Consider the following 53,981-nt stretch of genomic DNA (forward strand, 5'->3'; position numbering starts at 1 on the left):
GTGCGCGAGCAGCAGGAGCAGCACACCGGCGCTGAGGGAGAGCGCCGCCGACAGCGGGCCCAGGGTGCCGGGGAGCACCTCGGCGATGGCGTGCATGCGGCTGGCCCGGAAGCGGGGGAAGACCCCGGCGGCGATGTCGATCAGACCGATGGCCGTACAGGCCGTGCCCACCAGGGAGGGAACCTTCTCGGCGCGTGGCCCGCGCAGGACACGGCGCACCCGGCTCGGAACCGATCCCGACTTATCCCCATCTTTCGTGACAGACATCGTTTCCCGTAGCTCCGCGAGAGATTCCAGTGTTCCTTTCGGCCGCAGAATCGGTCGGCCGGAGACGTGCGCTTTCTAGGACGGCAGCCGGGGGAGGCGGGTTCATTCATCTCCGGGAAATTCTCGACGAAGAGGACCAGAACGACTCATGGGTCTGACCAGCAACAAGGTTCTGGCGCTGGCCGCGGTGGTCGCCGTGGGGCTGTTCGCCGCCACGGTGTGGCTGTGGCCCCGGCTGTCGCGCCGGGGCCTGCGCCCGGTGCTCGGCAGGGTCGGCCTGCTGCTCGCGACCCAGCTGGCGCTCTTCGCGTCGGTCGGCCTGGCCGCCAACAACTACTTCCTCTTCTACGGGTCCTGGGCCGACCTCTTCGGCCAGGAGCAGCAGATGGGCGTGGTCGTCGACCACTCGGCGGGCAAGTCCGTCAAGCTGGTCGCCGAGCTGAAGCCGGAGGGCGTGCCGGGCGGTGGGCGCCCCGCGGCGGCGGGGCAGGTCCAGAAGGTCCTCGTCGCCGGGGAGAAGTCGGGGATCACCAGCCCGGCGTACGTGTACCTGCCGCCGGAGTACTTCCAGCCGGCGTACGCGGACAAGACCTTCCCCGCCGCGGTCGTCCTGACCGGCTACCCGGGCACCGCCGAGAACCTCCTCAAGGGCCTGAAGTACCCGCGTACCGCGTACGAGCAGGTCAAGAGCGGGAAGATGCGGCCGATGGTGCTGGTGATGCTGCGGCCGACCGTGGCCCCGCCCCGGGACACCGAGTGCGTCGACATCCCCGGCGGCCCGCAGACCGAGACCTTCTTCGCCGAGGACCTCCCGAAGGCGGTGTCGGGGACGTACCGCGTGGGCACGCAGCCGCGGAACTGGGGCTTCATCGGCAACTCGACCGGCGGCTACTGCGCCCTGAAGATCGCCCTGCACCACCCCGAGCGGTACGCGGCCGGGGCCGGCCTCTCCGCGTACTACAAGGCCGCCGAGGACGTCACCACCGGCGACCTCTTCCAGGGCGACCGGCGGCTGCGCGACCGTGCCGACCTGCTGTGGAGCCTGGACCACCTGCCGCAGGGCCGCTCGTCCTTCCTGGTGACCACGTCGAAGCAGGGCGAGGGGAACCTCAAGGGCACGCGCGCGTTCATCGCCAAGGTGAAGGCGCCCGCACGCGTGTCGTCGATCACCCTCGACAGCGGCGGGCACAACTTCACCACCTGGAACCGCGAGATCCCGCCCGCCCTGGTGTGGCTGAGCGGCCGGCTGAGCGCTAGCTGACCGTCTCCACGTCCACGTCCGTACGGGGGACGTCCCGCGCGTCCGCGGCGGTCGAGCGGCGCAGCGCCTCGTGCAGCCGGGCCGGGGTCAGCACGCCGAGGAAGCGGCCCCGCTCCTCGCGGTCGATGACCGCGATCCAGCCCGCGTCGTGCTGGAGCATCGTGGCGAACGCCTGCTTGAGCGACGCGCCGACGGGCAGCCACGCCTCCATGCGGTGCGCGTGGTCGCGTACGGAGCCCTCGCCGCGGGCGGCCTGTTCGGCGGAGATCCAGCCGTGCAGGTTGTCCTCGCGGTCCAGGACGACCGCCCAGCGGGAGTCCAGCGTGCGGGGGAGCGGGTCGTCCAGGTGGACCACCGGCGGCTGTTCGAGGTCACCCGGCTCGATCGGGGTGACGGACAGGCGCTTGAGGCCCCGGTCCGCGCCGACGAAGTCGGCGACGTACGGCGTGGCGGGGGCGCCGAGCACGGTGGCCGGGGTGTCCAGCTGCTCGATCCTGCCGTGCCCGTAGACGGCGATGCGGTCGCCGAGCCGGACGGCCTCCTCGATGTCGTGCGTGACGAACAGGACCGTCTTGCGCATCTGCGACTGGAGCTTGAGGAACTCGCTCTGCAGCCGCTCCCGCACCACCGGGTCGACCGCCCCGAACGGCTCGTCCATCAGCAGCACCGGCGGGTCGGCGGCCAGGGCGCGGGCCACGCCGACGCGCTGGCGCTGACCGCCGGAGAGCTGGTCGGGGTAGCGGTCGCCGTACGTGGCCGGGTCGAGCCCCACGAGGTCGAGCAGTTCGGCGGCGCGGGCGCGGGCCCGGTCGCGCCGGGTGCCGAGGAGGTGGGGCACGGTCGCGGTGTTCTCCAGCACCGTCTTGTGCGGGAAGAGGCCCACCTGCTGGATGACGTAGCCGATCCGGCGGCGCAGCCGGACGGGGTCGACGGCGGAGATGTCCTGGCCGTCGACGAGGATGCGGCCCCCGGTCGGCTCGATGAGCCGGTTGACCATCTTCATCGTGGTCGTCTTGCCGCAGCCGGACGGGCCGACGAGCGTGACCAGTTCGCCCTCGGCCACCTCGAACGACAGGTCGTCGACGGCGGTCGTGCCGTCGGGGTACCGCTTCGTCACACGCTCGAATCGGATCATGGTTCCCCCATTGTGGCCGGTGCGGTGTGAAGCCCATGTTGCCGTGGTGTGGCGGTGCGGGGTGATTGTCGGTGGCGGGGGTTAGGGTCGTTGGCGGATCGAACTGGCGAACGGGGGTGAGCGGGTGAGCACGGCGTCAAGCTGCTTGACGGCCAACGACTGGATCTGCGCGGAGTACGTCCGCTCCCGCGCCCAGGAGCTGACCGACGCGACGGTCCAGCACGTGTGGATCACCGTCGTGTCGGTGCTGATCGGGCTGGCCGTGGCGTTTCCGCTGGCGCTGCTGGTGCGCGCCCGGCCGCGGTGGGCGGGGCCGGTGCTCGGGCTGACGACCGTGCTGTACACGATCCCGTCGCTGGCGATGTTCTCGCTGCTGCTGCCGCTCTTCGGGCTGTCGGCCGCCCTGGTGGTGACGGGCCTGGTGCTCTACTCGCTCACGATCCTCGTACGGAACATCCTGGCGGGGCTCGCGGCCGTGCCCGACGAGACGCGCGAGGCGGCGCGCGGCATGGGATACGGGCGCGGGCGCCTGCTGTGGGAGGTCGAACTGCCGCTGGCGCTCCCGGCCGTGATGGCGGGCGTGCGGATGGCGACGGTGTCCACCATCGCCCTGACGACGGTCGGCGCCCTCGTCGACTACGGCGGGCTCGGCACGCTCATCACAGGCGGGCTGAAGAGCTACTTCAAGGCGCAGGTGCTCACGGCGTCGGTGCTGTGCGTGCTGCTGGCGGTCGCGGCGGACCTGCTGCTGCTCGGCGCGCAGCGGCTGCTCACCCCCTGGGCGCGTCCGCGTACGGGAAAGGCGGGCTGAGGCATGGGCGCGGTGGCCGACTCCTGGACGTGGCTGACGACCGGGGCCAACTGGCAGGGCGAGAGCGGGGTGTGGCACCGGCTGGGTGAGCACCTGTACTTCAGCGGGGTGTCCCTGCTGATCTCATGCCTCGTCGCCCTGCCCCTGGCGCTCTGGCTCGGGCACATCGGCAAGGGCGGGGCCCTCGCCGTCAACCTCTCCAACGTGGGGCGGGCGGTGCCCACGCTGGCGGTGCTCGTGCTGCTGACGCTCACTCCGCTGGGGCGCCACGGCGACCTGCCGGTGATCCTCGCCCTGGTGCTCTTCGCGGTCCCGCCGCTGCTCACCAACGCGTACCTCGGGATGCGCGAGGTCGACCGGGCGGTGGTGGAGGCGGCGCGCGGCATGGGGATGTCCGGGGGCCAGCTCTTCCGGAAGGTGGAACTGCCGCTCGCCTTCCCGATGGTGATGACCGGTCTGCGGTCGGCGACGGTCCAGGTGATCGCCACCGCGACGCTCGCCGCGATGGCCGGCCAGGGCGGGCTCGGCCGGATCATCACGGCGGGTTTCAACACGTACGACACCGCGCAAGTGGTCGCGGGGGCGCTGATCGTCGGGGTGCTCGCCCTGGCGGTCGAGGGCCTGCTGGTGCTCGCCGGCCGGGTCCTGGACCCGGTGCGGCGGAGCGACGTATCCCTATCCGGACGGAGAACGTGATGAGTAGGACCTCGCGCCTGGCGGGTGCGGTACTGGCCGTGGCGGCGCTGACCGGGGGGCTCGCCGCGTGCGGGGGCGACAGCCTGGAGAAGCGGAAGGGCGGCGCGGACGCCGCCTCGGCCCGCGGCGGCGGCGACAAGGGCACGGTGGTCGTCGGCTCGGCCGGCTTCACCGAGTCCAGCGTGCTGGCGGAGCTGTACGCGCAGGTACTGAAGGACGCCGGATACGCCACCTCCATCAGAACCGTGGAGAACCGGGAGCTGTACGAACCCGCCCTGGAGAAGGGCGAGATCGACGTCGTACCGGAATATGCGGCTACGCTTGCGGAATTCCTCAACGCGAAGGTGAACGGACCGAAGGCGTCGGAGGAGAAGCCGGTCGCCTCCAGCGATGTCACCGCCACCGTCGCGGCCCTGGAGAAGCTCGCCTCTCCGCGCGGACTGAAGGTGCTCCCGGCCGGCGGCGCGGTGGATCAGAACGCCTTCGCCGTGTCCAGGGAATTCGCCGAGAAGAACAAGCTCAAGACGCTTTCCGACCTCGGGGCCTCGAAGCTGAAGGTGAAGATCGCGGCGGGCGACGAGTGCGAGATCCGGCCGTTCTGCGCGCCGGGCCTGAAGAAGACGTACGGCATCGACGTGGCGGGCATCGACCCCAAGGGCGTCGGTACGACGCAGGCCAAGCAGGCCGTCAAGGACGGCATCGACCAACTGGTGCTGACGACCACGACGGACGCCACCCTGGAGCAGTTCGGGCTGGTGCTGCTGGAGGACGACAAGAAGCTGCAGAACGCCGACAATGTGCTGCCGGTCGTCAATGCGAAGGACGCCGGTTCGGCGGAGATAGCCGCTGCGCTCGACAAGATCACGAAGGTGTTGACGACCGAGGATCTCGTGGAGTTGAACCGGAAGGTGGACGCCGAGCGGGCAAAGCCGGTGGACGCGGCCCGGGCTTACCTGGAGGAGAAGGGGCTGATCGGGAAGTAGGCCGACCGGAAAGGCCGGCCGGTGGCGAAACATTGCCGGGCCTGTCCCCCAAACGGAGTCTACGCACGGTAAATTTCAGGCCATGCCACGTGGACGCCACCGCCATTCCCCGCCCCTGCACCGGCTGCTGCCGCCGTCGGCGGTCGCCGGAGCGTCGGTTCTCTGTGCCGGAGGCGCCTGGCTCTTCGCGGATCCGCTGGTCCTGCGGCTGCTGGCGGCCGCCGCCGCCGTGGGAGCCGTCACCGGAGCCGTCCTGATGCGCAGTTGGGACCGGGCGGCCGGCCGGCGTGTCGCCGAGCTGACCCGGGCCCGCGCGGGCGACCAGTGGCGCACCGAGGAGCGGATCGCGGAGCTGGAGGCGGACCTGGAGGAGTCGCGCGAGCTGCGCGCCCGGCTGGAGGCGAAGCTGCGGGCCAAGCGCGTCGAGCTGGCGGGGCTGCGCAACGAGCACGCCGGGCTGCTGCGCCGGTACGCCACCGCCGAGACCGAGCGGGCCAGCGCGCTGGAGGGCCGTCGGCAGCTCGCGCTGGAGGCCGCGGCGCCGGCCGCCCGGGAGCTGCCCGCCGCGGCCTCGACGCCGACCCCGGCCGCGTACCTCCAGGCCGCCAGGGCCCTGGAGAACCTCGCGCGGAACGCCGCCGTCCAGGAGGCCGGTCGCGCCGGGCAGCGGTCCCCGGAGGCACCCACGGCGGAGGCATCCGCCGCGGCCGACGAGGCCCCCACCCACGAGGCCGCCACCCGCCAGGCCGCTGCCCACGCGACCGAGGCCCCGGAGGCCGCCGCCCACGCGACCGAGGCTCCGGAGGCCGAGGAGCCCGAGGGTCCCGGTGCCGCGTCCGCGATGCGCCCGGTCCCGCCGACCGCCGCGATCGCACCGCAGGCGGCGCAGTGGCGTCCGGCGCCGCGCCTCCAGGGCGGCTTCGACTTCTTCGGCACCCAGACGCCGAAGAAGGCCCCGGCGGCCATCGAGGCCGTCCAGCACGAGGACCTGGCCGACGTCGTCGGCGAGGAGGCCCTCGCCGTACGGCGCCGGGAGGAGCGCGCGGTCGGCAAGGTCATCGACCTGACGGCGCACGACGAGACCGAGCAGCTCGACGTGGTGGAGCTGCGGCGCGACGCCGCCTCCTGACCGCCGGGCCGGCCCCGGCCACTCGACTGCCGGGCCGGCCGGCCGCTCGACCGCCGGGCCGCCCGGCCGGGCTACTTGTCGATGTCGCCGACGACGAAGAAGAACGACCCCAGGATCGCCACCATGTCCGCGACGAGCGTGCCCGGCAGCAGCTCCACCAGCGCCTGGATGTTGTTGTACGACGCCGAGCGCAGCTTCAGCCGGTACGGGGTCTTGTCGCCCTTGGACACCAGGTAGTAGCCGTTGAGCCCGAGAGGGTTCTCGGTCCAGGCGTACGTGTGGCCTTCCGGCGCCTTCAGGACCTTCGGCAGCCGCTGGTTGATCGGCCCGGGCGGCAGCTCCGCGAGCCGGTCGAGGCAGGCGTCGGCGAGGTCCAGGGAGTTGTGCGTCTGCTCCAGCAGGCACTCGAAGCGGGCCAGGCAGTCGCCCTCCTCGCGGGTGACGACCTTCAGGGTGTCCTGGAGGTCGCCGTACGCGAGGTACGGCTCGTCGCGCCGCAGGTCGAAGTCGACACCGGACGCGCGGGCGAGCGGGCCGCTGACGCCGTACGCGTGCACGATCCCGGGCGCCATGACGCCGACGCCGCGCGTGCGGCCGCGGAAGATCTCGTTGCCGAGGACGAGGCGGTCGTACACGTCCATCCGGGAGCGGATCGCCGCCACCGCCTGCCGGGCCCGGCCGAGCCAGCCGGCCGGCAGGTCCTCCTTGAGGCCGCCCACCCGGTTGAACATGTAGTGGATCCGGCCGCCGGAGACCTCCTCCATCACGTGCTGGAGGTCCTCGCGCTCGCGGAAGGCGTGGAAGATCGGGGTGATACCGCCCAGTTCGAGGGGGTACGAGCCGAGGAACATCAGGTGGTTGAGCACCCGGTTCAGCTCCGCGAGCAGGGTGCGCGTCCACACGGCGCGCTCCGGGACCTCCATGCCGAGCATCCGCTCGACGGCCATGACGACACCGAGCTCGTTGGAGAACGCCGACAGCCAGTCGTGGCGGTTGGCCAGCATGATGATCTGACGGTAGTCACGCGCCTCGAAGAGCTTCTCCGCGCCGCGGTGCATATAGCCGACGACCGGCTCGGCATGCTGGATCAGCTCGCCGTCCAGCACGAGCTTCAGGCGCAGCACGCCGTGCGTGGAGGGGTGCTGGGGCCCGATGTTCAGCACCATGTCGGTGCTTTCCGCGGCACCGCCGATGCCGACCGTGGTCTCCGTCATGCCGGACAGTATCCCTCGCCGGGCACGCGCTGGAGCAGCCAGGTGAAGTCCCCGAGTCCGCCCCGCGCCGTGAGCTCGGCGGCCTCCCCGGCGGCGGCGAGGGCGCGTACGTACCCGGCGGGGTCGCTCCGCGCCAGGTCGAGGGCGGGCCGGCCCCCGGCGACCCCGAGCCGCCGCAGCGCCTCCCGCTGCGAGACCAGCTCCACCGGGCCCGCTCCGCACGCCGCCGCGCAGGCGTCCAGCGCCACGTGCGCCGTGATGTCGCACGAGCCGTCCGGCACCGGCTCCACCTCGCGCCCCGCGCGGAAGCCGGTCAGCGTGCCGAAGGGCGGCCGGGCCTCCCGCACGTGGGCGTAGTCGACCGCCACCGCCAGGCCGGCGTCGAGGCAGCGCACCGCGCGCGCCCAGGCCTCGTCGCGCGGGCGGCCGATCTCGGCGCGCTCGCCCGGCTCCCGCAGCGGCCACCAGCGGGCCACCCACTCCTCGTCGGCTCCCGCGACCGGCGGGCCCAGCCGCTCGGTGCCGTCCGGCGCCACCTCCACGTACCGGGGCGTGCCCGCATCGTCCACTTCGGCGACGTCCACCGGCACGTTGTCGAGCCACTCGTTGGCGAACAGCAGCCCGCGTACCCCGGACGGCAGGTCCGGCCCCCACTCCACGCGCGGGTCCAGTCCCTCCGGCCGGGCCGCGCGCTCGACGGCGTACGCCCGTACGCGAAGGTCCGGCGCCGAAGCCGGCAACGCCGCCAGCACCCCCGTCAGCAGCTCGCCGCGCCCCGCACCCACGTCCACCAGTGCGACCTCGTCCGTGCCGAGGTCCTCCGCGACCCGCGCCAGCAGCCGGGCGACCGCCCCGGCGAACAGCGGTGAGGCGTGCACCGACGTACGGAAGTGCCCCGCGGGCCCCTCAGGGCGCAGGTAGAAGCCGTCGGGCCCGTACAGCGCGCGTTCCGCGGCCGCCCGCCAGCCCGTCCACCGACTCGGCCCCCGGCCGGTCCCCTGACTCGTCCGAGCCGTCTCATCCGTCACGGGCACCAGTCTCCACCGGCCCCTCCGCCCGGCCCTCTCCACCCTGCGGAGTAGGGCCCCGTCCCAGGGATGGGACCTCCGGTTGACCCCTGCACCTATTCGGTTTCCCTACGCTGGGTGACGTGCACCGCCTCTACGACTTCATCCGCAGACACCCCACGGGCGTCGACGGCTTCTGGGCTGTGATGCTCCTGGGGTTCTCCATGCTGTGGGTGGCCCAGGTCCCCGACGGTGCCGAGCCCGCCCTGGTGGCCGCCGGGATCGTCCTGCTGCTCTGCCTCGCCGTCGCACTGCGCCGCCGCTGGCCCGAGAAGATGCTGCTGCTCGTCGCCGCCATCGGCGTGGCCCAGCTGGCGCTCGACGTCGCGACGAACCCGGCCGACTTCGCGATGCTCGTCGTCATCTACACCGTCGCCGCGCAGGGCGACGGCCCGCGCTGGGCGTCCCGCCTCGCGTTGGTCGGCGGCGTGTGCGCGGCCCCCCTGGCGCAGCTGCGCTGGCCCGTCGAGAACGTCTCGACCGCCGGGCAGGTGTTCTTCGCCGTCGTGCTGAGCGTGCCGTTCCTCCTGGCCTGGGTGCTCGGCGACTCCATGCGCACCCGTCGCGCGTACTTCGCGCAGCTGGAGGAGCGCGCCACCCGCCTGGAGAAGGAGCGCGAGGCCCAGGCCAAGGTCGCCGTCGCCGCCGAGCGCGCCCGGATCGCCCGCGAGCTGCACGACGTCGTCGCCCACAACGTCTCCGTGATGGTCGTCCAGGCGGACGGCGCCGCGTACGTCCTCGACACCTCGCCCGACCTGGCCAAACAGGCCCTGGAGACCATCTCCACCACCGGCCGCCAGGCGCTCGCCGAGATGCGCCGGCTGCTCGGCATCCTGCGCACCGGCGAGCCGCAGGACTCCGAGGACTACGTGCCGCAGCCCGACGTCCAGCAGATCGGGGACCTGGTGGAACAGGTGCGCAGCGCGGGCCTCGCCGTCGACTTCCGCATCGAGGGCACCCCGCGCCCGCTGCCGAGCGGCGTCGAGCTCACCGCGTACCGCATCGTCCAGGAGGCGCTCACCAACACCCGCAAGCACGGCGGCCCGGACGTCGGGGCGAGCGTGCGGCTGGTCTACTTCGACGACGGACTCGGTCTGCTGGTCGAGGACGACGGCCGGGGCGCGTCGCACGAGCTGTACGAGGACGGCGGCGCCGACGGCCGGGGCCACGGCCTGATCGGCATGCGCGAGCGCGTCGGGATGGTCGGCGGCACGCTGGACGCCGGGCCGCGGCCCGGCGGCGGCTTCCGGATCAGCGCCCTGCTCCCCCTCAAGCCCGCCCACTGAAGCCCACTGAAGCCCACTGAAGTCCACTGAATCCGTACGGACCTAAGGAATCGCATGTCCATCCGCGTGATGCTCGTCGACGACCAGGTGCTGCTGCGCACCGGCTTCCGCATGGTGCTGGCCGCCCAGCCGGACATGGAGGTCGTCGCGGAGGCGGGCGACGGGGCCGAGGCGATCGACGTCCTGCGGTCCACGGCCGTGGACGTCGTCCTCATGGACGTACGGATGCCCCGCCTGGACGGGGTGGAGGCCACGCGCCGCATCTGCGCCGAGCCGGGCGCGCCGCGCGTGCTGATCCTGACCACCTTCGACCTGGACGAGTACGCCTTCTCCGGTCTGAAGGCGGGCGCCAGCGGCTTCATGCTCAAGGACGTGCCGCCCGGCGAGCTCCTCAGCGCCATCCGGGCGGTGCACAGCGGGGACGCGGTGGTCGCGCCGTCGACGACCCGGCGGCTGCTGGACCGTTTCTCCCCGATGCTGCCCTCCGCCGCCAAGGACCCGCGCGACAAGACCCTGGAGAAGCTCACCGAGCGGGAGCGCGAGGTGATGATGCTCGTCGCGCAGGGCCTGTCGAACGGTGAGATCGCGGGGCGGCTGGTGCTCTCGGAGGCCACCGTCAAGACGCATGTCGGCCGCATCCTCACCAAGCTCGGGCTGCGGGACCGGGTGCAGGTGGTGGTCCTCGCGTACGAGACGGGCCTGGTACGGGCCGGAGGCCGCTGACGCAGTCCCTAGCGCAGCACCGTCTCCAGGAAGTCGCTGCCGATGCGGGCGACGGCGGCCACGTCCAGCTGGTGCAGGACGTACCGGCCGCGGCGGCGCACGGTGACGAGCTGGGCCTTCTTCAGGACGGCGAGGTGGCGTGAGACCTCCGGCGGGGTGATGCCGTACAGCTCGGCCAGCTCGCCGTTGGTGTACGCGGCGCGGGCCAGCTCGCGGCACATGCGCATGCGCAGGGGGTGGGCCAGCGCCTCCATGCGCAGGTGGAGCATCTCGACCGAGGCGGGCCCGGGCAGTTCCGGCGCGCCGATGGGGTAGTGGACGACGGGGCGCCAGCCGGGGGAGTGCAGCACCCACAGGTGGGGCCAGCCGAAGCTGGACGGCACGAAGGTGACCCCGGTCCCGGCGGCGGTGGTCCGGCCGTCGGTGAGCTTGTCGACCACGATGCGCCGTGCGCCCGCGCCCCCACCCGCGTTCACGCCCCCGATCACGCCCCCGCCCTCACCCTCGTCGAGCCGCACCGCGGGCGACACGGCGCGCAGCGCCTCCGGCAGGCCCTTACGGCGCAGCAGCTCGGTCTTGTGGCGGGCGTCGGCGGCGAGGGCGGGCTGGACGCGGCGCCAGGTGTCGGCGAAGAAGGCCTGGTCGCAGTCCTCGAAGAGACGGCGCAGCCAGGCGCGTACGCCCCCGGGGTCGGCGAGCAGGCGGCGGGTGAACTCCAGCTGCCGGGGGCCGCGGCTGGCGGCGAGTTCCAGGGCGCGTTCGGGGCGGACGGCGCCGTCGGCCGCGTACTGCGCGGAGCAGGCGAACTCCAGGGCGGCGGTTAGGAAGCGGTCCTCGTCCAGCGCGTCGAGCAGGTCGAGCTCCTCGGCGAGCGTGGCGCCGGTGCGGCCGTCGCCGCCACGTACTCCGGCGAACGGCAGGTGGACGTCCGAGAACGTCGTCGTCCACAGGAAGTTCGCCTCGTGCAGCCGGTCGGCGAGGTCCGGCTTGAGCGCGGCGGCGGTGGCGGTCGCCCAGCCGTGCAGCCCGGGGTGGTGCCCGGGCTCGGACAGGACGTGCAGCGCCTCGCCCAGCTCGGCGAGGGGCGAGATGTCGAAGACGATGCGCTCGGGCGGCAGGCCCGTGATGTCGATGCTCACGCTCACGCCCCCATGGTGAGGGCTGTCGCGCCCCGCATCGCGCCAGTTGACGTCCCTCGTCAATCGATACGCCTCAGCGGGGCGGGGTGCGGACCCTGGAGCCCATGAACGCCCTGCACCAGCACCTCCTGGACACCTACCGCTCGGCCCAGCTCGGCACCCCGCCCCCGCCGCTCCCGGGCGCGCACGACTGGCGCGCCCTGCGCGCGGCCCGCGAGCACCGCCGCTTCCTCAAGGTGCTCAGGGGCGTGCCGGTGCACCTGTCGCGTGCGGCCCGGGCGGCGGCCCGGACGACCGCCCGGACTACCGCCCGGACACCCGCCCGATGAAGTCCCGCGCCGCGTCCACCACGTCCTGGCGCGACCACTCCAGGCCCGGTGCCGCGACCATGACCTCCGTGACCGCGACGCCCGGCGGACCGGCCGGGCCCGGGTCCGCCCAGGCGCGGAAGAGGGTGACGCCCGTCTCCTCGGCCTGGCGGACGCCCGCCTCCGTGAGGACCTCCGGCTCGTACGGCAGCCACACCTGGAACTGGTGCGTGTGCGGGGTCTCCGGGTGCACCCGGAACCACGGCGCCGCCCCCGCGAAACCCTCCCGCAGCGCCTCCGCCACCACGCGCGCGTGCGCCACGTACGACGGCAGTCGCGGCAGCTCCCGCTCCAGGCCCAGCAGCGCCGACAGCGCCGCCGGGAACTGCTGGAACAGCTGGCCCCCGTACCGGTGGCGCCACGCCCGGGCCTCCTCCACCAGCGGCTCGGGCCCGGCCAGCACGGCGCCGGACAGTCCGCCGAGCGACTTGTAGAAGGAGACGTACACGCTGTCGGCGAGTCCCGCTATCTCGGAGAGCTCCCGCCCGAACCAGGGGGCGCACTCCCACAGCCGCGCGCCGTCGAAGTGCACCACCGCATCCCGCTCCCGGGCGGCCTCCACCACCGCCACCAGCTCGTCCCAGTGCGGCAGTACGAAGCCGGCGTCGCGCAGCGGCAGCTCCAGCATCAGCGTGCCGAAGGGCTCGTCGAGGTCCTGGACCTCCTCGGCCGTGGGCAGCCGGGGCGCGCGCGTCGGGTGGACGGTCCGCAGCCCGGTGAGCGCCGTGAGGGCGCGGCGCTCGTGCACCTCGGGGTGCGCCAGCGGGTGGAGCGCGACGACCGGGTTGCCGGTGCGCGCCGCCCAGCACCGCAGTGCCACCTGCTGCGCCATGGTTCCGGTGGGGAAGAACGCCGCCGCCGGGAAGCCCAGCAGCCCCGCCACCCGCCGCTCCAGGGTCTCGACGACCCGGTCGCCGTACACGTCGACCGGTTCGGACAGGTCGTGGACGCCGCCCGCGTCGCGCGCGAGCGCGCTCAGCCGTTCCCCGAGCGTCGTCTCCGAGGCGTATCGCCACAGGACCTTCTCGGACGCCCGCCACGCGGCGGTCCGCCGTGCCTTCTCGTCACCTTGATCGCTCATGGTCCGATCATCACACCGCCGGTCACGCCCTGTGGACAGTCGGCAAGCGGAACGAAACGCTGGCGTAGCATGACCAGAAATCGTCCGGTACCCCCCGCGGACTGGAACGGAAGGCCGTCGCCCGCGTGAACGCTTCGCAACCCCGCCCCGCCCGGCTCACCGTCGGCGTCGTAGGCGCCGGCCGGGTGGGCCCCGCCCTCGCCGCGGCTCTGCGGCTCGCCGGACACCGCCCGGTGGCCGTCTCGGGCGTCTCCGACGCGTCCGTGCGGCGCGCCGCCGAGCTCCTGCCCGACGTGCCGCTCGTCCCGCCCGCGCAGGTCCTGGAGCGGGCCGACCTGGTGCTGCTGACCGTCCCCGACGACGTCCTGCCCGGCCTGGTGCAGGGGCTGGCCGAGACCGGAGCCGTACGCCCCGGGCAGCTGCTGGTGCACACCTCCGGGCGGTACGGCACCGCCGTGCTCGACCCGGCCCGCCGCGCCGGAGCGCTGCCGCTCGCCCTGCACCCCGTCATGACGTTCACCGGCACCGCCGTCGACGTCCAGCGGCTGGCCGGCTGCTCCTTCGGCGTCACCGCCCCCGAGGAGCTGCGGCTCGCCGCCGAGGCGCTCGTCATCGAGATGGGCGGCGAGCCCGAGTGGATCGACGAGGCCGCCCGCCCCCTCTACCACGCGGCCCTCGCCCTCGGCGCGAACCACCTCGTCACGCTGGTGGCCCAGTCCATGGAGCTGCTCCGCACGGCGGGCGTCGGCGCCCCCGACCGGATGCTCGGCCCGCTCCTCGGCGCCGCCCTGGACAACGCCCTGCGCTCCGGGGACGCCGCCCTGACCGGCCCCGTCGCGCGCGGCGACGCCGGCACGGTCGCGGCCCACATCGCCGAGCTGCGCGCGCACGCGCCCGCCGCCGTCGCGGGCTACCTCGCCATGGCCCGTACGACGGCGGACCGGGCACTCGCGGCCGGCCTGCTCAAGCCCGAGCTCGCCGAGGACCTGCTGGACGTCCTCGCGAACGGCTCCGCCGGCCAGGGAGGCCAGGAAGGCCAGGAAGGCGCCGAGGGCGCGGAAGGAGACAGCGGCCGATGAGCCAGGACTTCGAACTGATCACCACCCGCGACGAGCTGGGGTACGCCCTCGACCACTTCGCGCCCCGGGGCCGTACGGCCGTCGTCATGACCATGGGCGCCCTCCACGAGGGTCACGCCACCCTGGTCCGGGCCGCCCGCAGGCACGTCGGCAAGCAGGGGTACGTCCTGGTCACCGTCTTCGTGAACCCGCTCCAGTTCGGCGCGGGCGAGGACCTCGACCGCTACCCCCGCACCCTGGACACCGACCTCAAGACCGCCGAGCAGGCGGGCGCCGACGCCGTGTTCGCCCCCTCCGTCGAGGAGATGTATCCCGACGGGCGGCCCGAGATCCGGATCACCGCGGGCCCCATGGGCGAGCGGCTGGAGGGCGCCTCCCGCCCCGGCCACTTCGACGGCATGCTCACCGTCGTCGCCAAGCTCCTCCACCTCACCCGCCCCGACGCGGCGTTCTTCGGCCAGAAGGACGCCCAGCAGCTCGCCCTGATCCGCCGCATGGTCCGCGACCTGAACTTCCCGGTGGAGATCGTCGGCGTGGAGACCGTCCGCGAGCCCGACGGCCTGGCCCTCTCCAGCCGCAACCGCTACCTGTCGCCCCCCGAGCGGCGTACCGCCCTCGCGCTCTCCGCCGCGCTCTTCGCCGCCCGCGACCGGCTCGCCGCCCAGGTGGCGCTGCGCGCCCGCGCCGAGACGCTGCCCGCCTCCGAGAGCCGCGCCGCGGCCCTGTCCAAGCTGGGCGAGTCACGCGCGGCGGCCGACGCCCACGCGGTGGCGGCGCTGGCGGCTGCGGGCCCGGGCGGCGCGGACGCGGTTCGGGCGGCGGCCCGCGCGGTACTCGACGAGGCGGCCAAGCGCACCCCGCCCCTCGTCCTCGACTACCTCGCCCTGGTCGACCCGGCCGACTTCACCGACGTCCCCGACGAGTACACCGGGGAGGCGATCCTGGCCGTGGCCGCCAAGGTCGGCACCACCCGGCTCATCGACAACCTTCCCCTCACCTTCGGAGCCCCCGCATGACCGGCATACGCCTCCAGGCCCCCGCCCCCGGCTGGGCCATCGACGCCGACGTCGTCGTGGTCGGCTCCGGCGTGGCGGGCCTGACCGCCGCCCTGCGCTGCACGGCCGCGGGCCTGCGTACGGTCGTCGTCACCAAGGCCCGCCTCGACGCCGGCTCCACCCGCTGGGCCCAGGGCGGCATCGCCGCGGCCCTCGGCGAGGGCGACACCCCGGAGCAGCACCTCGACGACACGCTCGTCGCGGGCGCGGGCCTGTGCGACGAGGAGGCCGTCCGCGCCCTGGTCACCGAGGGCCCCGACGCCGTACGCCGCCTGATCGCCACCGGCGCGCGGTTCGACACCGACGAGGCCGGCACCATCGAGCTCACCCGCGAGGGCGGCCACCACCGCCGCCGCATCGCGCACGCGGGCGGCGACGCGACGGGCGCCGAGATCTCCCGCGCCCTGGTCGACGCGGTCCGCGACCGCGCCGTCCGCACCATCGAGAACGCGCTCGTCCTGGACCTCCTCACCGACGCCGAAGGCCGTACGGCCGGGGTCACCCTCCACGTCATGGGCGAGGGCCAGCACGACGGCGTCGGCGCCGTCCACGCCCCGGCCGTCGTCCTCGCCACCGGCGGCATGGGCCAGGTCTTCTCCGCCACCACCAACCCCGCCGTCTCCACCGGCGACGGTGTCGCCCTCGCGCTCCGCGCCGGGGCGGAGGTCAGCGACCTGGAGTTCGTCCAGTTCCACCCCACGGTCCTCTTCCTCGGCCCCGACGCGGAGGGCCAGCAGCCCCTCGTCTCCGAGGCGGTACGCGGCGAGGGCGCGTACCTGGTCGACGCCGACGGCGTCCGCTTCATGGTCGGGCAGCACGAGCTGGCCGAGCTCGCCCCCCGGGACATCGTCGCCAAGGGCATCATGCGCCGCATGCGCGAGCAGGGCGCCCACCACATGTACCTCGACGCCCGCCACTTCGGCGCCGAGATGTGGGCCTCCCGCTTCCCGACGATCCTCGCCGCCTGCCGCGCCCACGGCATCGACCCGGTCACCGAGCCGATCCCGGTCGCCCCGGCGGCGCACTACGCCTCCGGCGGCGTCCGCACCGACCTGTCCGGCCGCACCACCGTGCCCGGCCTGTACGCGTGCGGCGAGGTGGCCTGCACCGGCGTCCACGGCGCCAACCGCCTCGCGTCGAACTCCCTCCTGGAGGGCCTGGTCTTCGCCGAGCGCATCGCCGACGCCGTCGCGAAGGACCGCGCCGCGCACGCCGGGACCGGGTCGCGCACGCCGGTCCCGCACCCCGCCCCCACCCTGCTGCCGCTGCTCGACCCGACCTGCCGCGCCACCCTCCAGCACGTCATGACGGCGGGCGCCGGAGTGCTGCGCTCCGCCACGAGCCTCGCCGAGGCGGCCGAGCGGCTGGACGCCATCCACGGCGAGGCGGTGAGCGGCCGCCACAAGGCCGCCGAGCCCGGCGTCGAGTCCTGGGAGACCACGAACCTCCTGTGCGTCGCCCGCGTGCTCGTCGCCGCCGCCCGCCGCCGCGAGGAGACCCGCGGCTGCCACTGGCGCGAGGACCACCCGGACCGCGACGACACGGCGTTCCGCCGCCACCTCGTCGTGACGCTCGGTCCCGACCGGACCCTGGACGTCCGCCCCACCGACACCCAAGACTTCCCTCCGACCGTCGCCGAAGCCCCCCAGGAGCCGTAACCGTGAGCACGCCCGAAGAACGCCCGCAGCCCGTGGACGTCCCCCTGATCAACATCGGTGCGCCGGCCTCGACCGGCGGCTGCGGCGACGGCTGCGGCTGCGGCGGTGACGACGAGGTATACGAGTGCGGCCTCGACCCCGCGCTCGCCGCGCTGCTGGTGAACGCCGGCCTCGACCCCGTACTCGTCGAGGACGTCGCCTACCGCGCGATCGAGGAGGACCTGGACGGCGGCGTGGACGTCACCACCGTCGCGACCGTCCCGGAGGACGCGGTCGCCACCGCCGACTTCACCGCGCGCGAGGCGGGCGTGGTCGCGGGCATCCACATCGCCGAGGCGATCATGTCGGTGGTCTGCACCCAGGAGTTCGCGGTCGAGCGGCACGTCGAGGACGGCGACCGCGTGGAGGCCGGGCAGAAGCTGCTGTCCGTCACCACCCGCACCCGCGACCTGCTCACCGGCGAGCGCTCCGCGCTCAACATCATGTGCCGCCTCTCCGGCATCGCCACCGCCACCCGCGCGTGGGCGGACGCCCTGGAGGGCCACAAGGCGAAGGTCCGCGACACCCGCAAGACCACCCCCGGGCTGCGCGCCCTGGAGAAGTACGCCGTGCGCTGCGGCGGCGGCGTCAACCACCGCATGTCGCTGTCCGACGCCGCACTCGTCAAGGACAACCACGTCGTCGCGGCGGGCGGCGTCGCGCAGGCGTTCAAGGCCGTCCGCGAGCAGTTCCCCGACGTACCGATCGAGGTCGAGGTGGACACCCTCCACCAGGTCCGCGAGGTCCTGGAGGCGGGCGCCGACCTGATCCTGCTGGACAACTTCACGCCGGCCGAGACCGAGGAGGCCGTCACCCTCGTCGGCGGCCGTGCGGTCCTGGAGTCCTCCGGCCGCCTCACCCTGGAGAACGCCGCCGCGTACGCCGCGACCGGCGTCGACTACCTCGCGGTGGGGGCCCTCACCCACTCCTCCCCGATCCTCGACATCGGCCTCGACCTGCGAGAGGCGGAGCAGGGCTGATGCTGCTCACGATCGACGTCGGCAACACCCAGACCGTCTTCGGCCTGTTCGACGGCGAGGAGATCGTCGAGCACTGGCGCATCTCCACGGACGCCCGCCGCACCGCCGACGAGCTGGCCGTGCTCATGCAGGGCCTGATGGGCATGCACCCGCTGCTCGGCGACGAGCTCGGCGACGGCATCGAGGGCATCGCCATCTGCTCGACGGTCCCGTCCGTCCTGCACGAACTGCGCGAGGTGACGCGCCGGTACTACGGCGACGTGCCGGCGGTGCTGGTCGAGCCGGGCATCAAGACGGGCGTCCCGATCCTCACGGACAACCCCAAGGAGGTCGGCGCCGACCGCATCATCAACGCGGTCGCGGCGGTCGAGCTGTACGGCGGCCCGGCGATCGTCGTCGACTTCGGCACGGCGACGACGTACGACGCGGTCAGCGCGCGCGGCGAGTACGTCGGCGGTGTGATCGCCCCCGGCATCGAGATCTCCGTCGAGGCGCTCGGCGTCAGCGGCGCGCAGCTCCGCAAGATCGAGCTGGCCCGCCCGCGCAGCGTGATCGGCAAGAACACGGTGGCGGCGATGCAGGCGGGCATCGTGTACGGCTTCGCGGGCCAGGTCGACGGCGTCGTGCAGCGCATGAAGCGCGAACTGGTCGGCCCCTCCGGAGACCCGGCCGACGTCACGGTCATCGCCACGGGCGGCCTGGCCCCGATGGTCCTCGGCGAGTCCACGGTCATCGACGAGCACGAGCCGTGGCTGACCCTGATCGGCCTGCGGCTGGTGTACGAGCGGAACGTCTCGCGGATGTAGCCCGCATCGACCCCCCGTCCGCCTGCGGACCCCCGGCCCGCAGGCGGACGGGAGGCCTGCAGGGGCACGCCGTGAACATCGACTTAAACGACTTTCGTCCCAATTGCGCATATCGTCACCTCATGCCCACGCCATACGGATCCCGCGGCGGCCTGGCGTTCGGCGCAGACGAGCTGCGTGTGCTCCGACGCGCCCTCGCCCATGCCCTTCACCCCGCCCCGCTCGACGACGAGGACGTCCAGGACTGCCACCGCCTCGCCGGCTCGGTCGACGAGGCGGTCCGCGAGGCCGGGCGGCTGCGCGCCTTCCTGCTCGCGGACCTCGCGCGGTACCGCGATGCCCTCCCCGGCTCGGCGACCGGATACCTGGAGCTGCTCCAGGACGCCCTGGCGGCCGGGTACGAGCCCGGGCCCGAGGACCTCGCCGCGCTGCGCAGCCTGCGCCACGGCGCCGTGGCCGCCGCACTGCTGGAGCGCTGCCGGCGCCTGGCCGAGCAGTCCGTACGCGCCCGCCTCGCCGGGCAGCGCACCGCACCGGCCCCGCGCACCCGGCTGCTCGCGCTGCCCGGTGGCCGGGGCCGGACCGCCGCCGCGGCGCAGCAGCCCTCCCCGAAGCCGGCCCCGGACCCCGCGCCCAAGCCCGTCCCCAAGCCCTCCGAGGTCTTTCCGCCGCGCCGGCGACCCGCGGCGCCCCCGCCCGAGAAGCGGGCGGCGAGCTAGTTACCCTGGACGCCATGGACTACGTATCCGCGCTCCTGCCCCCGGTGGTGATGGCCGCCTTCTTCATCGCCCTCATCGTGGTGATCGTCAAGAGCCAGGGCGGCCAGAACAAGGCCAAGGAGGACGCGGCCGTCGACGCGGCCCTCGCCCGCGCCGAGGCCGCCCGCCAGGCGGACGGCTCCGCCTGACACGTACCCGCCGGACCCGGGCCTCGGACCGGAAACCAAGGGCGTACGACCGCTTACGCGTCGTACGCCCTTTTTGTTACCTTTGATACGTCAATAGCCAGTCATTCCGACATCCCCCACTATGGTGGCGACGTGCCCCGTCAATTGGGAGAGCTCGAAGACGCCGTCATGACCCGCGTCTGGCAATGGAACCGGCCTGTCACCGTCCGGGAAGTCCTGGAGGATCTCCAGCAGGAACGGTCCATCGCCTACACCACCGTCATGACCGTAATGGACAATCTCCATCAGAAGGGCTGGGTGCGCAGGGAAGTCTCCGGCCGCGCCTATCGATATACCGCGGTCTCCACCCGCGCCGCCTACTCGGCCGCACTGATGAACGAAGCCTGGTCCAAGAGCGACAACCCCGCCGCGGCGCTCGTGGCGTTCTTCGGCATGATGTCGCAGGAGCAGCGCGAGGCGCTGAATGACGCCATCCGGATCCTGCAACGCGACATCCCGGAAGAGACCGCCGAAGAACCGCCGCAAGGCGAACAGGAACGGGCGGAAGTGGAAGGCGCCGCGCACACCGGGGAGAGCCGGGGTGCCGCCGGCGAGGACGCCGCCGGGCGATAGCGTCCCCTCATGTCCTCCACCGACCTTCCGTCCCCGCCGCCCAATCCCGCCGCGAAAGCCGTGACCGTACGACGCGCCAGGACCAGCGATGTGGCGGCCCTGCGACGCCTCGTCGATCCGTACGTCACCGAGGGCATCCTGCTCGACAAAGCGACGGTGACGCTTTACGAGGACATCCAGGAGTTCTGGGTGGCGGAACGCGACGAGGACGGCACGGTCGTCGGCTGCGGCGCTCTCCACGTGATGTGGGAAGACCTCGCCGAAGTGCGCACTCTCGCCGTCGACCCGCACTTCCGGGGGGCGGGTGTCGGCCATCAAGTGCTGGGGAAGTTGCTGGACACGGCCCGGTGGCTCGGCGTGCGCCGGGTTTTCTGCCTGACCTTCGAAGTCGACTTCTTCTCCAAGCACGGCTTCGTCGAGATCGGTGAGACGCCGGTCGCCGGAGATGTCTACGCCGAGCTCCTGCGTTCCTATGACGAGGGCGTCGCCGAGTTCCTCGGTCTCGAACGAGTGAAGCCGAACACCTTGGGCAACAGCCGGATGCTTCTGCACCTGTGATCGGAGGATGAGCCTCACCGATCCCTATGTCCGAATCGCGTATGTTTCCCGCCTGTCCCGGGTTCCGAACCTCTCCCGGGGGTTTGTGTTTTCCAGGGAAAAGCGGTTTCCTTTCCGCGTACTGCATTTTCGATGAAAGGAAATCCGGTGGCACAGAAGGTTCAGGTCCTTCTTGTTGACGACCTCGACGGCGGCGAGGCGGACGAGACGGTGACGTTCGCTCTGGACGGCAAGACCTACGAGATCGACCTCACCACCGCCAACGCGGACAAGCTCCGCAGCCTGCTCGAGCCGTACACCAAGAGCGGCCGGCGCACCGGTGGCCGCGCCGCGGGCGGTCGTGGCAAGGGTCGCGTCGCCGCCGGCGGCAGCCCCGACACCGCGAAGATCCGCGCGTGGGCCAAGGAGAACGGTTACAACGTGAACGACCGCGGTCGCGTCCCGGCCGAGATCAGGAAGGCGTACGAGGACGCCAACCACTGAGTGCGGCCCCGTCGCCCGCACCCAGCAGCCGGACCCGGTGGCACGCCGTCGCCGCCGTGTCCACGAGCCGTACGAGACAGGGGGCGTTCCCCCTGTCCCCCGGAGCCGTCCCGGTGGCCGGCCCCGCCCCGGGCGAGGGCAGCGCCGGAAGCGTCGGTTCCACCTCACGCCCGGGCAGGGGAGGGCGCAGCCACACGGCGGCGCCGGGCGAGCCGGAGCCACTCCGTCCCGGGGGCAGCCCCGGGGGGACGGGAGCGGGCATCCGGCCACCGGCGCCGAGCACCGTCAGGTCCAGGGCGATCCCGCCCCACTCCAGCCACTGGAGCAGCCCCGGCAGCTCCTCCGCGCTCCCCGCGGCGACGAGCATGCGCATCCGGCGTCCTTCGACGGCGACCGGCCAGTGCCCGCCCAGGCGCCGCAGCACGGCGGCTCCCGCGGCGGCCGGCAGCTCCAGCACGTCGAAGCGGAGCCCCGTCGGCAGCTCCACCCCCGCCGGGCCGCGCGCCGCGGCCCAGCCGAGCTCGTGCGCGTACCACCGCGCGTGGCCGTCGTCGTCGCCGTCGTCGTCGGCCGGCAGGCGCGGGAGGGGGACGGTGAAGGCCATACCGGGGGAACTCCGTGCCGCCCGCCCGGGTTACGCACCGTAGGAGAACGATCACGGAGCGTGCCGTTCCGGGGGGCGCCCAGACGTGGGGGTGGGCGCAAGAGTGTTCGCCCTTAGCGGAGGGAACCGGGGTTCACCGCATGGAGTGTCAGTGGCTGCGGGTAAGACATTCCTAGTGGGGAGGGGCGACACGCACGGTCCGGGCGTCTCACGTTCGCCATCGGCGTACTGCCGGTGAGGGTAAGTACCTGGCCTGCGGGAACATCGTCTCGCACCATCGGGTTGGAGCATTTGTCGGCGTTCGGGTCAGGAGGCCACAGACGGGTGTCGGCAGTTGGAATGAGCGGTCCCCGCTTGCGGGACTAAGCTGCGGAAGGACAGGGAGGGGACCGACCCCTCTACTGCCTGACCGCTCTGAGGAGCGATTAACGATGTTCGAGAGGTTCACCGACCGCGCGCGGCGGGTTGTCGTCCTGGCTCAGGAAGAAGCCCGGATGCTCAACCACAACTACATCGGCACCGAGCACATCCTCCTGGGCCTTATCCACGAGGGTGAGGGTGTCGCCGCTAAGGCCCTGGAGAGCCTCGGGATTTCGCTCGAGGCGGTCCGCCAGCAGGTGGAGGAGATCATCGGCCAGGGCCAGCAGGCCCCGTCGGGTCACATCCCCTTCACTCCCCGTGCCAAGAAGGTCCTGGAGCTGTCGCTCCGCGAGGCCCTTCAGCTGGGCCACAACTACATCGGCACCGAGCACATCCTGCTCGGCCTGATCCGCGAGGGCGAGGGCGTCGCCGCCCAGGTCCTCGTGAAGCTGGGCGCCGATCTCAACCGGGTGCGGCAGCAGGTCATCCAGCTGCTCTCCGGCTACCAGGGCAAGGAAGCCGCCACCGCCGGTGGCCCTGCCGAGGGCACCCCCTCCACGTCCCTGGTCCTCGACCAGTTCGGCCGGAACCTCACCCAGGCCGCCCGTGAGTCCAAGCTCGACCCGGTCATCGGGCGCGAGAAGGAGATCGAGCGGGTCATGCAGGTGCTGTCCCGCCGCACCAAGAACAACCCGGTCCTCATCGGCGAGCCCGGCGTCGGCAAGACGGCGGTCGTCGAGGGCCTGGCGCAGGCCATCGTCAAGGGCGAGGTGCCCGAGACCCTCAAGGACAAGCACCTCTACACCCTGGACCTGGGCGCGCTGGTCGCCGGCTCCCGCTACCGCGGTGACTTCGAGGAGCGCCTGAAGAAGGTGCTCAAGGAGATCCGCACCCGCGGCGACATCATCCTGTTCATCGACGAGCTCCACACCCTGGTGGGTGCGGGTGCCGCCGAGGGCGCGATCGACGCGGCGTCCATCCTGAAGCCGATGCTCGCCCGCGGTGAGCTGCAGACCATCGGTGCCACGACGCTCGACGAGTACCGCAAGTACCTGGAGAAGGACGCGGCCCTGGAGCGCCGCTTCCAGCCCATCCAGGTCGCGGAGCCGTCGCTGCCGCACACCATCGAGATCCTCAAGGGCCTGCGCGACCGGTACGAGGCCCACCACCGGGTCTCCATCACGGACGAGGCCCTGGTCCAGGCCGCCACCCTGGCCGACCGGTACATCTCGGACCGCTTCCTGCCGGACAAGGCGATCGACCTGATCGACGAGGCCGGCTCCCGGATGCGCATCCGCCGGATGACCGCGCCGCCGGACCTCCGCGAGTTCGACGAGAAGATCGCGGCCGTCCGCCGGGACAAGGAGTCCGCGATCGACTCCCAGGACTTCGAGAAGGCGGCCTCTCTCCGCGACAAGGAGAAGCAGCTGCTGGCGGCGAAGGCCAAGCGGGAGAAGGAGTGGAAGGCCGGCGACATGGACGTCGTCGCCGAGGTCGACGGCGAGCTCATCGCCGAGGTCCTCGCGACCGCCACCGGCATCCCGGTCTTCAAGCTGACCGAGGAGGAGTCCTCGCGTCTGCTCCGCATGGAGGACGAGCTCCACAAGCGCGTCATCGGCCAGAAGGACGCCATCAAGGCCCTGTCGCAGGCGATCCGCCGTACGCGCGCCGGCCTGAAGGACCCGAAGCGCCCGGGTGGCTCGTTCATCTTCGCCGGCCCGTCCGGTGTCGGTAAGACCGAGCTGTCCAAGACGCTCGCCGAATTCCTCTTCGGCGACGAGGACGCGATGATCTCCCTCGACATGTCGGAGTTCAGCGAGAAGCACACGGTTTCCCGCCTCTTCGGTTCCCCGCCCGGATACGTGGGTTACGAAGAGGGCGGCCAGCTCACCGAGAAGGTGCGCCGCAAGCCGTTCTCCGTCGTCCTCTTCGACGAGGTCGAGAAGGCCCACCCCGATATCTTCAATTCCCTTCTCCAGATCCTGGAGGACGGTCGGCTGACCGACTCCCAGGGCCGGGTCGTGGACTTCAAGAACACGGTCATCATCATGACGACCAACCTCGGGACCCGGGACATCTCGAAGGGCTTCAACCTGGGCTTCGCCGCTCAGGGTGACGTCAAGACCGGTTACGAGCGGATGAAGGCGAAGGTCAACGAAGAGCTGAAGCAGCACTTCCGGCCCGAGTTCCTCAACCGTGTCGACGACACGGTCGTCTTCCACCAGCTCAGCCAGGAAGACATCATCCAGATCGTCGACCTGATGGTCGCCAAGGTGGACGAGCGTCTGAAGGACCGCGACATGGGCATCGAGCTCAGCGGTGACGCCAAGAAGCTGCTGGCGAAGAAGGGCTACGACCCGGTCCTGGGCGCCCGGCCGCTGCGCCGGACGATCCAGCGCGAGATCGAGGACATCCTGTCGGAGAAGATCCTCTTCGGCGAGCTGCGCCCCGGTCACATCGTGGTCGTGGACACCGAGGGTGAGGGTGAGGAGAAGAAGTTCACCTTCCGCGGTGAGGAGAAGTCGGCGCTGCCCGACGTCCCCCCGATCGAGCAGGCGGCCGGCGGCACCGGCCCGAACCTCTCGAAGGACGCGTAAGCAGTAAGAGCTGAAAGAAGGGGCTGTCCCGTACGGGACAGCCCCTTCGGCGTTTCCGGTCAGCAGACCCGCGGCTTGTGCCAGGAGCATTCGAGGTCGCCGGGTGCCTCGACGGTCCGCAGGCGCTCCGGCGTCGCCGTGGCGATCGTCCCGGCGGCCGTGTCCGAGCGGGCCAGGGTCACCACGATCGCGTCCTCGACGCCCTTCACGGACGGCGCCAGGTAGTTGTTGAGGATGATCGAGTAGACCAGGCGCCGGCCGCCCGCGTCGGTCACGTACCCGGAGAGCGCCGAGGCGCCGGTCAGCGAGCCGGTCTTGGCGTGGGTGTTCATCGCCGCCGCGGTACCGCACATCCGGGTGCGCAGGGTGCCGCCCGTGGCGCGGTCCGGGGCGCAGGCGACCGGCAGGGACGCGTACCAGTCGGCGTACCAGGGGGCGTCCTGGACGGCGAGGAGCAGCCGGCTGATCTGGGCGGCGGGGAAGAGGTTCATCCGCGACAGCCCGGACCCGTCGGCCTGCCGCACCTGATCCGGCTCCACGCCCTCCGTCTTCAGGTACGCACCGATGGCGGTGAGGCCCGCGCTCCACGAGCCGCGGCCCGAGGTCTCGTAGCCGATCGTCTTCGTGAGCGCCTCGGCGTGCATGTTGTTGGACAGCTTCATGAAGGGCCGCATGAGGTCCTTGAGCGGCATGGAGGTGTGCGAGGCGAGGACCGTGGCGCCGTCGGGCGTCGGCACGCCCAGGCGCGGCCGGCCGCCCGCGACGCGTACGCCGTGGGCCGAGAGGGCGTCGGCGAAGACGGCGGCGGCGTAGCCGGTCGGCTCCCAGACGGTGATCCACTCCTTGGTGGCCGCCGCGCCCAGGGGGATCTCGCCGCTGACGACGATCGTGTTGGTGCCGTGCTCGCGCTCGACGGCGAGGGTGTCGGGCCGGCCGGCGGCCACGGTGGTGGCGCGGTTGTCGACGCGTACGTAGTCGGTGCGGGGTGCCACGCTCACCCGTGGCCTGGCGCCCGCCGCGCCGCCCGGGGCGGCCTCGACGACGACCGTGCCCGCGTCGTAGTCGGTGTCCGGGGCGACCGTGAGGGCGGAGGTCTGCGCGGAGTAGTACGACGACTCGTCGTCGGCGGCCCACGAGCGCCCCAGCCGGTGGGCGTCGAAGCGGGTGTCGTCCGCGACGAGCCGCCCGGCCACCCACCGGACACCGGATGCGGCGACCCGGGCGGCGAGGGCGTCGTAGTCCTTGGCGAGCGTGGTCGGGTCGCCCGTACCGCGCAGGTACAGGTCACCGCGGAGGACGCCGTTCCGGGGGCGGGCGGTGGCCAGTACGTCCGTACGGAACCGGTACTCCGGCCCCAGGAGCTCCATGGCGGCGGCGGAGGTGACGAGCTTGGTGTTGGAGGCGGGCATCAGCCGGTCGCCGCCGTCGCGCTGGTAGAGGGTCTCCCCGGTCCCGGCGTCGGCGACGACGACGCTCGCGGCGCCGCCGTCCAGCCGGGGGTCGGCGAGGATCGTGTCGATGGCCCCTTTGAGGCCGGTGTCGGAGGGTCCCGCGCCGGCGGGAAGAGCGCTCCCCCCGAGGAGTCCGGCGAGCCCGAGGGCGAGGGCGGTCACGCGCATCACGTGTCTGCTCATGGAGAGGAGGATGGCGGAGCCGGGTGGGGCTGGGAAGGACGCCCGGCGCCGCCACGTCACCGCGTTGACGCCCGGGACCCGCGGGCCTTTGGTCCCGAAACGGACAGGCGTGCGGCCCGCCGCCCGTGACAAGCCGCACAGGCGGTTGGCGCGGTACTAGGCGGAATAGTGCGGTCCGAGGCCTTTCCCCGGCCGCCTCTCGGCGGGCGGGCGTCGGCCGTACGGGGTCGGGGGCGTGTGCGGCCACCGAGGCCGTCGGGAAAGCCCCAGCTCAAGGGCACCCTCATCCGGACAAACCTCGCTTTCCAAGGACATTCCGGCCTCTCGCCCTGTCTTTCGCCGTGCCGTCAAGAGTCCACGTCACACCCTCACCGCTACGACGACATGTCGTAGATGGGTGGTTTGAGGCGGGATGGGGGGTCGGGTTACCAAGGATGAGCACCCGCCCGGCGCACCGCTCGCGTCGGGTCCGTTCTTGTCCGGAGGTCTTTCCCCGTATGTCGAAGCGCATCAAGCACCCCACCCGTAACGCCGCCGTCGCCCTCGCCGCCGTCGGCATGGGAGCTTCGCTGGCGTTCGGATCCGGTGCTGCGTTCGCGGCCGGGGCGCAGGCGGCCCCCGCCATCGACACCGCGGCCGCCGTCGCCGCGCAGGCCGCGGCCCAGTCGAAGGTCGCCCAGCAGGCCGAGGCCGCCAAGCAGGCCGCGGCCGCGCAGAAGGCGGCGCAGGCGGCGCAGGCGGCGAAGGTCGCCGAGGTCGCGAAGAAGGCGGCCGCCACGAAGAAGGCCGCCGCCAAGAAGACGGCCTCCTGGGTCAAGCCGGTCAACGGCTACACGCTGACCGCCTCCTTCAACCAGGGCGGCGCCATGTGGTCCCACAAGCACTCCGGCCAGGACTTCGCCGTGCCGGTCGGCACCCCGGTCAAGGCCACCCACAGCGGTGTCGTCGTGAAGGCCGGCCCGAACGGCGGCGGCGACGGTCCCGCGTACGGCAACGCCATCGTGATCAAGCACGCCAACGGTACGTACTCGCAGTACGCCCACCTGTCGAAGATCGACGTCTCCGTGGGCGCGAAGGTGAAGACCGGCCAGCTCATCGCCAAGTCCGGCAACACCGGCAACTCCTCCGGCCCGCACCTGCACTTCGAGATCCGTACGACCCCGAACTACGGCTCCGCGATCAACCCGGCGTCGTTCCTGCGCTCGGAGGGCGTCACCATCTGACCCGCGCGTTACGAGCGGCCCTGATGGGCCTGGGTCAGCAGATCGACGGCGACCTCGAGGATGGCTTCGTGCTTCTCCTCGGGGTCGCCTTCGACGTGCTGCATGAAGAAGACGCCGGCGTGCATGGTGAACAGCGCGCTGATGCACCGCACCCGGTCGGCCATGGCGAAGCCGGGCTCCTGCACCAGCCCGGACAGGGTGAGCATCCGCTCCTTGAAGGTCTCCCCGATGCTCAGGTCGCGCACGGTGGCCTGGTTCTCCTGCATGAAGCGGAAGAGCGGGGTCGCGCCGAGCAGGGCCGCGTGGTACCGGCGCAGGATCTCCTGCTTGGTCTCCAGGGTGCGGGGCTGCCCTTCGGCCCAGGCGATCAGGTCGTCGATCGGCCGCGTCAGGTCCTGGAAGAGGCTGATGACGATGTCTTCCTTGGTCTTGAAGTGGTAGTACAGCGCCGCCTTCGTGACCCCGAGCCGCTCGGCGATCTCCCGCAGCGAGGTCTTCTCGTAGCCCTGCTCGGCGAAGAGTCCGAGGGCCACGTCCTGAATCCGCTGGCGCGTGTTGCCTCTGGCCATGGTGCTCGGTCCTCTCACAAACTTACTTGACGCCCGGCTAGTACCGCGTCTACCGTCACCAGTGTAGAACTAGCCGGGCGGCAAGTAAGTGGAGCGGGGAGCATGAAGGACGCGGGGAGCATGAAAGACACCGACATACGACAGCGACAGCGCCGGGAGCCGCGCACGCGCAGCGTGCGCGTGGTGCTGCTCGCGCTGATGATCGCCATCCTGCTGGCGATGCTCGACAACATGATCATCGGAACGGCGATGCCCACCATCGTCGGAGAGCTCGGCGGCCTGGCGCACCTCTCCTGGGTCGTCACCGCCTACACCCTCGCCACCGCCGCCTCCACCCCGATCTGGGGCAAGCTCGGCGACCTCTACGGCCGCAAGGGCAGCTTCCTCACCGCGATCGTGATCTTCCTGATCGGCTCGGCGCTCAGCGGCATGGCCCAGGACATGGGCCAGCTCATCGGCTTCCGCGCCGTCCAGGGCCTGGGCGCCGGCGGTCTCATGGTCGGCGTCATGGCGATCATCGGCGACCTGATCCCGCCGCGTGAGCGCGGCAAGTACCAGGGCATGATGACCGGCGTCATGGCCCTCGCGATGATCGGCGGCCCGCTGGTCGGCGGCACCATCACCGACCACTGGGGCTGGCGCTGGTCCTTCTACATCAACCTGCCGCTCGGCGCGGTCGCCCTCGCGATGGTCAGCGCCGTCCTGCACCTGCCGAAGCGGGAGCGCGACCGCCGGCCGCGTATCGACTACCTCGGCACGGCGCTGCTGACCATCGGCATCACCGCGATCGTCCTGGTCACCACCTGGGGCGGTACGGAGTACGCCTGGGACTCCGCCACGATCCTGGCGCTGAGCGCCGTCGGCCTGGCCTCCACCGCCGGGTTCCTCTTCGTCGAGACCCGCGCCGCCGAGCCCGTCGTGCCGCTGCACATCTTCCGCAGCCGCAACTTCACGCTCATGTCGGTGATCGGCTTCCTGACCGGCTTCGTGATGTTCGGCGCCATGCTCTTCCTGCCGCTGTTCCAGCAGTCCGTGCAGGGCGCCTCGGCCACCAACTCCGGGCTGCTGCTCCTGCCGATGCTGATCGCCATGATGATCGTGTCGCTGTACGCGGGGCGCGTCACCACCAACAGCGGCAAGTACAAGATCTTCCCCATCGTGGGCGGCGGGCTGATGGTCCTCGGCCTCTTCCTGATGGCGCAGATGGACACCGGCACCTCCCGCTTCACCTCCGGGGCGTACATGGCGGTCCTCGGCGCCGGCATGGGCTTTCTGATGCAGATCACCATGCTGGTCGCGCAGAACAGCGTCGAGATGAAGGACATGGGCGTGGCCTCGTCCACGACCACGCTCTTCCGCACGCTCGGCTCGTCCTTCGGCGTCGCCATCATGGGCGCGCTGTTCACGTCCCGGGTGCAGGACGAGATGGCGGCGCAGGGCGGCGGCGCGGCGACCGCGCAGACGGCCCAGCTCGACGCGGCGAGCCTGGCGCGGCTCCCGGAGCCCGTGCGCGAGGCGTACCAGGTCGCGGTGGCGTCCGGTACGCACACGGCCTTCCTGCTGGCCGCGGCGGTCGCCCTGATCGGCTTCGTGGCGGCGTTCTTCGTCAAGGAGGTCCCGCTGAAGGGAGCCGGGCCGCAGCGTCCGGAGCCCCCGCAGGCGGAGCCCCCGCAGACGGAGGTCCCGCCGAAGCTGGCGGCCTCCAGCAGCTGAGGGCCGGGGGCGGGGATCCGGTACCCCGAGGCGGGGACCCCGTACCCCTGCGCCCCGCCCCGGCTACCGGTCCTCGGGCCTCCCGCCCCGGCTACCGGTCCTCGGCCGACGGCCGCAGGACCGGGAAGCTGCCCGTCGACGTCGGGGCGTGCTCCGGAAGCCACAGGACCGCGATCGCCCCGCCCGACGGGGAGGCGTTGCGGAAGGTGAGGCGGGCGCCCAGGACGCGGGCCTGGCCCGCCGCGATGGTCAGGCCCAGGCCGTGGCCGTGCCCGGCGCGGTCGCTCGCGCCCGTGCGGAAGCGGCTCGGCCCCTCGCGCAGCAGCGCCTCCGGGAAGCCCGGCCCGTGGTCGCGCACCCGCAGCACGCGGCCCTCGACGGTGACCTCCACCGGGGGCTTGCCGTGCTTCGCGGCGTTCGCCAGCAGGTTGCCCAGGATGCGCTCCAGCCGCCGCGGGTCGGTGTTCACCCACGACTCGTGCACCACGCGGATCTCGGCCTCCGGGTCCAGCGCCCGCACCCGCCGCTCGACGAACTCGCCCAGCGCGATCTCCTGGAGCTCGGCCCGCTCGGAGGCGCTGTCGAGCCGGGCCACCTCCAGCACGTCCTCGACCAGCGTGCGCATCGCCTGCGCCCGGTCCCGTACGAGCTCACTCGGCCGCCCGGGTGGCAGCAGCTCGGCCGCGGTGAGCAGCCCGGTCACCGGCGTACGCAGCTCGTGCGCGATGTCCGCCGTGACGCGCCGCTCGGCCTCGATCCGGTCGTTCAGCGCGTCGGTCAGCGCGTCCACCGCACGCGCCAGCTCGTCCGTCTCGTCCCGTACGCGCCCGCCGATCGCGTCCCGGACCCGTACGTCCGTGTTGCCCTGGGCGACCTTCCCGGCCGCCGCGGCCGCCTTCCGCAGCCGCCGCGACAGCTGCCCGCCGATCAGCACGCCGAGCGCGCACCCGCCGAAGACCACCGACACCGAGCCGGCCACCAGCGCCTGGTCCAGCGCCTTCATGATCGTCGTGGAACGCCCGGCGAACTGCGTGCGCAGCGACAGCACGTCGCCGTTGGCCAGCGGCACGGCGGCCCAGACGTCCGGGGCGCCGGAGTGCCGCTCCTCCACGTACGTGCCGCGGTGCCGCTGCCGCATCAGCTTCTCCAGCTCGGGCGGCAGCGCCGGGTCGTTGACCTTCGTGCCGAACTTCGGCTCGCCCTTCGGCTTGGCCGACTCGTACATCCGCTGCGCGAAGACGAGCCGCTCCATCTGCACCTCGCGCGCGTTGTCCAGCATGGAGACGCGGGCGGCGTTGTGGACGACGAGGCTGAGCGCGGCCGTGATCAGGGCGCCGACCCCCGCGATGGCGATGGCGATCTTCCAGCGGACACCGGTGCGCACGGCGAAACGACGGCGGCTCATGCCTTGAGCTTGTAGCCGAAGCCCCGGACCGTCTCGATCCGGTCCTGGCCGATCTTCGTACGGAGCCGCTGGACGTGGACGTCGACGACGCGCGTGTCCCCGCCCCACCCGTAGTCCCACACCCGCTCCAGCAGCTTGTCGCGGGACAGCACCGTGCCGGGCGCCGACGAGAACTCCAGCAGCAGCCGCATCTCCGTCGGGGTCAGCCCGACCGGGGCGCCGGCCCGGCGCACCTCCATGCCCTCGGTGTCGATCTCGATGTCGCCGAAGACGAGCACGCCGCCCTGGTCCGGGCCGCCCTGCCGCGAGGCGTCGGCGGCGGCGCCGCCCGCCGCGCCCGAGGCGTGCCCGAAGCGCCGCAGCACGGCGCGGATCCGGGCCACCAGCACGGCGCCGTCGAACGGCTTGGTCACGTAGTCGTCGGCGCCGGCCTCCAGGCCCAGCACCACGTCGATGGAGTCGGCGCGGGCGGACAGCATGATCACCGGCACCGTCGACTCGTCCCGGATGCGCCGGCAGAGGCTGACGCCGTCCATGCCGGGCAGCATGACGTCGAGCAGCGCGATGTCCGGCCGCCGCGCCCGGAACGACTCCAGCCCGGACAGTCCGTCCGGCATGGCGGTCACCGCGAAGCCGTCCCGCTCCAGGGCGAGCTGCGTGGCCTCGCGGATGACGTCGTCGTCCTCGACGAACAGGACATGGGTCTCGGCCATCGCCATCCCGCGCTCTCTCGGTCCTCGGTCGGTTCTGGGTCTCAGTTCTCGGGCGGCGAGCTCGGCGCGGGCCCGTCGATGCCGCCGTCGCCGATCGCCTTGCTGTAGTCGTTGTGCACCCGGTCGTGCTCGCTGAACCGGTTCCCCACCCAGCGGTACGTGATCACGTCCTCGCCGGACGGATACGCGACCGGGTCGCCCTCCTCGTACACCTGCCGGGTGAGGACGAGGTCGCCCCGGTCGATCGTGGAGTACACGGCCGGTTCCTCCACCGCGAAGACATTCTCGTACGCGTTGTCCACCAGGCGGTACACGTACGTCCCGACCCCCACGGCATCCCCGCACGTCAGCACGTTCACCACCACGTCCGGGCGGCCGTTGCCGGTGAGGTTCCCGTACGACGTGTCGACCGGGTACGCGTCGGCCGTGCACGGCTTCAGCTCGTCCTTGACCTGGTCGCTGACCTTGGGATCGTCCTTGATCAGCCGGACCGGGTCGACCTTCTTGACGGGCGAGGACCCGGCCGGCGCCGTCGGCGCGGACGTCGGGGTCGACTGGTCGGCCCGGGCCGCGCCCTCGTCGCGCGTGCCCGTACCGCCGGTGGAGCAGCCGGCCGTGAGCAGGCCGAAGGCGGCGAGCACGGCCGTCGCCGTGGTACTCGCCGCCCGGATCCTGCCGGTGCCGCCGACGTCGTTTCTCAGGCCGCGCACCGTTCCCGCCCTCGTTCGTGACCGCGTTCCGTACGCTCCGGGGAGCGGGCGCCGGTGTCGACGGCCCGGCTCTCCAGCTCCTGACGGAGCCGGGCGAGCGCCCGGTGGAGCGTGCTCTTCACCGTACCGGTCGACATGCCGAGCGCGGCGGCCGTCTCCTCGGTGCTCATCTGCTCCCAGTGCCGCAGCACGACCACGCTGCGCTGCTTGGGCGCCAGCACCTTGAGCACGTCCATCAGCAGGGCCCGGTCGGCGTGCTGCTCGGTGGCGTCGTCGACGGACGCGTCGGGCAGCTGCTCGGTGGGCACCTCCTCCAGCTTGCGGGCGCGCCACCACTCGGTCCGCGTATTGATCATCACGCGGCGCAGGTACGCGTCGGCGAGGGCCTTGTCCGCTATGCCGTCCCAGCGGCCGTACGTACGGGCAAGCGCCGTCTGCAGCAGGTCCTGGGCGTCGACGGGGTCCGGGACGAGACGGCGCGCGCTGCGCAGCAGCGCGTCCTGCCGAGTGCGTACGTACTCCTCGAATTCGAGCACCTCGCCGTGCGACATCCGAACCGCCTCCATCCCCGTGACGAGCACCCCCCGTGGGCACCCCTGTGGTCTTACGGCAGGAGACGCTACGGAGCTGTTGTCACGGGGTTGTCCGAGGCAGCCGTCGGCGGACGCACGGCTGTCCATCGGTTGTGTAACAGCGGAGGTGTGACAACCCCGGATCAGGGGAAGGTGATCATGTTCGGCCCCCGCTGGGAGTGCCGGGAGTGCCGGGAGTGCCAGGAATGCCCGGACCGGCCGGAGCGCCAGGAGTGCCCGGACCGGCCGGCGCCTCCGGAGCGGCCGGGCCGGCCGGGAGCCGGTAGCGGCCGCCCGCCAGGGGCTCCACCAGCCCGTCCGCGACCAGCCCGTCCAGCGCCCTCGCCCGCTGCACCGGCTCGTCCCACACGGCGTCCAGCGCGGCCTGCTCCACCGGCGCCACCGCCTCGCGCAGCACGGCGAGGAGCTTGCCGCGCACCTGGCGGTCGGTCCCCGCGTACGTCTGGCCGCGCCGCGCCGGGCCGTCGTGCGCGGGCTTGCCCGCCAGCCGCCAGGCGCAGTGCCCGGCGATCGGGCAGCGCGCGCAGTCCTCGTTCTTCGCGGTGCACACCAGCGCGCCGAGCTCCATGGACGCCGCCGCCCAGCGGGCCGCGGTCGTCTCGTCCTCGGGCAGCAGCGCACGGGCGAGCCTGCGCTCGGCGGCCGTGGTGGCGTTCGGCGGGTACTGCACGCCCGTGACGGACCGGGCGAACACCCGGCGCACGTTGGTGTCCAGGACGGCGTGCCGCTGCCCGTACGCGAACGACGCCACCGCCGCGGCCGTGTACTCGCCGATGCCCGGCAGCGCCAGCAGCTGCGCGTGGTCGCGCGGTACGTCGCCGCCGTGCCGCTCCGTTATGGCGACGGCCGCGCCGTGCAGACGCAGGGCACGGCGCGGGTAGCCGAGGCGGCCCCAGGCGCGCACGGCCTCGCCGGGGGCCTCGGCGGCCAGGTCGGCGGGGCGCGGCCAGCGGGCCAGCCACTGCTCGTACACCGGGAGGACCCGGCTGACCGGGGTCTGCTGGAGCATGAACTCGCTGACCATCACGCCCCAGGCGCCCGCCTCGGGGCGGCGCCAGGGCAGGTCGCGGGCGTGCTGCTCGAACCAGGCGAGGACGGGTGTGTGCAGCCGCGCGTGCGCGCCGGCGTCGGCTGAGGAGGGGGTGGAAGAGGGGGAGGAAGAAGGGACGGAGGAGGGGGCGGAAGCGGCGGCGGAGAGGCTTTCGGTCGCAGTCATGGCACCCCCGATCCTGGCACGTTCCTCAGCCGCGGCGGTGCATCGGCTCCCGGCGCCGCTGCGCCACATGCCGTCCGGTCGCGGCCGCGGGGACCACCGGACCGCGCCCCGCCAGCCAGGTCGCGGCACCCGACCGGCTCGTACGCATCGTGTCGACCAGCGCGCCGGCCGGGCGGGTCAGCAGCTTGACGAAGACGACGGCGACCAGCGCGCCCAGGACCAGCCCGGCGGCCACGTCGTGCGGGTAGTGCACGCCGACGAAGACCCGCGAGAACGCCATGAGCAGCGCCATCGGCACCGTCAGCCAGGCGATCCCGCGCCAGGCGAGGGCGAGCGCGAGGGCCGCCGCGCCCGCGATGGCGGAGTGGTTGCTCGGGAAGGACCAGTCGCCGTACGCCGGGCACTCCACCAGTGAGGCGGCCGCGCCCGCGACCGCGCGGCACGGCCGCTCCTCGTCGATCACCGACTTCAGCAGCTCGCTGACGACGTACCCGAAGGCCGTGCCGAGCGGCGCGAGGACCGCGAGCGCCATGGCCCGGGAGGCGTCGGGCCGCGCCCGCCACCAGCCGACGATGAACAGCACGCCGAAGAGGAGCAGCCCGGCCTCCGTCCACAGCTCGGCGATGAGGTGTACCCAGCCGGGGGTGGTGTGGGCGAAGTCGGTGATGTCGAGGTAGAGGTCCTGGCTCATGGTTACGGACGGTACCTGGCTGCCGGGCGGCCTGACGCGCCGCCGTCCACATCCCCGGCCCTGGAATGTGATCATCGGCAAAACTTGGTGCATGAGCGGCGGGTGGGGCGGGAGTTGGCGGCTGATCTCTCGTACAGTTTGCGCGTGGGATCTCTGCGCAATCCGGTCGGGCCGCTTCCCTCCTCCATCTACTGGCGACGGAGGGCAGTCGCGGCGAGCCTGGTCGCGCTGCTCGCGCTGCTGATCGTATGGGTCGTCACCTCGGGTGGGGACGGCGGCGGCAAGGACGGCGGGGGCGACAGCGCCAACGGAGCCACGCCCGCACCCTCCATCACCCCGGGCCCCTCCCAGCCGGGCCCGGCGATCAGCAACCAGCCGGGCGGCCGCGACGAGTCCGGCGCCTCCGGGGGCTCCGGCGGCGGCACGGCCCCGGGGGCCGGCGACGACGGCAAGAACGGTGACGCGGCGTCAGGCAGCGCCGCCGGCACGGGTACGAGCGCCGGAGCGGGCTCCGGCGGCTCCGCCGGCACGGGCTCCTCGGCCGGTTCCGGCTCCGCCGGCTCCGTCGCGAACCAGGTCCCGGCGGACTCGCCGCTGCCCGACTGCGCCCCCGGCGCCCTGCGGTTGACCCTGCGCAGCACGAAGGTGTCGTACGAGCCCGGCGAGAAGCCGCGGTTCGAGCTCGTCGTCCGCAACACCTCGGGCACCACCTGCAAGGCGGACTTCGCGCCCCGCACGGCGGTCCTGACCATCAAGAACAGCGACGCCGACACCGTCTGGTCCTCGAAGGACTGCCCGCGCGGCGCCGGACCGCTGATGCTGCGCGTCCCGGCGGGCGGCAGCGTCACGCACACCGTCGAGTGGGACCGCCTGCGCAGCGCGCCGCAGTGCGCGACGCCGTCCGGGGCGCGGGCCGCCGGAGCCGGGACCTACCTGGTGGAGGCGGCGGTGCCGGGCGCGAAGGTGCTCCCGGCGTCGTTCACCCTCGCCAAGGACTGACGCCCCAGGGCGACGCGGCGGGCCCGCCCCCGGGCCCGCCGCGGACTACACGTACCGCTCGAGGATCGACGACTCGGCGAGCCGCGACAGCCCCTCGCGCACGCTGCGGGCGCGCGCCTCGCCGACGCCGTCGACGGTCTGGAGGTCGTCGACGCTCGCCGCGAGCAGCTTCTGCAGACCGCCGAAGTGCTCCACGAGCCGCTCGATGATCGCGCCGGGCAGCCGCGGCACCTTGGCCAGCAGCCGGTAGCCGCGCGGGGAGACCGCCGAGTCCAGTGCCTCCGGCGAGCCGGTGTACCCGAGGGCGCGGGCCACGATCGGCAGCTCCAGCAGCTCCGCGTGGCTGAGCGCGTCCAGCTCGGTGAGGGCCTCGGCGACCGTGCGCGACCGCTTGGCCGTGGGCTCCGGCACGTAGTCGCGGACGACGAGCTCGCGCTCGGGCTCGACGCCCGCGATCAGCTCGTCCAGCTGGAGGGCGAGCAGCCGGCCGTCGGTGCCGAGCTCCACCACGTACTCGGCGATCTCGGTGGCGATCCGGCGGACCATCTCCAGGCGCTGGGCGACGGCCGTGACGTCCCGGACGGTCACCAGGTCCTCGATCTCCAGCGCCGAGAGCGTGCCGGCGACCTCGTCGAGGCGGAGCTTGTACCGCTCCAGGGTCGCGAGGGCCTGGTTGGCGCGCGAGAGGATCGCCGCCGACTCCTCCAGGACGCGGCGCTCACCGTCGACGTACAGCGCGATCAGCCGCATCGACTGCGAGACGGAGATGACGGGGAAGCCGCACTGCTTGCTGACCCGGTCGGCCGTGCGGTGGCGGGTGCCGGTCTCCTCGGTGGGGATCGACGCGTCCGGGACCAGCTGGACACCGGCCCGAAGGATCTTGGTGATGTCCTTGTCGAGGATCAGCGCGCCGTCGAGCTTGCACAGCTCGCGCAGGCGGGTGGCGGTGAACTCCACGTCCAGCACGAACCCGCCCGTGCACATCGACTCGACGGTCTTGTCCATGCCGAGGACGATCAGACCACCGGTGTTGCCGCGGAGGATGCGCTCCAGGCCGTCCCGCAGGGACGTACCGGGAGCGACCGCGCTCAGGGAAGCGCGCATCAGTGCTTCGTTGCCGGAGCCTCCGCCGGACTTTCCGGGACCTGCTGCCCCGTCCTTGGCTGCCACTGCACTCCTCCGGCTCGTACGGATGGGCGAGACCAGGGCAAAGTCTAGCGACCCCGCCCCCGGGCGGTCCCCGCAGCGCTACGAGGTCGGCTCCTCGGCGGCGGGAGCGGTGGTCCGGCGGCGGGAGCGGGGGAGGACCCGCAGGGCGTCGGACATGTCGGCCACCTCCGTGACCTTCATGCCCGGCGGGACCTTGCCCGGGTCACCGGGCACCAGCGCGTGCGTGAAGCCCAGCCGGTGCGCCTCGGCCAGGCGGCGCTGTACGCCGGTCACGCGGCGGACCTCGCCCGCGAGGCCCACCTCCCCGATGGCCACGAGGTTCTTCGGCAGGGGGGTGTCGCTGGCGGCCGAGGCGAGCGCGAGCGCGATGGCGAGGTCCGCGGCCGGTTCGGACAGCTTCACCCCGCCCACGGTGGCGCTGTAGATGTCCCGCTTGCCGAGGGCGCTGATCCGCCCGCGCTGCTCCAGCACCGCCAGCATCATCGACACCCGCGAGGTCTCCAGGCCCGAGGTGGTGCGCCGGGGGGAGGGGATCTGCGAGTCGACGGTGAGGGCCTGGACCTCCGCGACCAGGGGGCGGCGGCCTTCGAGGGTGACGGTCAGGCACGTGCCCGGCACGGCCTCGGCGCGGCGGGTGAGGAACAGCCCGGAGGGGTCGGCGAGGCCGACGATGCCCTCGTCGTGCAGTTCGAAGCAGCCGACCTCGTCCGTCGCGCCGTACCGGTTCTTCACGCCGCGGACCAGGCGCAGGCGGGCGTGGCGGTCGCCCTCGAAGTGCAGGACGACGTCCACGAGGTGTTCGAGCAGCCGGGGCCCCGCGATGGCACCGTCCTTCGTCACGTGGCCGACGAGGAGCGTGGACATGCCGCGCTCCTTGGAGGCGCGGATCAGCGCGCCGGCGACCTCGCGGACCTGCGCCATGCCGCCCGGGGCGCCGTCGATCTCCGGCGAGGCCACCGTCTGGACGGAGTCGAGGACCAGGAGGGACGGCTTGACGGCGTCCAGGTGCCCGAGGACGGCGGAGAGGTCCGTCTCGGCCGCGAGGTAGAGGTGGTCGTTGAGGGCGTTGATCCGGTCGGCGCGCAGCCGCACCTGGCTCGCGGACTCCTCGCCCGTGACGTAGAGGGTGCGGTGCTCGTCGCTCGCCGCCTTCGCCGCGACGTCGAGGAGGAGCGTGGACTTGCCGACCCCGGGCTCGCCCGCGAGCAGCACGACGGCGCCCGGCACCAGGCCGCCGCCCAGGACGCGGTCCAGCTCGTCCACGCCGGTGGAGCGGGCGGTGGCCTGGCGTCCGTCGACCTGGCCGATGGGCAGCGCGGCGGTGGAGACCCGTCCGGCGGCGGTCGTGCGCACCGCCGGCGTGCCGTACTCCTCCACCGTCCCCCAGGCCTGGCACTCCGGGCAGCGGCCGAGCCATTTGGCGGTCGTCCAGCCGCATTCGGTGCAGCGGTAGGAGGGCCTGTCCTTGGTGGATTTCGTACGGGCAGCCATGCGCAAACCGTAGCGGCCCCCACTGACAACGCCGCCTTCCGGCGGCGCGCAGAGCCGCTGGCATATACCGCTTGTCACGTGGCGGGGGCAAAACGCCCTGTCCTCTTTTGAGGGATACGTTCACCCGTAAGGGTTAAAAGAGCGGAAGCGGTACGAAGAGTGTGCCTTCGCCCGCCTACGGTCGCCGGGTGATGAGCAGCAGGCTGGAGCCCCCCACGTACACCACCGGCGCACACCGGTCGCGGCGCGGTGCGCCCGGGGACGCCGGGGCCGAGGAGCGGACCACCGCCCGGTCCTCGGCCCGGTCCTCGGCCCGGACCGGCGGCCGGACCCTCGCCCAGCGCCCGCCCGCGCGGTACGAGCCGTACCTGGACGGGCTGTTCACGTACTGCCTGTCCGTGCTGTGCGACCACGACGTGGCCACGGCGGTGCTCGGCGACGTCCTCGCCATCGCCGAGCGGCACTCCGGGCGGTGCCCCGCCGGCGAGACCGAGCGCAGGGCGTGGCTGTACGCACTGGCCCGCTGGGCCTGCCTGCGCGAGCTCGGCGAGCAGCGCGAGAAGCGCCGCCGGCAGGGCGCGCACACCGGCCGCCCGGCCCCGGCCCACGCCTCCGGGGAGGCGCCGCCGGCCCAGGTCACCGACGAGACCGCCGAGTACCGCCGCCGCGAACTGGCCCTGCTCGCCTGGCCCGAGGCGGCCGGCACCACGCCCCAGCAGCGCGAGGCCCTGGAGCTGGCGGTCCGCCACCAGCTCGGCCCCCGCGAGGTGGCCGCGGTACTCGGCATGGAGCCGCTCGCGGCGCGCGAGCTGCTGTCGGCGGCGGCGTGCGAGGTGGAGCGCACCCGCGCGGCCCTCGCCGTCGTGGAGACCGGTTCCTGTCCGGCCGTCGCCCGGCTCACCGGCGACCACCAGGTGCTGCTCTCCGCGGCGCTGCGGCGCGAGCTCGTCCGGCACGTCGACGACTGCCCGCGCTGCCGCCGCGCCGCCGAGCGCGCCGGGGCGGGCGGCCCCTGGCCCGGCGCGTCCGTCACCCCCGCCAAGCTCCCGCTGGTCGAGGCGCCGCGAGCGGCGGCGTACGTGGCGATGCTGCACGTCCGGCGGGCGCGCGCGGCCGGGCCCCGGTTCGGCCGCGACGGCTTCCCCCTCGACCCGAAGGACCACGCCGCCCGGCGCGACCGGATGCGGGCGCGCGCGGTGACGACCACCGTGGTCGCCACGGTGGTCGCGGCGCCGGTGCTGGCGCTGTGGGCGGCGTACCGGGGCGCGCCGATGACCGGCGAGCCGCGCGACGGGACGGCCATCAGCGCGAGCGAGGCCGACGAGCCGGGCGCCGCCGACGGCGCCCCCGACCCGTCGCAGGACGGGTACAACCGGTACGACCGGTACGCGAACGCGGGCAACGCCCGCAGCGAGCCCGGCGGCCGCGGCGCGGTCTCCGTCGAGGTGATCAGCACGGGCACGCCCGCCCCGCCGGCGAGACCCGGCCGCCCGGCCCCCGGGCGCATCACGGTCACCGCGCAGCCGGCCGGCGACGACACGACGATGCTCACGCTCACGGCGTCCGGCGGCGAGCCGGTCACCTGGTCGCTGTGGACGGACGCGCCCTGGCTGTACGCGAGCCGTTCCACCGGCACGCTCTCACCGGGCCAGTCCCTCGCGGTGTACGTCTCCGTCGACCACGCCCGCGAGCCGTCCGGCCCCTGGACCGCGCGCGTGGGCGTGGACCCGGCGGGCGCGATCGTCGAACTCGACGGCGAGGGCACGCCCCGGCCGCCGGCTCAGGACCCGACGCCGACGCCGCCGTCCACCCCGCCGGCCTCGACCCCGCCGCCGTCCCCGGACCCGAGCCCGACGCCGTCCGCACCCTCTTCCCCGCCGCCGGACCCGGTCCCGTCGGACACCGCCTCACCGTCGGAGCCCCCGTCGACGGAAGCGCCGCCGCCGTGAGGAACGCCGGGGATCAGGGCCGCGGATCCGCCGGGTGCGGCGCGACCAGCGGCAGCTGGGAGGAGAGCCGCGCCTCGCACAGCTCCACCAGCACGTCGTACGCCGCCTTGCCCATCAGCTCCGTCAGCTCCGGCCGGTACGTCACGTACACCGGTTCGCCCGCCCCGTGCGCCGACGTCGCCGAGGTGCACCACCAGTGCAGGTCGTGGCCCCCGGGGCCCCAGCCCCGGCGGTCGTACTCGCCGATCGAGATCTGCAGGACCCGCGTGTCGTCGGGGCGGTCGATCCAGTCGTACGTACGCCGGACCGGCAGCTGCCAGCAGACGTCCGGCTTGGTCTCCAGCGGCTCGCGCCCCTCGCGCAGCGCCAGGATGTGCAGGGCGCAGCCCGCGCCGCCCGCGAAGCCGGGGCGGTTCTGGAAGATGCAGGAGCCCTCCCAGCGGCGGGTCTGCCGGTCGCCGTCCTCGTCGAGCTGCGTCCAGCCCGACTCCGTACCGATGTCGTGGAACTGCCACAGCTCCGGTGTGAGCCGTTCCACATGGCCGGCCACCCGCTGCTCGTCCTCCTCGTCCGAGAAGTGCGCGCCCAGCGTGCAGCAGCCGTCGTCCGCGCGGCCGGCCTGGATGCCCTGGCAGCCGCTGCCGAAGATGCAGGTCCAGCGAGAGGTGAGCCAGGTCAGGTCGCAGCGGAAGACCTGCTCGTCGTCGGCGGGGTCGGGGAACTCCACCCAGGCGCGGGGAAAGTCCAGCCCCTTCTCGTCCCCGGCCACCGGCAGGGCCGGTACGGGGGGAGCGGGCTTCGCCTTCTTCGCCTTCTTCGTCTTTGGCACACACCAAGCGTATGCGCCACGCGCAGTAGCGTTCCTTCCATGAGACTCGGAGTCCTCGACGTCGGTTCGAACACGGTGCACCTGCTGGTCATGGACGCGCACCCCGGCGCCCGCCCCCTTCCCGCCCACTCGCACAAGGCGGATCTGCGCCTCGCGGAACTGCTCGACGCCGACGGCGCGATCGGCCCCGAGGGCATCCAGCGCCTGGTCACCATCACCGCCGACGCCGTGCACACCGCCGAGGACAAGGGCTGCGAGGACGTCCTCCCCTTCGCGACCTCCGCGATCCGTGACGCCTCCAATGCCGACGAGGTCCTCAAGCGGGTCCGCGAGGAGACCGGCGTCGAACTGACGGTCCTCACCGGCGAGGAGGAGGCCCGCCTCACCTTCCTCGCCGCCCGCCGCTGGTTCGGCTGGTCCGCCGGGAAGCTGCTGCTGCTCGACATCGGCGGCGGCTCGCTGGAGATCGCGTACGGCATGGACGAGGAGCCCGACGCGGCCGTCTCCCTCCCGCTGGGCGCCGGACGGCTCACCGCCGGCTGGCTCCCCGGCGACCCGCCGGACCCCGACGACGTGAAGGCGCTGCGCCGCCACGTCCGCACGGAGATAGCCCGCACGGTCGGCGAGATCGCCCGCTTCGGTCCGCCGGACCACGTCGTGGCGACGTCGAAGACGTTCAAGCAGCTGGCCCGGCTCGCCGGTGCGCCCGGCTCCGGCGAGGGCCTGTACGCGCAGCGCGTGCTGACCCGTACGTCACTCCAGGAGTGGGTCCCCAAGCTCGCCGCCATGACCGCCGTGCAGCGCTGCGCCCTGCCGGGCGTGTCCGAGGGCCGCGCCCGCCAGCTGCTGGCCGGGGCGCTGGTCGCGGAGGGCGCGATGGACCTCTTCGGCGTCGAGGAGCTGGAGATCTGCCCGTGGGCGCTGCGCGAGGGCGTGATCCTGCGCCGCCTCGACCACCTCCCGACCGCTCCCTAGCCGCGCCCCGTACCCTGTCACTCGTGGCAGATCCGTCGGAAACAGTGGTGCGCATCCCGGAGGCGAAGGTCGCGCTCTCGACGGCCTCGGTGTATCCCGAGTCGACGGCGACGGCCTTCGAGGTCGCCGCGCGCCTGGGGTACGACGGCGTCGAGATCATGGTGTGGACCGACCCGGTCAGCCAGGACATCGAGGCGCTGCGCCGGCTCTCGGACTACCACCAGGTGCCGATCCTCGCCGTCCACGCGCCGTGTCTGCTGATCACCCAGCGGGTCTGGTCCACCGACCCGTGGGTGAAGCTCCAGCGCGCCCAGGCGGCGGCCGAGAAGCTCGGCGCGTCGACCGTCGTCGTCCACCCGCCGTTCCGCTGGCAGCGCCAGTACGCCCGTGACTTCGTCAGCGGCATCTGGCGGATGGCGAACGAGACCGACGTGCGCTTCGCCGTCGAGAACATGTACCCGTGGCGCTACCGGGACCGCGAGATGCTCGCGTACGCGCCCGAGTGGGACGTCACGAAGGACGACTACCGCCACTACACCGTCGACCTCTCACACACCGCCACCGCCCGCGTCGAGGCGATGGACATGGTGGCCCGCATGGGCGACCGCCTCGGGCACGTGCACCTGGCCGACGGGCGCGGTTCGGCGAAGGACGAGCACCTGGTGCCGGGGCGCGGCACGCAGCCGTGCGCCGAGCTGCTGGAGTACCTGGCCCGGTCCGGCTTCGACGGCCACGTCGTCGTCGAGGTCAACACGCGGCGCGCGATGTCCGCCGCCGAACGCGAGGCCGACCTGGCGGAGGCCCTCGCCTTCACCCGGCTCCACCTGGCCTCCTCCGCGCGCACCTCATGACCGCCTCATGACCGAGTCGCCCAGGCGGCGCGGGCGCCCGCCACGGACCGCCGCCGCCGAAGGACCGGGCGCCCGCGAGCGCATCCTCGAAGCCGCGCGCGCCGAGTTCGCCGCCCGCGGGTACGACAAGACGTCGGTACGCGGCATCGCCAGGACGGCGGGCGTGGACCCGGCCCTCGTCCACCACTACTTCGGTACGAAGGACGACGTCTTCGCCGCCGCCATCGAGATGTCCTTCGAGCCCGCGCTGGTCGTCCCGGCCGTGCTCGGCGCGGGACCCGAAGGCGTCGGCGAACGTCTCGCCCGCACGTTCCTCGGCGTCTGGGAGAACCCCGCGACCCGCGCGCCCCTCCTCGCGATCCTCCGCTCCGCGCTGACGCACGAGGCCGCCGCCACCGTGCTGCGCGGCTTCGTCCTGCGGCGGCTCCTGGAGCGGGTGGCCGGGGAGCTGCGCGTACCGGACCCGAAGTTCCGGGCCGAGCTGGCCGCCTCCCACATGATCGGGATCGCGATCCTGCGGTACGTCGTCCGCGTCGAACCGCTCGCCTCGGCGGACCCGGAGCAGATCGTGGCCATGGTGGCGCCCGCGCTCCAGCGGTACCTGACCGAGGCGTGAGCCGGCCGTCCCACTACCCGGACGACATGTCCAGATCTTGGAGTCACCGCGTACGCTCGAAGAAGACACCTCTTTGTCCTCTTCGTTAAGGAGCGAGCGACGATGCCCGAGCTGAGGTCCCGCACCGTCACCCACGGCCGCAACATGGCGGGCGCCCGCGCCCTGATGCGCGCCTCCGGTGTACCCGGTGCGGACATCGGTCGGAAGCCGATCATCGCGGTCGCCAACTCCTTCACGGAGTTCGTGCCCGGCCACACCCACCTCCAGCCGGTCGGCCGGATCGTCTCCGAGGCGATCACGCAGGCGGGCGGCATCGCGCGCGAGTTCAACACGATCGCCGTCGACGACGGCATCGCCATGGGCCACGGCGGCATGCTCTACTCGCTGCCGTCCCGCGACCTGATCGCGGACAGCGTCGAGTACATGGTCGAGGCGCACTGCGCCGACGCCCTGATCTGCATCTCCAACTGCGACAAGATCACCCCGGGCATGCTGATGGCCGCCCTGCGCCTCAACATCCCGGCCGTCTTCGTCTCCGGCGGCCCGATGGAGGCCGGCAAGGCCACCCTGGTCGACGGCACGGTCCGCACGCTCGACCTGGTCGACGCCATCTCGGACGCCGTCAACGACAAGATCTCGGACGCCGACATCCTCCGCATCGAGGAGAACGCCTGTCCGACCTGCGGGTCCTGTTCCGGCATGTTCACCGCCAACTCGATGAACTGCCTGACCGAGGCCATCGGCCTCTCCCTCCCCGGCAACGGCTCGACCCTGGCGACCCACACGGCCCGCCGCGCCCTGTACGAGAACGCCGCCCGCACCGTCGTCGAGCTGACCGACCGCTACTACACCCAGGGCGACGAGTCGGTCCTGCCGCGCAACATCGCCACCATGGCGGCGTTCGAGAACGCCATGGCCCTCGACATCGCCATGGGCGGTTCCACCAACACGATCCTGCACCTGCTGGCCGCCGCCCAGGAGGCGGGCGTCCCGTTCGGCCTGGAGGAGATCGACGCCGTCTCGCGCCGCGTGCCGTGCCTCGCCAAGGTCGCGCCGAACGTCGCCAAGGACCGTACGTACTACATGGAGGACGTGCACCGCGCCGGCGGCATCCCCGCCCTCCTCGGCGAGCTGCACCGCGCCGGGCTGCTCAACGAGGACGTGCACTCCGTCCACAGCACCTCCCTCACCGACTGGCTCAAGACCTGGGACGTGCGCGGCGGCTCCCCGTCGCCCGAGGCCGTCGAGCTGTGGCACGCCGCCCCCGGCTGCCGCCGCTCCGCCGAGGCGTTCTCGCAGTCGGAGCGCTGGGACTCCCTCGACACGGACGCCGCCGAGGGCTGCATCCGCTCCGCCGAGCACGCGTACTCGAAGGACGGCGGTCTGGCGGTCCTCCGGGGCAACCTCGCCGTGGACGGGTGCGTCGTGAAGACCGCCGGTGTCGACGAGTCGATCTGGACCTTCGAGGGCCCGGCCGTCGTCTGCGAGTCGCAGGAGGAGGCCGTCGAGAAGATCCTCAACAAGCGGATCACCGACGGCGACGTCGTCGTCATCCGCTACGAGGGCCCCAAGGGCGGCCCCGGCATGCAGGAGATGCTCTACCCGACGTCCTTCCTCAAGGGCCGGGGCCTGGGCAAGACCTGCGCCCTGATCACCGACGGCCGCTTCTCCGGCGGCACGTCCGGCCTGTCGATCGGCCACGCCTCGCCGGAGGCGGCGAGCGGCGGCACGATCGCGCTCGTCGAGGACGGCGACCGCATCCGCATCGACATCCCGAACCGCGCCATCGAGCTGCTCGTCGACGACGCCACGCTGGACGCCCGCCGCGAGGCGCTGGGCGGCGTGTACGCGCCGAAGAACCGCGAGCGCAAGGTCTCGGCGGCGCTGCGCGCGTACGCGGCGATGGCGACGAGCGCCGACAAGGGCGCGGTGCGCGACGTCACCAAGCTCGGCTGACCACCGGAGCCGAGCCTCACCAGCGGGTCGGGTCCTTCGCCGCCACGGCGAAGACCGACCCGTCCGGCGCGGTCGCCACGACCGCGCCGCCGTCGGCGGTGACGAGCGGCGCGGGCAGGGAGGCGGCGTAGCCGAGCCTCCCGCCGCGCAGCCTCGGCCCGGTCTGGCCCAGCACCGCCGCGCGCGCCGTGTCGACGGCCAGCAGCCTGCCGTCCGCCGCCGTGAAGTACAGCCGCTCGCCGCCGGCGGCCACCACGGGCCGGGACACCCGGCCGGTGGACGTCTCCAGCTGCCACAGGTCTACGCGGGCACGGGTGTCGACGGCGACGAGCGTGCCGTTGCGCGCCAGCAGGTACGCCCGGTCCCCGTCCACCGCGACCTGCGGCTCCGCCATGGGGAACGGCAGCGGTACGCGGTGGACGGCGCGCCCCTCCGGCTCGTACCGCACCAGCGCGTCCGTCTGCGAGTCCCGGTCCCGCGACGTCAGGTGCAGGACCCCGCCGGACGTCGTGCCCACGGGTGTCAGGTGCCCCTCCAGCCGTCGCTGCCACACGACGGCGCCGTCCCCGGGCCGTACCGCGCTGACGAGGGTGCTCGCCCCCGACCCCGCGACCTCGAAGGCGTACACCAGCCCCGTCTCCGCGCTGTACGGGCCGAAGCGCGGCTGGTCGTGACCGCGCAGCGGGTGCTGCCAGCGCTTGCGCCCCGTCGCCCCGTCGACGCCCGTGACCCTGCCGGAGGGCGCCGTGAAGAGCACGGTGTCCCCGGCGTGGTGGACGCCGCCGCCGTACGCGGAGAGGTCGGCGCTCCAGGCGGGCGCTCCGTCACCGGCCGCGTACGTACGGAGGGTGCCGTGCGCGACGGTGTGCACCAGGCCCCCCGACACGACGGGCTCGGACGCCTCGCCGTCCACCGCCGCCGTCTTCCGCGACCAGACGACCCGCCCGTCGCGCGGGTCGAGCCGGGCGAGGCCGCTGCCGGACGCCGCGCAGTACAGGGCGCCGTCCGCGTACGCGCACAGGGGCGCCGCGTCACCACCGGACGTGCCCAGCGGCGTGCGCCACGGCGAGAAGGAGGCCACCGCCCCGGCGGCTTCGGCGGCCCGCGGCGCCGGCGTCTGTCCCGTACCGCCGCTCAGGCCCCACAGTGTGGTGCCGCCGCCCGCGGCGAGCGCGACGAGGGCGGCCGCGGCGAGGGGCCACCGGGCGCGCCGGCGGCGCACCGGTGCGGTCGGAACAGGTTCATCCGGAACGGCTTGCGCCGGAACCAGCTCCGCCGCAACCGGCTCCGTGAACGCCGTCTCCCGGCGGCGCTGCGCCGGTATGAACGCGGTCGCCTCGTACGACGGCGGCCGCAGCTCCGCCATGATCTCGTCCGGCGTCGGCCGGTCGGCCGGCTCCTTGGCCAGGCAGCGGCCGACGAGCGGCACGAGCTCGGCGGGCACCCCGCTCAGGTCCGGCTCGTCGTGGACCACCTGGTACGCCACGATGTACGGGCTGCCGTCGTCGAACGGCCCCTGCCCGGTCGCCGCGTGCACCAGGACCGAGCCGAGCGCGAACACGTCCGCCGCCGGGCCCACCTCCCGGGGCCGCTGGAACTGCTCGGGCGCCATGTACGGCGGCGAACCGATCAGCTTGCCGGTCTCCGTGCGCAGGTCACTGTCCACGGGCCGCGAGATGCCGAAGTCGATGACGCGGGGGCCGGTGTCGGTGAGCAGGACGTTGCCGGGCTTGAGGTCGCGGTGCACGACACCGGCGCGGTGGATGTCGCGCAGCGCCTCCGCGAGGCCGGCGGTCAGCCGGCGCAGCTCGGCGGGGGCCAGCGGGCCGTTGCGCTTCACCTGGTCGGCGAGCGTGGGACCCGGCACGTACAGGGTGGCCATCCACGGCCGCTCGGCGTCCGGGTCGGCGTCCACGACGGGCGCAGTGAAGGCCCCGCTCACCCTGCGGGCGGCGGCCACCTCCTGCCGGAAGCGGGCCCGGAACTCCGGGTCGGCGGCGTACTGCTCGTGGACCACCTTCACCGCGAGGCGCAGTCCGGAGGCCGACCGGGCGAGGTGTACGACGCCCATCCCGCCCGCTCCGAGCCGTGCCTCCAGGCGGTACTGACCGGCGTATCCCGGCACCGGCGGCATCGCCCACCCCCGTGGTCCCCGTCGATATTCGGCCGCGCATGCGACGCTCGGAGCCTAGTCGATGGTGCGTCCGATGTCGGTGGGGCTTGCTAGCCTGCGCGTCGCACACAGTGAAGCCCGGCGCACCGCCGGCTCACCACCACGGGGGAGGGCCACAGCCCATGGAAGACACCACCACGAGCACCCAGACCGCCACGGCCACCGGGGAGGCGGACACCGCGGCGTTCGCCGCCGCCGACGTCGTCCGCTACCCGGTCGCCCCCGGCCACCGGGTCAACGTCCGGTCCGGCCCGGGCACCCAGTACCGCCTCATCCGGACCCTCCCGTACGACGTGCGGGTCCCGGTCTACTGCCAGAAGCCCGGCGAGCGCATCACCGGCCCGTACGGCACCACGGCCCTCTGGGACAACATCGCGGACGGCGAGTTCGTCTCCGACGCGTACGTGAAGACGGGCACCGACGGGTACGTCGCACCGCGCTGCTCCTGACCGCCTCGCCCGTCGCTCCGCCGCTCCGGCGATAATCGGGCTCGTGAGCGACGACCAGACGGACAAGACGGGCAAGACGGCGGACACGACGACCGGCACCGGCACCGGCACCGGCACCGGCACGATCGCCGGGCCGCGGCCCGAATCCCTCCGTTTCTTCGGCACCACCTGGGTCGACCACGACGGCGGGTACGGGCTGCGGCGCGCCGGCGTCGCCGCCGGCTCGCTCGCGGCCGCCGTCGCGGGCGCCCTCGTCCTCCGCTTCGCCTACCAGGGCCTGGCCATCGCCGACGTCGGCGGCTTCGTCAACACCCTGGTCGTCGTCATGTTCGCCGTCTGCACCGCCATCGCGTTCAGCAGGACGTGGCAGGGCTTCACGCGCCGCCCCGCCGACCCCTCCCGGGAGGACGCGCTCCGCAGCCTGAAGGCCATCGGCTTCATCGGCTCCCTCCTCGCCTACTTCGTCCGCTCCCTCACCGAAGCGCCGGGCGAGAAGCTGCTGCGCGCCGAGTACGAGACGGCCCGCGCCCGGTACGAGAAGCGCCGCACCACCCGCGCCGGCAACCCGGCCGCTCGCAAGCGGAAGCGGAAGTAGCACAGCACCGGCTGCCCTTGACGCGCCCTCCCGCGCGCGCAACTATTCATCACATGGTGAATAACCACTCCGGTGCTGCCGTCCAAGCCCGTGGCCTCACCGTCGTACGCGGCCCCCGCACCGTCCTCCGAGACCTCGACTTCGCCGTGCCACCCGGCCGGATCACCGGCCTCCTCGGCCCCTCGGGGTGCGGCAAGTCCACCCTCATGCGGGCCGTCGTCGGCACCCAGGCCAAGGTCACCGGCGCGCTGACCGTCCTCGGCCGCCCCGCCGGCGACCCCGCCCTGCGCGCCCGCGTCGGCTACGTCACCCAGGCCCCCTCCGTCTACGACGACCTCACCGTCCGCCAGAACCTCGACTACTTCGCCGCCGTCCTCCGGCCGGGCCGCACCCACCGCGACACCCGCGCCGCCTCCGTCACCCGCGCGCTCGCCGACGTGGACCTCACCTCACACGCCGACGCCCTCGCCGGCCGGCTCTCCGGCGGTCAGCGCAACCGTGTCTCGCTCGCCGTCGCCCTCCTCGGCACCCCCGACCTGCTCGTCCTCGACGAACCGACCGTCGGCCTCGACCCCGTCCTCCGCCGCGACCTGTGGCGGCTCTTCCACCGCATCGCCGCCGAGCGGGGCACCACGATCCTCGTCTCCTCCCACGTCATGGACGAGGCGGAACGCTGCCACCGCCTGCTCCTCCTGCGCGACGGCGAGCTGCTGGCCGACGACACCCCCGACGCCCTGCGCCACCGCCACGACACCCCGACCGTCGAAGAGGCCTTCCTCCGCCTCGTCGACGCGGCCACCGCCCGCCAGGAGGCCCCGCGATGAACGGCTCCCGCACCCTCGCCACCGCCGCCCGCGTCCTGCGCCAGCTACGCCACGACCCGCGCTCCCTCGCACTGATGCTGCTCGTCCCGTGCGTGATGCTCGTCCTGCTCCGGTACGTCTTCGACGGCAGCCCCCGCACCTTCGACTCCCTCGGCGCCTCGCTGCTGGGCATCTTCCCGCTGATCACGATGTTCCTGGTGACCTCCATCGCCACCCTGCGCGAACGCACCTCCGGCACCCTGGAACGCCTCCTCGCCCTGCCGCTCGGCAAGGCGGACCTCATCGCCGGCTACGCCCTCGCCTTCGGCCTGCTCGCCGTCGTCCAGTCGGCCCTCGCCACCGGCCTCGCGCTCTGGCTCCTCGGCCTCGACGTCATCGGCTTTCCCTGGCTCCTGCTCCTGGTGGCCCTCCTCGACGCCCTGCTGGGCACCGCGCTCGGCCTGTTCGTCTCGGCGTTCGCCGCCTCCGAATTTCAGGCCGTCCAGTTCATGCCGGCCGTGATCTTCCCGCAGCTCCTGCTCTGCGGCCTGTTCACCCCCCGCGACCGCATGCAGCCGGCCCTGGAGACGCTCTCGAACCTGCTCCCCATGTCGTACGCCGTCGACGGCATGGCCCAGGTACTCCGCCACACCGACATGACCGCCGACTTCGTGCGCGACGCGCTCGTCGTCGCCGCCTGCGCCCTCCTCGTCCTCACCCTCGGCGCCGCCACCCTCCGCCGCCGCACCGCTTAGGGGGTGTCTTGCCGATCTTGCCGGGCTCGCGGCGTCTGGTGCCGCGCCTCGCCGCGTTGCCCCCTAGGGAGCGGACGGCGACGGCGCCCGGTGGGGAGCCGGGTGCGGGGGCCGCGCCGTCGCGGGAGGCGCATGAGGAGTGGCCGTACGGGTCGGTGGAGGCGGCGGCGGGGAAGGTGGCGCGGGCTGCGAGCCCACCGCCGCCGCGCCCAGCACCGCCACCGTGACCAGCCCGGCCCCCACCGCGCGCCGGTGTCTCGCCCGCACCTCGTGCGGCCGCCGCACCTCACCACCCGTACGGCCCAGGTCCCGCAGCACGAACCGCAGTTCGCCCCGCTCGCCATCCTCCGGCACGCCACCCGACAGGTCTCCGGACACGACCGTCCTCCTTCCCGCCCACCAGCCGCCCGGTAGGACCGCCACCGCGATCATTCGGTTCCGACCGGCCCGGGCGCCACCGCCGTACCGCTCCTCGGACACCCCACCCGCCACACCGCTCCTGGTGCGAGGATGGCCCCACGTACTCCCCGGCGAGGTGAACAGAGCCATGACCCAGACAGTCGCAGTCCTCGGCACCGGCAAGATCGGTGAAGCCCTGCTCAGTGGCATGATCCGCGCCGGCTGGCCGGTCGAGCACCTCCTCGTCACCGCCCGCCGCACCGAACGCGCCGAGGAGCTGCGCACCCGCTACGGAGTCGAGCCCGTCAGCAACGCCGACGCCGCCAAGCGCGCCGACACCCTCATCCTCGCGGTCAAGCCCCAGGACATGGGCAAGCTCCTCGACGAGCTCGCCCCCCACATCGCCCCCGACCGCCTGGTCATCAGCGCCGCCGCAGGCATCACCACCACCTTCATCGAGGAACGCCTCGCCGCCGGCACCCCCGTCGTCCGCGTCATGCCCAACACCCCCGTCCTCGTCGACGAAGGCATGTCCGTGATCTCGGCCGGCAGCCACGCCACCCAGGACCACCTGTTCCACGCCGAGGAGATCTTCGGCGGCGTCGGCAAGACCCTCCGCGTCCCCGAGACCCAGCAGGACGCCGCCACCGCCCTCTCCGGCTCCGGCCCGGCGTACTTCTACTACCTGGTCGAGGCCATGACGGACGCCGGCATCCTGCTGGGCCTGCCCCGCGCCCAGGCGCACGACCTCATCGTCCAGGCCGCCATCGGCGCCGCCGTTATGCTCCGCGACAGCGGCGAGCACCCGGTCAAGCTCCGCGAGGCCGTCACCTCCCCCGCGGGCACCACGATCAGCGCCATCCGCGAGCTCGAGAACCACGGCGTACGCGCCGCCCTGATCGCGGCCCTGGAGGCGGCCCGCGACCGCAGCCGCGAGCTCGCCTCCGGCAACGGCTGACGTCCGCCGAAGCCCGGGCGGCGCCGTCAACCGGCGGGCAGCAGCCCGATCGCCCGGTAGGCCCGGTCCACCACCGGCCTCGCGATCGCCCGGGCCCGCTCAGCCCCCTCCCTCAGGACCCCCTCCACATATCCGGGATCGGCCACCAGCTCCGCGTGCCGCTCCCGCAGCGGCCGCAAGACCTCCACGACCGCCGCGGCCGTGTCCTTCTTGAGCGCCCCGTACGACGTGTACGCACCGGCCAGCGCCTCCGGGTCCCCACCGGTGCACGCCGCCAGCACATCGAGCAGGTTCGTCACTCCCGGCTTGGCGTCCCGGTCGTACGTGACGTCCTGCCCGCCGTCGGTCACGGCCCGCATGACCTTCCGCCGCACCGCCTCCGGCTCGTCGAGCAGATAGACGGTCCCGGCCCCGTTCCCGCGTGACTTCCCCATCTTGGACGTCGGGTCCTGAAGATCCCGCACCCGCGCCGCGACCTGGGGCAGGATCGCCTTCGGCACGGTGAACGTGTGCCCGTACCGCTGGTTGAACCGCACGGCCAGATCCCTGGTGAGCTCCACATGCTGCGCCTGGTCGTCACCCACCGGCACTTCGTCGGTCCCGTACGCGAGGATGTCGGCCGCCATGAGCACCGGGTACGTCAGCAGCGACACCCGCACACTCTGCCCGGCCGCCCGCGCCAGCGCCCCCTTCTCCTTGTACTGGATCATGCGCCGCAGCTCGCCGTCCGAAGCCGTGCACTCCAGCAGGTACGACAGACGAGCGTGCTCGTCCACATGACTCTGTACGAAGAGGACGCACCGCCGGGGGTCGAGCCCGGCGGCCAGCAGGAGCGATGCCGTCTGCCGACTGAGCCGCCGCACCCGTGCCGGGTCGTGCTCGACGGTCAGCGCATGCAGGTCCACCACGCTGAACAGGGCCTCCGCCCGGTGCTGATCCACCTCGACCCACCGCCGCACGGCGCCGAGGTAGTTGCCCAGCGTCAGGTGGCCCGTCGGCTGGACCCCACTGAAGATCCGCGTCATCGCGTTCTCCCCTTCTCTTCCTCGAGGGAGGCCGCCACCACCTGCGGCCGACCCCCACCGGGAGGGAGAAACGCGAACGGCCGCCGAGGCGGCGGCCGTTGAGTGCATGCGCGTGTGCCGGCCGCCGTCAGGCGGCCCACCACTGAAGGTTGCACACGCGCGTTGTCATGCCTCCAGCCTACCCAGGCGGCCTCGGGTTGACATGGATTTGCTGGATCCGTAGTGTTCTCCGAGTTGTCCGACGTGAGCGCCGACCCCGGTCGGTCCCCGGACAGCCATTCCGCAAGAACCACTCCAGGCGAGCGACGCCGTACCCACGTCGTCGTTTCGTTTTCTCGTGCGCTTTTGCGAAATGAAGGATCCGCGTTCGAATGAACGCAGCCCGATTAGCGTCGGGGCAACGGATTCGCTAAAGTCTCACTCGTCGGAACGGCCCAACGGGTCGGGAAGACAAGCCCGCTGACTGGGAATCAGGCCCGAAAGGATCTGATAGAGTCGGAACCGCCGGAAAGGGAAACGCGAAAGCGCAGAACGGCCCGGCAGCCCGCTCCAGCGGGTGGCGGAAACGGAAAACGGATCTGCTAAGCTGGAAACACGAAAGACCGAAGGGAAGCGCCCGGAGG

53 protein-coding genes and 1 pseudogene (1 of these 54 running past the window's edge) are annotated in these 53,981 nt (G+C 72.9%); 32 read left to right on the forward strand and 22 right to left on the reverse strand.

Features of this window, described 5'->3' with window-relative positions; translation table 11 throughout:
• Positions 1-267 carry the start of a phosphatidylglycerol lysyltransferase domain-containing protein gene (locus tag ACZ42X_RS11760; protein WP_468287280.1) on the reverse strand. The gene continues 1,572 nt to the left of window position 1, outside the view, so 267 of the gene's 1,839 nt are visible here — the first part of the coding sequence; its start codon is at positions 265-267; its stop codon lies off the left edge, out of view.
• A gap of 148 nt (positions 268-415) precedes the next feature.
• Between ACZ42X_RS11760 and ACZ42X_RS11765 the strand changes: the two genes are divergently transcribed.
• Positions 416-1,528, forward strand: a complete 1,113-nt coding sequence (locus tag ACZ42X_RS11765; protein WP_468287283.1) for an alpha/beta hydrolase — start codon at positions 416-418, stop codon at positions 1,526-1,528.
• On the opposite strand, the gene ACZ42X_RS11770 is transcribed toward ACZ42X_RS11765, so the two are convergent.
• Positions 1,521-2,663, reverse strand: a complete 1,143-nt coding sequence (locus ACZ42X_RS11770) for an ABC transporter ATP-binding protein (RefSeq protein WP_468287286.1) — start codon at positions 2,661-2,663, stop codon at positions 1,521-1,523. The genes ACZ42X_RS11765 and ACZ42X_RS11770 overlap by 8 nt on opposite strands.
• Before the next feature lie 124 nt (positions 2,664-2,787).
• Between ACZ42X_RS11770 and ACZ42X_RS11775 the strand changes: the two genes are divergently transcribed.
• The 4 genes from ACZ42X_RS11775 to ACZ42X_RS11790 all read left to right on the forward strand — a co-directional run bounded on the left by ACZ42X_RS11775 (position 2,788) and on the right by ACZ42X_RS11790 (position 6,282).
• Complete coding sequence (locus tag ACZ42X_RS11775; protein WP_468287289.1) at positions 2,788-3,474, forward strand: ABC transporter permease; 687 nt, start codon at positions 2,788-2,790, stop codon at positions 3,472-3,474.
• A gap of 3 nt (positions 3,475-3,477) precedes the next feature.
• Positions 3,478-4,170: an ABC transporter permease gene (locus ACZ42X_RS11780; RefSeq protein ID WP_468287292.1), complete on the forward strand. Its 693-nt coding sequence runs from the start codon at positions 3,478-3,480 to the stop codon at positions 4,168-4,170.
• Positions 4,170-5,153: an ABC transporter substrate-binding protein gene (locus ACZ42X_RS11785; protein ID WP_468287295.1), complete on the forward strand. Its 984-nt coding sequence runs from the start codon at positions 4,170-4,172 to the stop codon at positions 5,151-5,153. The genes ACZ42X_RS11780 and ACZ42X_RS11785 overlap by 1 nt, the downstream gene beginning before the upstream one ends.
• An 82-nt stretch (positions 5,154-5,235) precedes the next feature.
• Positions 5,236-6,282, forward strand: a complete 1,047-nt coding sequence (locus tag ACZ42X_RS11790; RefSeq protein ID WP_468287298.1) for a hypothetical protein — start codon at positions 5,236-5,238, stop codon at positions 6,280-6,282.
• Positions 6,283-6,353: 71 nt separating this feature from the next.
• On the opposite strand, the gene ACZ42X_RS11795 is transcribed toward ACZ42X_RS11790, so the two are convergent.
• The gene (locus tag ACZ42X_RS11795; protein ID WP_361428558.1) at positions 6,354-7,496 is read right to left on the reverse strand and encodes an NADH-quinone oxidoreductase subunit D; all 1,143 of its coding nucleotides are present in this window, start codon (positions 7,494-7,496) and stop codon (positions 6,354-6,356) included.
• Positions 7,493-8,524 (reverse strand): SAM-dependent methyltransferase, encoded by a 1,032-nt coding sequence (locus tag ACZ42X_RS11800; RefSeq protein WP_468287302.1) that lies wholly within the window; start codon positions 8,522-8,524, stop codon positions 7,493-7,495. The genes ACZ42X_RS11795 and ACZ42X_RS11800 overlap by 4 nt, the downstream gene beginning before the upstream one ends.
• Positions 8,525-8,646: 122 nt before the next feature.
• Between ACZ42X_RS11800 and ACZ42X_RS11805 the strand changes: the two genes are divergently transcribed.
• Positions 8,647-9,849 carry a sensor histidine kinase gene (locus ACZ42X_RS11805; protein WP_468287305.1) on the forward strand — a complete coding sequence of 401 codons (1,203 nt, stop codon included), beginning with the start codon at positions 8,647-8,649 and terminating at the stop codon, positions 9,847-9,849.
• Between the two features lie 54 nt (positions 9,850-9,903).
• Entirely contained in the window at positions 9,904-10,572 is a 669-nt protein-coding gene (locus ACZ42X_RS11810; protein WP_361428554.1) for a response regulator transcription factor, read from the forward strand.
• Positions 10,573-10,580: 8 nt separating this feature from the next.
• Here ACZ42X_RS11810 and ACZ42X_RS11815 read toward each other — a convergent pair whose 3' ends face one another.
• Positions 10,581-11,711 (reverse strand): DUF5937 family protein, encoded by a 1,131-nt coding sequence (locus ACZ42X_RS11815; protein ID WP_468287506.1) that lies wholly within the window; start codon positions 11,709-11,711, stop codon positions 10,581-10,583.
• A gap of 104 nt (positions 11,712-11,815) precedes the next feature.
• On the opposite strand from ACZ42X_RS11815, the gene ACZ42X_RS11820 reads away from it, so the two are divergent.
• Complete coding sequence (locus ACZ42X_RS11820) at positions 11,816-12,040, forward strand: hypothetical protein (RefSeq protein ID WP_468287308.1); 225 nt, start codon at positions 11,816-11,818, stop codon at positions 12,038-12,040.
• On the opposite strand, the gene ACZ42X_RS11825 is transcribed toward ACZ42X_RS11820, so the two are convergent.
• On the reverse strand, positions 12,015-13,160 hold the full coding sequence (locus ACZ42X_RS11825; RefSeq protein ID WP_468287311.1) for a threonine aldolase family protein: 1,146 nt from the start codon (positions 13,158-13,160) through the stop codon (positions 12,015-12,017). The two genes, ACZ42X_RS11820 and ACZ42X_RS11825, sit on opposite strands and share 26 nt — an antisense overlap.
• Positions 13,161-13,285: 125 nt before the next feature.
• On the opposite strand from ACZ42X_RS11825, the gene ACZ42X_RS11830 reads away from it, so the two are divergent.
• The 10 genes from ACZ42X_RS11830 (at position 13,286) to ACZ42X_RS11875 (ending at position 21,337) form a co-directional block, all read left to right on the forward strand.
• On the forward strand, positions 13,286-14,239 hold the full coding sequence (locus ACZ42X_RS11830) for a Rossmann-like and DUF2520 domain-containing protein (RefSeq protein WP_468287314.1): 954 nt from the start codon (positions 13,286-13,288) through the stop codon (positions 14,237-14,239).
• Positions 14,236-15,255, forward strand: coding sequence for a pantoate--beta-alanine ligase (panC, locus tag ACZ42X_RS11835; RefSeq protein WP_468287317.1), 1,020 nt, complete (start codon positions 14,236-14,238; stop codon positions 15,253-15,255). Before ACZ42X_RS11830 ends, panC begins: the two co-directional genes overlap by 4 nt.
• Positions 15,252-16,952 (forward strand): L-aspartate oxidase, encoded by a 1,701-nt coding sequence (locus ACZ42X_RS11840; protein ID WP_468287320.1) that lies wholly within the window; start codon positions 15,252-15,254, stop codon positions 16,950-16,952. The genes panC and ACZ42X_RS11840 overlap by 4 nt, the downstream gene beginning before the upstream one ends.
• Positions 16,953-16,954: 2 nt before the next feature.
• The gene (nadC, locus tag ACZ42X_RS11845; protein WP_468287323.1) at positions 16,955-17,971 is read left to right on the forward strand and encodes a carboxylating nicotinate-nucleotide diphosphorylase; all 1,017 of its coding nucleotides are present in this window, start codon (positions 16,955-16,957) and stop codon (positions 17,969-17,971) included.
• Complete coding sequence (locus ACZ42X_RS11850; RefSeq protein ID WP_361428542.1) at positions 17,971-18,777, forward strand: type III pantothenate kinase; 807 nt, start codon at positions 17,971-17,973, stop codon at positions 18,775-18,777. The genes nadC and ACZ42X_RS11850 overlap by 1 nt, the downstream gene beginning before the upstream one ends.
• Before the next feature lie 152 nt (positions 18,778-18,929).
• Positions 18,930-19,496 carry a hypothetical protein gene (locus ACZ42X_RS11855; RefSeq protein ID WP_468287509.1) on the forward strand — a complete coding sequence of 189 codons (567 nt, stop codon included), beginning with the start codon at positions 18,930-18,932 and terminating at the stop codon, positions 19,494-19,496.
• A gap of 14 nt (positions 19,497-19,510) precedes the next feature.
• Positions 19,511-19,684, forward strand: coding sequence for a hypothetical protein (locus tag ACZ42X_RS11860; RefSeq protein WP_361428540.1), 174 nt, complete (start codon positions 19,511-19,513; stop codon positions 19,682-19,684).
• Positions 19,685-19,816: 132 nt separating this feature from the next.
• On the forward strand, positions 19,817-20,296 hold the full coding sequence (locus tag ACZ42X_RS11865; protein WP_468287327.1) for a BlaI/MecI/CopY family transcriptional regulator: 480 nt from the start codon (positions 19,817-19,819) through the stop codon (positions 20,294-20,296).
• 9 nt (positions 20,297-20,305) lie between these two features.
• Positions 20,306-20,854 carry an amino-acid N-acetyltransferase gene (locus ACZ42X_RS11870; RefSeq protein WP_468287330.1) on the forward strand — a complete coding sequence of 183 codons (549 nt, stop codon included), beginning with the start codon at positions 20,306-20,308 and terminating at the stop codon, positions 20,852-20,854.
• 147 nt (positions 20,855-21,001) lie between these two features.
• Positions 21,002-21,337 (forward strand): histone-like nucleoid-structuring protein Lsr2, encoded by a 336-nt coding sequence (locus ACZ42X_RS11875; RefSeq protein WP_361428534.1) that lies wholly within the window; start codon positions 21,002-21,004, stop codon positions 21,335-21,337.
• Here the strand turns inward: ACZ42X_RS11875 and ACZ42X_RS11880 are convergent.
• Complete coding sequence (locus ACZ42X_RS11880; RefSeq protein ID WP_468287333.1) at positions 21,306-21,941, reverse strand: SCO3374 family protein; 636 nt, start codon at positions 21,939-21,941, stop codon at positions 21,306-21,308. The two genes, ACZ42X_RS11875 and ACZ42X_RS11880, sit on opposite strands and share 32 nt — an antisense overlap.
• A 431-nt stretch (positions 21,942-22,372) precedes the next feature.
• Here ACZ42X_RS11880 and ACZ42X_RS11885 point away from each other — a divergent pair, with 431 nt between their 5' ends.
• Positions 22,373-24,898, forward strand: coding sequence for an ATP-dependent Clp protease ATP-binding subunit (locus ACZ42X_RS11885; protein WP_468287336.1), 2,526 nt, complete (start codon positions 22,373-22,375; stop codon positions 24,896-24,898).
• Positions 24,899-24,957: 59 nt separating this feature from the next.
• Here ACZ42X_RS11885 and dacB read toward each other — a convergent pair whose 3' ends face one another.
• Positions 24,958-26,532, reverse strand: a complete 1,575-nt coding sequence (gene dacB, locus ACZ42X_RS11890; RefSeq protein ID WP_468287339.1) for a D-alanyl-D-alanine carboxypeptidase/D-alanyl-D-alanine endopeptidase — start codon at positions 26,530-26,532, stop codon at positions 24,958-24,960.
• 497 nt (positions 26,533-27,029) lie between these two features.
• Here dacB and ACZ42X_RS11895 point away from each other — a divergent pair, with 497 nt between their 5' ends.
• Entirely contained in the window at positions 27,030-27,755 is a 726-nt protein-coding gene (locus tag ACZ42X_RS11895) for a M23 family metallopeptidase (protein WP_468287342.1), read from the forward strand.
• Between the two features lie 8 nt (positions 27,756-27,763).
• Here the strand turns inward: ACZ42X_RS11895 and ACZ42X_RS11900 are convergent, their stop codons facing one another.
• Positions 27,764-28,324 (reverse strand): TetR/AcrR family transcriptional regulator, encoded by a 561-nt coding sequence (locus ACZ42X_RS11900; RefSeq protein ID WP_468287345.1) that lies wholly within the window; start codon positions 28,322-28,324, stop codon positions 27,764-27,766.
• A 120-nt stretch (positions 28,325-28,444) separates the two neighbouring features.
• Here ACZ42X_RS11900 and ACZ42X_RS11905 point away from each other — a divergent pair, with 120 nt between their 5' ends.
• Positions 28,445-30,037: an MDR family MFS transporter gene (locus ACZ42X_RS11905; protein ID WP_468287348.1), complete on the forward strand. Its 1,593-nt coding sequence runs from the start codon at positions 28,445-28,447 to the stop codon at positions 30,035-30,037.
• 91 nt (positions 30,038-30,128) lie between these two features.
• Here the strand turns inward: ACZ42X_RS11905 and cseC are convergent, their stop codons facing one another.
• The 6 genes from cseC to ACZ42X_RS11935 form a co-directional block, all read right to left on the reverse strand.
• On the reverse strand, positions 30,129-31,442 hold the full coding sequence (cseC, locus tag ACZ42X_RS11910) for a two-component system sensor histidine kinase CseC (RefSeq protein ID WP_468287351.1): 1,314 nt from the start codon (positions 31,440-31,442) through the stop codon (positions 30,129-30,131).
• Positions 31,439-32,155 carry a two-component system response regulator CseB gene (cseB, locus tag ACZ42X_RS11915; RefSeq protein WP_468287354.1) on the reverse strand — a complete coding sequence of 239 codons (717 nt, stop codon included), beginning with the start codon at positions 32,153-32,155 and terminating at the stop codon, positions 31,439-31,441. Before cseB ends, cseC begins: the two co-directional genes overlap by 4 nt.
• A 41-nt stretch (positions 32,156-32,196) precedes the next feature.
• Positions 32,197-32,865 carry a hypothetical protein gene (locus ACZ42X_RS11920; protein ID WP_468287357.1) on the reverse strand — a complete coding sequence of 223 codons (669 nt, stop codon included), beginning with the start codon at positions 32,863-32,865 and terminating at the stop codon, positions 32,197-32,199.
• Complete coding sequence (locus ACZ42X_RS11925) at positions 32,853-33,416, reverse strand: SigE family RNA polymerase sigma factor (protein WP_361428518.1); 564 nt, start codon at positions 33,414-33,416, stop codon at positions 32,853-32,855. The genes ACZ42X_RS11920 and ACZ42X_RS11925 overlap by 13 nt, the downstream gene beginning before the upstream one ends.
• A gap of 178 nt (positions 33,417-33,594) precedes the next feature.
• Positions 33,595-34,674, reverse strand: a complete 1,080-nt coding sequence (locus tag ACZ42X_RS11930; RefSeq protein WP_468287360.1) for an HhH-GPD family protein — start codon at positions 34,672-34,674, stop codon at positions 33,595-33,597.
• Between the two features lie 25 nt (positions 34,675-34,699).
• Positions 34,700-35,365, reverse strand: a complete 666-nt coding sequence (locus ACZ42X_RS11935) for a phosphatase PAP2 family protein (RefSeq protein WP_468287363.1) — start codon at positions 35,363-35,365, stop codon at positions 34,700-34,702.
• Between the two features lie 144 nt (positions 35,366-35,509).
• Between ACZ42X_RS11935 and ACZ42X_RS11940 the strand changes: the two genes are divergently transcribed.
• On the forward strand, positions 35,510-36,364 hold the full coding sequence (locus ACZ42X_RS11940; RefSeq protein ID WP_468287366.1) for a hypothetical protein: 855 nt from the start codon (positions 35,510-35,512) through the stop codon (positions 36,362-36,364).
• A 45-nt stretch (positions 36,365-36,409) separates the two neighbouring features.
• On the opposite strand, the gene disA is transcribed toward ACZ42X_RS11940, so the two are convergent.
• Together disA and radA are read right to left on the reverse strand one after the other, a co-directional pair.
• A complete protein-coding gene (gene disA, locus ACZ42X_RS11945; protein ID WP_361428510.1) occupies positions 36,410-37,534 on the reverse strand; it encodes a DNA integrity scanning diadenylate cyclase DisA in 1,125 nt (374 codons plus the stop codon).
• Between the two features lie 78 nt (positions 37,535-37,612).
• Positions 37,613-39,025, reverse strand: a complete 1,413-nt coding sequence (radA, locus tag ACZ42X_RS11950) for a DNA repair protein RadA (RefSeq protein ID WP_468287369.1) — start codon at positions 39,023-39,025, stop codon at positions 37,613-37,615.
• Between the two features lie 188 nt (positions 39,026-39,213).
• Between radA and ACZ42X_RS11955 the strand changes: the two are divergent.
• Positions 39,214-40,971: pseudogene (locus tag ACZ42X_RS11955) on the forward strand (BACON domain-containing protein); the annotation flags it as partial.
• 16 nt (positions 40,972-40,987) lie between these two features.
• Here the strand turns inward: ACZ42X_RS11955 and ACZ42X_RS11960 are convergent.
• Complete coding sequence (locus ACZ42X_RS11960) at positions 40,988-41,803, reverse strand: DUF3109 family protein (RefSeq protein WP_468287372.1); 816 nt, start codon at positions 41,801-41,803, stop codon at positions 40,988-40,990.
• Between the two features lie 39 nt (positions 41,804-41,842).
• On the opposite strand from ACZ42X_RS11960, the gene ACZ42X_RS11965 reads away from it, so the two are divergent.
• The 4 genes from ACZ42X_RS11965 (at position 41,843) to ilvD (ending at position 46,201) form a co-directional block, all read left to right on the forward strand.
• Positions 41,843-42,778 carry a Ppx/GppA family phosphatase gene (locus ACZ42X_RS11965; protein ID WP_468287375.1) on the forward strand — a complete coding sequence of 312 codons (936 nt, stop codon included), beginning with the start codon at positions 41,843-41,845 and terminating at the stop codon, positions 42,776-42,778.
• 44 nt (positions 42,779-42,822) lie between these two features.
• Complete coding sequence (locus tag ACZ42X_RS11970) at positions 42,823-43,629, forward strand: sugar phosphate isomerase/epimerase family protein (protein ID WP_468287512.1); 807 nt, start codon at positions 42,823-42,825, stop codon at positions 43,627-43,629.
• A gap of 7 nt (positions 43,630-43,636) precedes the next feature.
• Positions 43,637-44,245 (forward strand): TetR/AcrR family transcriptional regulator, encoded by a 609-nt coding sequence (locus tag ACZ42X_RS11975; RefSeq protein WP_468287378.1) that lies wholly within the window; start codon positions 43,637-43,639, stop codon positions 44,243-44,245.
• Between the two features lie 102 nt (positions 44,246-44,347).
• Positions 44,348-46,201 carry a dihydroxy-acid dehydratase gene (gene ilvD, locus ACZ42X_RS11980; RefSeq protein WP_468287381.1) on the forward strand — a complete coding sequence of 618 codons (1,854 nt, stop codon included), beginning with the start codon at positions 44,348-44,350 and terminating at the stop codon, positions 46,199-46,201.
• A 16-nt stretch (positions 46,202-46,217) separates the two neighbouring features.
• On the opposite strand, the gene ACZ42X_RS11985 is transcribed toward ilvD, so the two are convergent.
• Positions 46,218-48,335: a protein kinase domain-containing protein gene (locus ACZ42X_RS11985; RefSeq protein ID WP_468287384.1), complete on the reverse strand. Its 2,118-nt coding sequence runs from the start codon at positions 48,333-48,335 to the stop codon at positions 46,218-46,220.
• A gap of 161 nt (positions 48,336-48,496) precedes the next feature.
• Between ACZ42X_RS11985 and ACZ42X_RS11990 the strand changes: the two genes are divergently transcribed.
• The 4 genes from ACZ42X_RS11990 to ACZ42X_RS12005 all read left to right on the forward strand — a co-directional run bounded on the left by ACZ42X_RS11990 (position 48,497) and on the right by ACZ42X_RS12005 (position 50,976).
• Positions 48,497-48,823, forward strand: coding sequence for an SH3 domain-containing protein (locus ACZ42X_RS11990; RefSeq protein ID WP_468287387.1), 327 nt, complete (start codon positions 48,497-48,499; stop codon positions 48,821-48,823).
• A 124-nt stretch (positions 48,824-48,947) separates the two neighbouring features.
• The gene (locus ACZ42X_RS11995) at positions 48,948-49,418 is read left to right on the forward strand and encodes a hypothetical protein (RefSeq protein ID WP_468287515.1); all 471 of its coding nucleotides are present in this window, start codon (positions 48,948-48,950) and stop codon (positions 49,416-49,418) included.
• A 53-nt stretch (positions 49,419-49,471) separates the two neighbouring features.
• Positions 49,472-50,242 (forward strand): ABC transporter ATP-binding protein, encoded by a 771-nt coding sequence (locus tag ACZ42X_RS12000; protein WP_468287390.1) that lies wholly within the window; start codon positions 49,472-49,474, stop codon positions 50,240-50,242.
• Positions 50,239-50,976 (forward strand): ABC transporter permease, encoded by a 738-nt coding sequence (locus ACZ42X_RS12005; protein ID WP_468287393.1) that lies wholly within the window; start codon positions 50,239-50,241, stop codon positions 50,974-50,976. Before ACZ42X_RS12000 ends, ACZ42X_RS12005 begins: the two co-directional genes overlap by 4 nt.
• Before the next feature lie 63 nt (positions 50,977-51,039).
• Here the strand turns inward: ACZ42X_RS12005 and ACZ42X_RS12010 are convergent, their stop codons facing one another.
• Entirely contained in the window at positions 51,040-51,354 is a 315-nt protein-coding gene (locus ACZ42X_RS12010) for a hypothetical protein (protein ID WP_468287396.1), read from the reverse strand.
• 169 nt (positions 51,355-51,523) lie between these two features.
• On the opposite strand from ACZ42X_RS12010, the gene proC reads away from it, so the two are divergent.
• Positions 51,524-52,333: a pyrroline-5-carboxylate reductase gene (proC, locus tag ACZ42X_RS12015; protein ID WP_468287399.1), complete on the forward strand. Its 810-nt coding sequence runs from the start codon at positions 51,524-51,526 to the stop codon at positions 52,331-52,333.
• Positions 52,334-52,359: 26 nt separating this feature from the next.
• Here the strand turns inward: proC and trpS are convergent, their stop codons facing one another.
• Positions 52,360-53,358 carry a tryptophan--tRNA ligase gene (gene trpS / locus ACZ42X_RS12020; protein ID WP_468287402.1) on the reverse strand — a complete coding sequence of 333 codons (999 nt, stop codon included), beginning with the start codon at positions 53,356-53,358 and terminating at the stop codon, positions 52,360-52,362.
• A 417-nt stretch (positions 53,359-53,775) separates the two neighbouring features.
• The coding region (locus tag ACZ42X_RS12025; protein WP_468287405.1) for a hypothetical protein at positions 53,776-53,981 on the reverse strand (206 nt) is incomplete at its 5' end.

The organism is Streptomyces sp. NPDC030862, from assembly GCF_055571835.1.

Coding starts and splice junctions, on each gene's coding strand:
- radA (WP_468287369.1), bottom strand. CDS start 39,025: ATGGCTGCCCGTACGAAATCCACCAAGGACAGGCCCTCCTACCGCTGC.
- ACZ42X_RS11860 (WP_361428540.1), top strand. CDS start 19,511: ATGGACTACGTATCCGCGCTCCTGCCCCCGGTGGTGATGGCCGCCTTC.
- ACZ42X_RS11780 (WP_468287292.1), top strand. CDS start 3,478: ATGGGCGCGGTGGCCGACTCCTGGACGTGGCTGACGACCGGGGCCAAC.
- ACZ42X_RS11900 (WP_468287345.1), bottom strand. CDS start 28,324: ATGGCCAGAGGCAACACGCGCCAGCGGATTCAGGACGTGGCCCTCGGA.
- ilvD (WP_468287381.1), top strand. CDS start 44,348: ATGCCCGAGCTGAGGTCCCGCACCGTCACCCACGGCCGCAACATGGCG.
- ACZ42X_RS11935 (WP_468287363.1), bottom strand. CDS start 35,365: ATGAGCCAGGACCTCTACCTCGACATCACCGACTTCGCCCACACCACC.
- cseC (WP_468287351.1), bottom strand. CDS start 31,442: ATGAGCCGCCGTCGTTTCGCCGTGCGCACCGGTGTCCGCTGGAAGATC.
- ACZ42X_RS11850 (WP_361428542.1), top strand. CDS start 17,971: ATGCTGCTCACGATCGACGTCGGCAACACCCAGACCGTCTTCGGCCTG.
- ACZ42X_RS11790 (WP_468287298.1), top strand. CDS start 5,236: ATGCCACGTGGACGCCACCGCCATTCCCCGCCCCTGCACCGGCTGCTG.
- ACZ42X_RS11820 (WP_468287308.1), top strand. CDS start 11,816: ATGAACGCCCTGCACCAGCACCTCCTGGACACCTACCGCTCGGCCCAG.
- ACZ42X_RS11990 (WP_468287387.1), top strand. CDS start 48,497: ATGGAAGACACCACCACGAGCACCCAGACCGCCACGGCCACCGGGGAG.
- ACZ42X_RS11795 (WP_361428558.1), bottom strand. CDS start 7,496: ATGACGGAGACCACGGTCGGCATCGGCGGTGCCGCGGAAAGCACCGAC.
- ACZ42X_RS11785 (WP_468287295.1), top strand. CDS start 4,170: ATGAGTAGGACCTCGCGCCTGGCGGGTGCGGTACTGGCCGTGGCGGCG.
- ACZ42X_RS11905 (WP_468287348.1), top strand. CDS start 28,445: ATGAAAGACACCGACATACGACAGCGACAGCGCCGGGAGCCGCGCACG.
- ACZ42X_RS11825 (WP_468287311.1), bottom strand. CDS start 13,160: ATGAGCGATCAAGGTGACGAGAAGGCACGGCGGACCGCCGCGTGGCGG.
- cseB (WP_468287354.1), bottom strand. CDS start 32,155: ATGGCCGAGACCCATGTCCTGTTCGTCGAGGACGACGACGTCATCCGC.
- proC (WP_468287399.1), top strand. CDS start 51,524: ATGACCCAGACAGTCGCAGTCCTCGGCACCGGCAAGATCGGTGAAGCC.
- trpS (WP_468287402.1), bottom strand. CDS start 53,358: ATGACGCGGATCTTCAGTGGGGTCCAGCCGACGGGCCACCTGACGCTG.
- ACZ42X_RS11925 (WP_361428518.1), bottom strand. CDS start 33,416: ATGTCGCACGGCGAGGTGCTCGAATTCGAGGAGTACGTACGCACTCGG.
- ACZ42X_RS12000 (WP_468287390.1), top strand. CDS start 49,472: ATGGTGAATAACCACTCCGGTGCTGCCGTCCAAGCCCGTGGCCTCACC.
- ACZ42X_RS12005 (WP_468287393.1), top strand. CDS start 50,239: ATGAACGGCTCCCGCACCCTCGCCACCGCCGCCCGCGTCCTGCGCCAG.
- ACZ42X_RS11770 (WP_468287286.1), bottom strand. CDS start 2,663: ATGATCCGATTCGAGCGTGTGACGAAGCGGTACCCCGACGGCACGACC.
- panC (WP_468287317.1), top strand. CDS start 14,236: ATGAGCCAGGACTTCGAACTGATCACCACCCGCGACGAGCTGGGGTAC.
- ACZ42X_RS11930 (WP_468287360.1), bottom strand. CDS start 34,674: ATGACTGCGACCGAAAGCCTCTCCGCCGCCGCTTCCGCCCCCTCCTCC.
- ACZ42X_RS11885 (WP_468287336.1), top strand. CDS start 22,373: ATGTTCGAGAGGTTCACCGACCGCGCGCGGCGGGTTGTCGTCCTGGCT.
- ACZ42X_RS11985 (WP_468287384.1), bottom strand. CDS start 48,335: ATGCCGCCGGTGCCGGGATACGCCGGTCAGTACCGCCTGGAGGCACGG.
- ACZ42X_RS11870 (WP_468287330.1), top strand. CDS start 20,306: ATGTCCTCCACCGACCTTCCGTCCCCGCCGCCCAATCCCGCCGCGAAA.
- ACZ42X_RS11765 (WP_468287283.1), top strand. CDS start 416: ATGGGTCTGACCAGCAACAAGGTTCTGGCGCTGGCCGCGGTGGTCGCC.
- ACZ42X_RS11840 (WP_468287320.1), top strand. CDS start 15,252: ATGACCGGCATACGCCTCCAGGCCCCCGCCCCCGGCTGGGCCATCGAC.
- ACZ42X_RS11895 (WP_468287342.1), top strand. CDS start 27,030: ATGTCGAAGCGCATCAAGCACCCCACCCGTAACGCCGCCGTCGCCCTC.
- ACZ42X_RS11975 (WP_468287378.1), top strand. CDS start 43,637: ATGACCGAGTCGCCCAGGCGGCGCGGGCGCCCGCCACGGACCGCCGCC.
- dacB (WP_468287339.1), bottom strand. CDS start 26,532: ATGAGCAGACACGTGATGCGCGTGACCGCCCTCGCCCTCGGGCTCGCC.
- ACZ42X_RS11965 (WP_468287375.1), top strand. CDS start 41,843: ATGAGACTCGGAGTCCTCGACGTCGGTTCGAACACGGTGCACCTGCTG.
- ACZ42X_RS11810 (WP_361428554.1), top strand. CDS start 9,904: ATGTCCATCCGCGTGATGCTCGTCGACGACCAGGTGCTGCTGCGCACC.
- ACZ42X_RS11880 (WP_468287333.1), bottom strand. CDS start 21,941: ATGGCCTTCACCGTCCCCCTCCCGCGCCTGCCGGCCGACGACGACGGC.